Here is a 56,698-nt window from a genome sequence, read left to right as displayed (position 1 = left end):
GCAACTGTGTGAGCAGGAGCTGGAACAACTGACACGCACCCGCAGCCTGCGTGAGCGCATCATCGCGTTGCTGGGCCCCCTGCTCAATGGTGGCCGGGAGCCCGACCTGGAAGAAGTGGCGGCACGCCTGAAGCTGCCCACCTGGACCTTGCGCCGAAAACTTGCCGAGGAAGGCACGCAATTTCGCGCCATCCTCAATGAAACCCGTCGCGATCTGGCCATGACCTACATACGCGACACCGAACTGGCGTTCGGGGAAATCGCCTACCTGCTGGGCTTTGCCTCGGCCGAAGCCTTTCAACGCGCATTCAAACGCTGGAACGGGCAGACACCCGGCGAGTTTCGCCGCAGTCATGGAAAAACAGCCTGAAGCCTTTAGCCGCAAGCGACAAGTTGGAGCTTTAAAGCTCGGTAGCGTCTTCTGCAGGCTCCAGCGGATCCAGTTCGAATGCCTGGTACTCGAGCAGTTCTTCTTGATAATCGTCCATTGTTGAATCCCCCAACCCGTATTGAAAAACGTCAGAACAAATGACCAATGCCTTGAGCATAAAGTGTCCGCATGAAAGAAAAATGACGCGGCCACGACGCTCCGTCGCTACTGAATAAAACGTAGCAGTTGGTCAGGAATTTATCATTGGTTTTTTTCGCGGGAGGCCGCAGGACAGCGGCCTTGTTTGACGCGGATCAATCCATGCGCTCGCTACGGGATCGTGACTCGTTGGCCGACCCCGTAGCGGGAACAATCACTGGCCGGTGACAGGCATCGCCGGAATCGCCTCGCTCGGCGGCGGCATGTCGGTTGGATTTGTCGGTGGCGTGATGGTTTCTGCCGACGGTGCCGGATCCATGTTCTGAACCGGGGTAATCGGTGCCGCTTCAGGCGGCGGCATGAGCGGTTCCGAGGCCGCTGGAGCAGGTTCCGCTGGAGCAGGCGCCGGGTTTGCCGGGGTTGGCTGTGCAGCCGGTGCCGTGGTTGCGGCAGGCGCCAGAGGCGCCGGTGCCACCTGGGCTTCAGGCATGCCCAGGTCTGTTTTCGGCTTTTCGGTGATGTGCGCAGCCTTTTTCGCTTCCGGCGGCAGGAACAGCTCGACCAGTGCAAAGAAACGCTCGTAGAACTTGGCAGACGAGACGGTTTCGCTGGCGACCTTGACCATCGAGTCGTCAGAGGAGCCGATCGGCATCGACACCGAGCCCAGCACACCCACACCAAGACTGGCGGAGTTGTTGGTTTTCTTCAGCGCATAACGATCCTGCAGGGCGTTGGCGAACATGGTCGCGTGGTGCCCCTCGCTACCGTCATCGGCACAGACCACACTGAAACTGATCTCCATATGGTTTTCGCCGGTCTGCTGGAAGCTCTTGTGACCGCTGACCAGCTTCGGATCGTTGCTGGTGATGATGTAACCCTGGCTGAGCAAGGCACGGCGGGCGGCTTCACAGCTCTGGATATCGGTGACCGGATAGTTACGGGAAAAGGTGCCGGAATCGTCGAAGTTCTCATGCTCGTAGATGGCAGCCTTGTTCGATGAACAACCGGCAGCAACGGCCAGCACGGCAGCCACGCCGACAATCCGCATGGGAAATGATTTAAACATTGAACATCCTGAGGAAAACGGTTCGGGGCGTATTGTGCAACAGATCGATGCTTAGCGGAGCATCGATCGTGTCTTAAAACGGTTACAGGCTGATTGACCGCGGTTTTGCGTAAAAGTCACCGCGGCAAATGACGTACGGCCAAACGAAAAGACCCCGGCGTTTCGGCCGGGGTCTCCTGTGTCGCGCTAAACCTGGTCAGGCATCAGTACTTCTTGATGTCCGCCTGGCTTTCCAGCTGCTTGCGATACGCCGCGAAGTCCTGCTGGCCGATGCGCGATGCGAGGTAGCGACGGTACTGCGCTTTCTCTTCGTCGGTAGGCGCCGCGGCTTCGTTCACGCCATTGAGGCGCACGATCATCAGGCTGCCATCCGCCAGCGTCACGCTGGTGAAGGTCGGCTTGTCCTTGGCCGCCGGCTTCGCCATGCGGAACAGCGCTTGCAGCACGGCAGGATCAACCCCTTCCTGAGCGCGAGTCGCCGCCTCGGTGACTTTCCACGCCTGGCCGTCGACGGCCTGATCCAGCGGGGTCTTGCCATCGCGCAGGTTGGCGATCAAGGCTTCAGCCTTGGTCTTGGCATCGGCGCTGGCGTGTTCCTTGGCCAATTGTCCGCGGATGGGCGCATCAACGCTTTCCAGCGGCAGCTGCGAAGGCTTCAGGTGCTCCTTGGCACGCAACACGACCACGGTTTCCGGATCGAGCTCGATGGCGGTGCTGTTCGCACCCTCATCCAGGACTTCCGGGCTGAAAGCGGCAGTGATCACGGCACGGTTGGCTGCAATACCCTCACCGCCTTCGCGACCGAACGGCTTGGACGTCTGTACGGTCAGTTTCAGGTCCTGCGCCGGCTGAGCCAGATCGGACGCTTCGAACGAGGCGTCTTCCAGTTGCTTGCTCGCCTCAACGAAACGCTGCTCGACCTGCTGGGTTTTCAGACCACGGGTCAGCTTGTCTTTCAGGCTGGCGAAGGTTGGCACTTCAGGTGCTTCCACACCCAACAGCTTGATCAGGTGGAAACCGAAGTCGGTGCGAACCGGCGCCGAAACCTGGTCCTTGGCCAACGAATACAGGGCTTTTTCGAACGCCGGGTCGTAGACGCCAGGACCGGCATAACCCAGGTCACCGCCGTTGTTTGCCGAACCCGGATCCTGGGAGAACTCCTTGGCCAGTGCCTCGAACTGCTCACCCTTGGCCAGACGGGCCTGGATCTCTTCGATCTTCGCCTTGGCTTGCGCCTCGGTGGTCTTGTCGTTCACTTCAATCAGAATGTGCGCAGCCCGGCGTTGCTCGGACAAGTTCGCGATTTCTTTCTGATAGGCCGCTTGCAGGTCTTCGTCGTTGACGCTGACCTGGTCGAAGAAGGAAGCCTTCTTCAACTCGAGGTAATCGATGACCACCTGATCCGGCGTCATGAATTCCTTGGCGTGTTCGTCGTAATAGGCCTTGACCTCTTCGTCGGTCAGCTTCACAGCCGCCGGGTCAGCCTTGATGTTCAGCGAAGCGAAATCGCGGGTCTGTTTTTCCAGACGGGCAAATGCCAGCACCTGCGCATCGGTCACGAAACCGCTACCGGCCAGACCGGCACGCAGTTGGCCAATCAGCATTTCCTGAGCCAGCATCTGGCGGAATTGCATGCGGGTATAGCCAAGCTGGCGAATCACCTGATCGAAACGCTCGGAGCTGAACTTGCCATCAACCTGAAATTCCGGTGTTTGCAGGATGACCTGATCAAGTGCCGCTTCGGAAAAGGCGAACTTCGATTGTTCTGCACCTTGCAGCAGCAGCTTGCGATCGATCAGGCCCTTGAGGGCCGATTCGCGCAACATTTTTTCATCCAGCAAGGAAGCATCGAAATCCTTGCCCAGCTGTTGCATGAGCTGGCGGCGTTGCATATCGACCGCCTGGCTCAGCTCGTTCTGGCTGATTTCATCGCCGTTGACCTTGGCCGCATCATTACTGTGCGACGTGGCCTTGAAAATGGCGTCGAAACCGGTCAAGGCCATCAGAACAACGATGACCCCGATAATAGTCTTGGCAATCCAGCCTTGTGAATTGTCCCTGATATTCTGCAGCATGCGTCCCCCAGAAACGGTTGAACTTCAAAATTAGGCAACCGTGGAGCGTGGGTAGAATCCGGATAGAAGAAAGGCGCATCCGAGGATGCGCCTTCTCGTAACTGGCGGAGCGGATCAAGGACTCGAACTGGCGACCCTTGGTGTCTTGAACCGGCGACCTGCAGTCAGGACTGCCGCTCCGCTGCCAAGTCAGGCATGACCCCGACCCGGATGGGTAAAAACCTGAATCGAACTCAGTTGACAGCTTCTTTCAGTGCTTTACCGGCTTTGAAACCTGGTTTTTTGGCTGCTGCGATTTCCAGCGTCTTACCGGTCTGTGGGTTACGACCAATGCGAGCTGGACGATCGGTTACGGAGAAAGTACCGAAACCAACCAGAACAACAGAGTCGCCAGCCTTGAGAGCGCCAGTGACGGATTCGATTACAGCGTCCAGCGCACGGCCAGCAGCAGCTTTCGGGATATCAGCGGATGCAGCGATAGCATCAATCAGTTCCGACTTGTTCACTCTAAGTCCCCTTATATCTATTTGAGTATGATTCTAAGTTTTTTTGGTGAAAGCAAAAACGAGTGCTGAATGGCCTACAGACACTTAAGAGCCGCTTTATAACAAGGGCTCTAAAAAACTGTCAAGGAAGCCCCCCAGGCAAATACGTACTAATGCGTGCTAATTCTTTCCTTAGAATCCGCGTCGCGTTTCTCATCCTTCGCGACTATCTCCGGAGCCACGTCCGGCAAGGGCTCCGGCGCGTATTGCAACGCAATTTGCAGGACCTCGTCAATCCATTTAACCGGTTTAATCTGTAGATCCTGCTTGATATTGTCCGGAATCTCTTTGAGATCGCGCACATTCTCTTCAGGAATGATCACCGTCTTGATTCCGCCGCGATGGGCAGCCAGCAGTTTTTCTTTCAAGCCGCCAATGGCCAGCACCTGGCCACGCAAGGTGATTTCGCCGGTCATGGCGACATCCGCGCGCACCGGAATGCCGGTCAATGCCGAAACCAGGGCCGTGCACATGCCCACGCCTGCGCTAGGGCCGTCTTTCGGGGTCGCCCCTTCCGGCATATGGATGTGCGTGTCGCGCTTCTCATGGAAGTCCAGGGGAATGCCCAGGCTCTTCGCCCGACTGCGAACAACGGTCAACGCGGCCGTGATCGACTCGACCATCACATCACCCAGGGAACCGGTCTTGATCAACTGGCCCTTGCCCGGTACCACAGCGGCTTCGATGGTCAGCAGTTCGCCACCCACCTGAGTCCACGCCAGCCCGGTCACCTGGCCGATCTGATCCTGCTGCTCGGCCAGGCCATAGCGGAATTTACGCACGCCCAGGAAGTGCTCCAGCATGTCTGCGGTGACCTTCACCGAGAAGCGTTTTTCCAGCGCATGTTCCTTGACGGCCTTGCGGCAGACCTTGGCAATCTGCCGCTCAAGGCCACGCACACCGGCTTCACGGGTGTAGTAGCGGATGATGTCGCGAATCGCTTCGGCGTCGAATTCCAACTCGCCTTTTTTCAAACCGTTGGCAGTGATCTGCTTAGGCGAAAGGTACTTCACGGCGATGTTGATCTTCTCGTCTTCGGTGTAGCCCGGCAGACGGATCACTTCCATCCGGTCGAGCAGCGCCGGCGGGATGTTCATCGAGTTCGAAGTGCACAGGAACATCACATCGGACAGGTCGTAATCGACTTCCAGATAGTGATCGTTGAAGTTGTGGTTCTGCTCGGGATCGAGCACTTCCAGCAACGCCGATGCCGGATCGCCGCGCATGTCGCTGCCCATTTTGTCGATTTCATCGAGCAGGAACAGCGGGTTGCGCACGCCCACTTTTGTCATCTTTTGAATCAATCTTCCTGGCATCGAACCGATGTAAGTACGGCGATGACCACGAATTTCCGCCTCGTCACGCACGCCGCCGAGGGCCATGCGTACGAATTTGCGGTTGGTGGCATGCGCAATCGACTCTGCCAGGGACGTTTTACCGACCCCTGGAGGACCGACCAGGCACAGCACCGGACCACGAATCTTCTTCACGCGTTTTTGCACGGCGAGGTATTCGAGGATGCGTTCCTTGACCTCTTCGAGGCCATAGTGGTCGGCATCCAGAATGTCTTCGGCACGCGCCAGATCCAGGCGTACCTTGCTCTGGGCCTTCCACGGCACCTGAACCAGCCAGTCGATGTACGAACGCACCACGGTCGCTTCCGCGGACATCGGTGACATCTGCTTGAGCTTGTTCAGTTCGGCCGTCGCCTTGGCCAGGGCATCTTTGGGCAGGCCGGCGGCATCGATACGTTTTTTCAGCTCTTCGACTTCATTGTGACCTTCATCACTGTCGCCGAGCTCTTTCTGAATGGCCTTCATCTGCTCATTCAGGTAGTACTCACGCTGGCTGCGCTCCATTTGTTTCTTGACGCGCCCGCGAATGCGTTTTTCGACTTGCAGCAGGTCGATCTCGGCATCGAGCAACGCCAGAACGTGCTCGACCCGGGCCGACAGATCGATGATTTCGAGGATTTCCTGCTTCTGCTCGATCTTCAGGGCCATGTGCGCGGCCATGGTGTCCACCAGGCGGCCAGGCTCATCGATGCTGTTGAGCGACGAGAGGACTTCAGCCGGGACTTTCTTGCCCAACTGCACGTATTGCTCGAACTGCGACAGCAAACTGCGAACGAACACTTCCGACTCGCGCTCTGGTGCGTCAACTTCGTCGATCAGGGAGACTTCGGCACGGCAGTGGCCGTCCACTTCGCTGAAGCGCTCGACGGCGCCCCGCTGCTCACCTTCGACCAGGACCTTGACCGTCCCGTCAGGCAGCTTCAGCAGCTGCAGAACGGTGGCAATCGTACCCACGCGGTACAGAGCCTCCTCACCGGGATCGTCGTCAGCCGGGTTTCTCTGGGCCAGCAGAAGAATCTGCTTGTCGCCCGTCATCGCAGCCTCGAGGGCTTCGATGGATTTCTCGCGCCCCACGAACAGCGGGATAACCATGTGCGGATAAACCACGACATCACGCAATGGCAGGAGAGGCAATTCGATGGTGGTCTTCATGATTTCGCCTCTACGGCGGCCGTAAGGCCGTAAACAGATGGAAGTAAGCTTGAAACCAAGATGGGGGCTGCTCTGGAAAAAAACAAGCAGATAAAGGAACGACTTTTAAGATCGAAGCCTGCAAGTGGCTGGATACGTTGCATAACCCTGTAGGAGCTGCCGCAGGCTGCGATCTTTTGATCTTGCTCTTTTGAAACGCAAAGTCAAAAAATCGCAGCCTGCGGCAGCTCCTACAAAAGCCAGGCCGCCGTTTCGGCGAGCCAGCCCCAAATAGCAAAGGGGCCCGAAGGCCCCTTCTTTGTTCAGGCTGCGTGACGCTTAAGCGTCTGGCGCGGCCTTGGCGGTCGGCTCACTGTTTTCATAGATATACAGTGGCTTGGACTTGCCTTCTATCACGCTTTCATCGATCACTACTTTGCTCACCTCGGATTGCGAGGGGATTTCATACATAGTGTCGAGCAATACACCTTCAAGAATCGAACGCAGGCCACGGGCACCGGTTTTACGCTCCAGGGCACGCTTGGCGACCGATTTCAGAGCGTCGGAACGGAATTCCAGGTCAACGCCTTCCATCTCGAACAGCTTGGCATACTGCTTGGTCAGAGCATTTTTCGGCTCGGTGAGGATCTGCATCAACGCAGCCTCGTCAAGCTCGTCCAGCGTCGCAAGTACCGGCAGACGACCGACGAATTCCGGGATCAGACCGAACTTGACCAGATCGTCAGGCTCGACTTCACGCAGGGACTCACCGACTTTCTTGCCTTCTTCCTTGCTGCGCACTTCCGCGTTGAAACCGATACCGCCCTTGGTGGAACGGTTTTGAATAACCTTTTCCAGACCGGAGAACGCACCGCCGCAGATGAACAGGATGTTACGGGTGTCGACCTGAAGGAATTCCTGCTGCGGATGCTTGCGACCACCTTGAGGCGGAACGGAAGCGACCGTGCCTTCGATCAACTTGAGCAGGGCCTGCTGCACGCCTTCACCGGAAACGTCCCGGGTGATCGACGGGTTGTCGGATTTGCGCGAAATCTTGTCGATTTCATCGATGTAGACAATGCCCATCTGGGCTTTTTCCACGTCGTAGTCGCATTTCTGCAGCAGCTTCTGAATGATGTTCTCGACATCTTCACCCACGTAACCCGCCTCGGTGAGGGTGGTTGCGTCGGCGATGGTGAACGGAACGTTCAACAAGCGGGCCAGTGTTTCGGCAAGCAGGGTCTTACCCGAGCCTGTCGGGCCGATCAGCAGGATGTTGCTCTTGCCGAGTTCGACGTCGTCATTCTTCTTGTCACGCTGATTCAGGCGCTTGTAGTGGTTATACACCGCTACGGCCAGAACCTTTTTCGCACGCTCCTGACCAATCACATACTGATCAAGGATGCCGCTGATTTCTTTAGGCGAAGGCAATTTATGCGCGCTGCTTTCGGCCTGTGCTTCCTGCACCTCCTCGCGGATGATGTCATTGCACAGGTCGACGCACTCGTCGCAGATAAAGACCGAGGGGCCGGCAATCAATTTGCGCACTTCATGCTGGCTTTTGCCACAGAAGGAGCAATAGAGCAGCTTGCCGTTGTCCTCGCCGTTGCGGGTGTCAGTCATTCGTTCGATCCAAATCCGATAGGCTTGCAACACAAGATGAAGGCTATTGCGGGCTTTTTCAAGCCCGCAGGTGATCGGACCCGCCGACCAACCTTATTTTGAGCTGCTTATTTTAAGCAGGGCGCTGACTGATCACTTCGTCGATCAACCCGTACTCACGTGCGGCTTCCGCACTCATGAAATTGTCGCGGTTGGTATCGCGCTCGATTTCTTCAAGCGTGCGCCCGCTGTGCTTGGCCATCAGCGTGTTGAGACGCTCACGAATGAAGAGGATTTCCTTGGCGTGGATTTCGATATCCGACGCCTGGCCCTGAAAACCGCCCAGTGGCTGGTGAATCATCACACGCGAGTTCGGCAGGCAGTAACGCTTGCCCTGGGCACCGGCCGTCAGCAGGAACGCGCCCATGCTGCACGCCTGACCGATACAGGTGGTCGATACATTAGGCTTGATGAACTGCATGGTGTCGTAGATCGACATGCCCGCCGTCACCGAACCGCCCGGGGAGTTGATATAGAGATGGATGTCCTTGTCCGGGTTTTCCGCTTCAAGGAACAGCAGTTGCGCACAGATCAGGTTGGCCATGTAGTCCTCTACCGGGCCAACCAGAAAGATCACTCGCTCCTTGAGCAGGCGCGAGTAGATGTCGTAGGCGCGCTCGCCACGAGCGGACTGCTCGACAACCATCGGGACCAGGCCGCCTGCGGCCTGGATATCAGAGTTCTGCTGAATATACGAATTACGGAACATGCTCTGCAGTCACTCCCAAATAGTTATGTCTTGAATACGCATAAGCCAGCACGAAGGCTGGCTTATGGTGTTTGCTTCTTACCGCAAAAGTGATCAGTCGGCTTGTGGTGCTTCTACCGGCTTGACCGCTTCTTCGTAAGAGACCGATTTGTCGGTCACGCTAGCTTTCTGCAGAACAGTATCCACAACTTGCTCTTCCAGCACAACCGAACGAACTTCGTTCAGTTGCTGGTCGTTTTTGTAGTACCAGGACACAACTTGCTCAGGCTCCTGGTAGGCCGAAGCCATTTCCTGAATCATCTCGCGAACGCGGGTTTCGTCTGGCTTGAGGTCGAATTGCTTGACCACTTCAGCCACGATCAGGCCCAGCACTACGCGGCGCTTCGCTTGCTCTTCGAACAGCTCGGCCGGCAGTTGGTCAGGCTTGATGTTGCCGCCGAACTGCTGGACAGCCTGCACGCGCAGACGGTCAACTTCGTTGGACAGCAGAGCCTTTGGCACTTCGATCGGGTTGGTGGCCAGCAGACCGTCCATTACCTGATTCTTGACCTTGGATTTGATCGCCTGACGCAGCTCACGCTCCATGTTCTTGCGAACTTCGGCGCGGAAGCCTTCCAGACCGGTTTCCTTGATGCCGAATTGAGCGAAGAACTCTTCGGTCAGTTCTGGCAGCTTTGGCTCGGAAACGGTGTTGACGGTTACGGTGAACTCGGCGGTTTTGCCAGCCAGGTCCAGGTTCTGATAGTCCTCTGGGAAAGTCAGGTTCAGAACGCGTTCTTCACCGGCCTTGGCGCCAACCAGGCCATCTTCGAAACCAGGGATCATGCGGCCGGAACCCAGAACCAGCTGGGTACCCTTGGCGGAACCGCCAGCGAACACTTCACCGTCGACCTTGCCGACGAAATCGATGTTCAACTGGTCTTCGTTCTGGGCAGCGCGATCGGCCACTTCGAAACGGGTGTTCTGCTTGCGCAGGATTTCCAGCATCTTGTCCAGATCGGCGTCAGTCACGTCAGCGCTCAGACGCTCGACGGTGATACCGTCAAAACCGGCAACGGTGAACTCAGGGAACACTTCGAATACGGCTACGTATTCCAGGTCCTTGCCCGCTTCCAGGGATTTTGGCTCGATCGAAGGCTGACCAGCCGGGTTCAGCTTCTGCTCAACCACAGCTTCATAGAAGGAAGACTGGATCACGTCGCCTACAGCTTCCTGGCGAGCGTCAGCACCGAAACGGCGCTTGATTTCGCTCATTGGCACTTTGCCTGGACGGAAGCCAGCAATCTTGGCCTTTTGGGCGGTCTGCTGCAGACGCTTGTTGACCTGGCTCTCGATGCGCTCAGCCGGCACGGTGACGCTCATGCGGCGCTCAAGAGCAGTTGTATTTTCAACAGAAACTTGCATGGATATTCCTCGTTGCACAGACGTTAGCCGGCCGTTTCCGACCCCAGAATCAAGGGCATGCATTCTAGTGGGTCAAACTCAAGAAGTCACCCTACTGAAAACGGGTAAAAAAGCAGCAGGCAATTTATAGGTGCGAATGCACGAATGCACCTCGCCCCGATGGCAAATACAACCAATCACGCCAGGGCTCTGCGCCGACCGTTCCTATATGGAAGAGGTCGCCAATCATCTCCCTGACAGCCGATCTCGCAAGCAGGACCGGCGGACAGGACAGCATCATCGAGAAACATAAATACGACGAAACGCCCCGCCCCTGCGACCCGGAACCTGCGGCCGCTGAAACAAAAAAGGCGCCAGACTTTTCAATCTGGCGCCTTTCGAAATATGGGGTGGACGATGGGGATCGAACCCACGACAACGGGAGTCACAATCCCGTGCTCTACCAACTGAGCTACGCCCACCATATTGCCTGTTAAAGAAGCCAAACAACTTCTTTATGAAGTTCCAGCCAGGCCAATAGCCTGATTGAAGCTTTATTTGGTGCGGATGAAGAGACTCGAACTCTTACGCCTCGCGGCGCTGGAACCTAAATCCAGTGTGTCTACCAATTCCACCACATCCGCGGATGAAGCCGTTAAAGCAAAGGCGCCAGACTGTTAATCTGGCGCCTTTCGAAATATGGGGTGGACGATGGGGATCGAACCCACGACAACGGGAGTCACAATCCCGTGCTCTACCAACTGAGCTACGCCCACCATATCGCGTTACTTGTGCCAAAGCTGCCTAATGGCGCACCCGGCAGGACTCGAACCTGCGACCATCCGCTTAGAAGGCGGATGCTCTATCCAGCTGAGCTACGGGCGCCTTGTTAGCTGTACCCTTGGAGGACTACAAACTAAGTGCTTTCCAGTCTCGCAGAACCGTAATCCCGCTCAACCTTCCTAACCAGTGCTAGGCTGTGCCCGACAAGTGCGACGAATAGTATAGAGCCACCCGAAGGTCGTCAAATCCTTTTTAAAAAAAATTCATTTAATTAAAGGAGTTAGGGGAATTTGCAGACCAAGCGCCTTTGCCCTCACCGCATGACATGCGAGAATGCGTTCTCTTTTTTTCCCCTCTCGATGGTTAATCACGCGCAATGACTGCACAACTAATCGACGGCAAATCGATCGCCGCCAGCCTGCGCCAGCAGATCGCCCAACGTGTTACCGAGCGTCGCCAGCAAGGCCTGCGCACGCCCGGCCTCGCGGTGATCCTGGTCGGTAGCGATCCTGCCTCTCAGGTTTATGTCTCGCACAAGCGTAAAGACTGTGAAGAGGTCGGCTTTCTGTCCCAAGCTTATGACCTGCCTTCCGAAACCACTCAAGAAGCGCTGACCGAGCTGATCGATCGCCTGAACGACGATCCCGCGATCGACGGCGTTCTGCTCCAGCTTCCGCTTCCCGAACACCTGGACGCCTCCAGACTGCTGGAGCGCATTCGTCCGGACAAAGACGTCGACGGCTTCCATCCTTATAACGTCGGTCGCCTGGCCCAGCGTATCCCGCTGCTGCGCCCATGCACCCCCAAAGGCATCATGACCCTGCTGGAAAGCACCGGGGTCGATCTCTACGGGATGAATGCCGTGGTCGTCGGTGCGTCCAATATCGTTGGCCGCCCGATGGCGATGGAGTTGCTGCTGGCCGGTTGCACCGTGACCGTCACCCACCGCTTTACCAAGGACCTGGCCGGGCATGTCGGTCGTGCGGACCTGGTCGTCGTCGCCGCCGGCAAGCCGGGCCTGGTCAAGGGCGAATGGATCAAGGAAGGCGCGATCGTGATCGATGTCGGCATCAACCGCCAGGACGATGGCAAGCTGGTCGGTGACGTGATCTATGAAACCGCCCTGCCCCGTGCCGGGTGGATCACACCGGTGCCGGGCGGCGTTGGCCCGATGACCCGTGCCTGCCTGCTGGAAAACACCCTGTACGCCGCTGAAACCCTGCACAGCTGAGTTTCACCGCAGACGCTGTCAGCGAATCGAAGAGCCCCGCCCTTGGCGGGGTTTTTTTTGCCTGCAAAACAGGCTGGACCATCCGACGGAAAATGACATTTTTTTCATGTTTCTCAGGACTTTCGCCTGTTGTTTGAACAACCATCGACAGTTATTCAGCCATACTCCAGAATGTCGCGCTTTTTAAGAAATAGCCCGTTACAAAACGGCTTATCAACACTTTGTGAGTCTGCCAGCGTGAAAATCCGTCTTTCCATCCTGAGCCTATTTTTTGCAGTAACAGGGACTTTCCTCACGCCCCTCGCCAGTGCTGACGAGACCACCGCAGCGCCGCGAGATACGAAGACACTCAAGCTCGCTTCCGGCAGCTCCCTGCTGCTGGACATGCAGACCAACAAAGTCATCTATGCCAGCAATCCTGACGTGGTGGTGCCGATCGCTTCCGTCAGCAAGTTGATGACCGGTCTGGTCGTGGTTGAATCCCGGCAGAACATGGACGAATTCATCGACGTCAACATCAGCGACACACCGGAAATGAAAGGCGTGTACTCCCGGGTCAAGCTGCGCAGCGAGCTGCCGCGCCGGGAAATGCTGCTGATTGCCCTGATGTCCTCGGAAAACCGCGCCGCCGCGACTCTGGCGCACCACTATCCGGGCGGCTATGCCGCGTTCATCGCGGCCATGAACGCCAAGGCCCGGGCACTGGGCATGACCAACACGCATTTCGTCGAACCAACCGGTCTCTCCCCGCGCAACGTGTCCACTGCTCGCGACCTGAGCAAGTTGTTGATCGCCGCGCACAAGTACCCGTTGCTGACCGAGCTGAGTACGACCAAGGAAAAGACCGTCTCGTTCCGTAAACCCAACTACAGCCTGGGTTTTCGCAACACCGACCATTTGGTCCGCAAACCGGACTGGGACATCCAGCTGACAAAAACCGGTTTCACCAACGAAGCAGGCCACTGCCTGGTGCTGGTGACCCGAATGAGCAACCGCCCGGTGGCCCTGGTGATCCTTGACGCCTATGGCAAGTACACCCACTTTGCCGATGCCACGCGCATGCGTAACTGGGTGGAGAGCGGAAAAAGCGCGGACGTGCCTTCCGTAGCCTTGCAGTACAAGGCAGACAAGAACCTCAAGCAGCGGCAGACCGGCGTGGTTGAAGCGTCGAAGTAACCTTGCTGCAGACACATGAAAAAGCCCCGATCACTCGGGGCTTTTTTTTGGGCACTTCAATCTGTAGGAGCTGCCGAAGGCTGCGATCTTTTGACCTTGATCTTGATCTTTTAAAAGCAAGATCAAAAGATCGTCCGAACGCGGCCCGAGCCTTCGGCAGCTCCTACAGGTGAACCCGGTTATTCAGTCGTTGGGCAGCGGCATCTGGTCGTCGTCCGGGATGCCGTCGCCGGTACTTGGATCTCTCCAGCCCTTCGGCTTTTCAGTGGGCACCACTGTTGGCCGCGCCAGGGGATCGCGCAACGGGCTGTCCGGATCCATCACCGGGTCAGTGCTTTGCTCGGGAGTCGTGGGGACTGTTTCAGGACGTTTGTCGTCGAAACTGGAATCGGTAGACATACACACCTCCATTGGACCTAATGTTTCAGATCACCCAGTGGATCGTAGGGCTTGGCCGGAGCCTTGGGGTTGTCACCCGGCTTTACATCCCTCGGTGCCTTGGCGGGCCCGATCGGGTCGACCTGAGGATCGGCAAGGTCCGGGGAATCGGGATCGAACCCCAGCTCATCACCAGACGAATGTTCAGACGAGTGCGGACCGACGGGCGTTTTGGAGTGAGCCATGGGTGCCTCCTGATCTCGGCCTGGAACAATGATCCTGGCCCTTGAAGATCAGAGGCTGGCGGCGAGCGATGGTGCCCGCCGGGTGACCAACGGACTCAGTGGGCGGCCAAGGCCTTTTTAGCCTTCGCGGCAGCCTGCTCCTGACCGGCCTGAGCCAGATCGTTGGCGGCCTTGAGCCAACGCTGCTGATCGACCTGAGCCGGGATTTGCGTCGGATTCTGGATCAGCACGGCCCAGCCACCGGCGTCCTTGAATGCCGACTCGAAGGCGCTGAAGCTCATCAGTTCGCGGCGATCCATCCCAGCGCGCAACAGCACCGTCTGCTTCTGGCGGTTGTAGCCGGCCAGAATGGCGTAACGCGGTTCGGCCCACATCGCCGAGCCCTCGGTGAAGCGCACCATCACCGGATAACCGGCGGCGACCTGCGTCAACAAGGCCGCAAGGTTGCTGTCGAGGGGATAAACCACCATCCCGTACTCGCGGGCCAGGTTCTGCATGTTCTGTTGCAACTGCGCTTCGCCCCCCGGCAAATGCAAGGGCTTTTCGAGCAAGCCTGGAGTAATCACGATGCCCTGCTGGGACAGCATGCTGGCCAGCACCTGCGGCCCGCTTTGATACGCATCGCCCCGGTAGAATCGGCCGCTGAGTTCGACTCGCTCCGGCAAACGCTTGATCTCGGGCGCAACACTCCCGGCGCAGCCCGCCAGACTTGCCACGCAACCGGCCATCAGCATGGCCGCCAAAATTCGAGAAAATACCCGCACCATCAGCTCTCTCTTGTTCAGGTTCAGACGCCAGGCAATCCCATTCCCGGCTCGGTCGTCGATCATAGGTCGCCGCGCTGCCAGGGTATAGCTTTAAACGGCAGACGCGTGCATTCGATAGAGCGAACTGGTTGGTGACTGCCGACTTTCGGTCAATAGTCTGAAATGCAGTAACGGCTAGACTGTGTTCTAAAGAGACGACAGCGAAGCGTGTGTGCCCGCAGCAGGGCAAAGAGGAGGCACAGATGAGCCTGACCATGATCATTGCGATGTTGATTTGCAGCTGGCTGGCGGTCGCCGCCGCCATGCTGTGGGGCGTGCTGCGCATCACTCGCCGCCACCATCACCCTCCCGTTCAACCTGAAAAACCCGCCAAGGCAACCCGCCGTCACGCCAGCGCCCACTGACCTGCATTACAAACAAAAACGCCTGAACACATCCCTGTAGGAGCTGCCGCAGGCTGCGATCTTTTGATCTTCTAGAATTGAAAGTCAAAAGATCGCAGCCTGCGGCAGCTCCTACAAGGTGTTCAGGCGTTTCTTATAACGGCGGTCAGGCTTCAGTGGTTACCCGCTTCTGCCTGGCCCGGCGGGACATTATGTTCAACACCTCGATCGAAGCCGAGAATGCCATGGCCGCATAGACGTAGCCTTTCGGTACATGGGCGCCAAAACCTTCGGCAATCAGCGTCATGCCGATCATGATCAGGAAGCCCAGGGCCAGCATCACCACCGTCGGGTTGTCGTTGATGAACTTGGCCAGTGGATCAGCCGCAAACAACATCACCAGCACCGACACCACCACCGCGATGATCATGATCGGCAAATGCTCGGTCATGCCGACAGCAGTAATGATGCTGTCGATGGAAAACACCATGTCCAGCATCAGGATCTGGCCGATCGCAGCAGCAAAGCCCAGGGTCACGGTGGATGTCTTCGACGTCGGATCATCCGGGGCCGGGTCCATGCTGTGATGGATCTCGGTGGTCGCCTTCCACAACAGGAACAGGCCACCGGCGATCAGGATCATGTCCTTCCAGGAGAACGCGTGGCCGAGAATCTCGATCACCGGAGCGGTCAACTGGACGATGAACGCGATGGTGCTCAGCAAGCCCAATCGCAGGATCAGCGCCATGCCGATACCGATGCGCCGCGCCTTCTGTCGGTGCTGCTCCGGCAGCTTGTTGGTCAGGATCGAGATGAAGATCAGGTTATCGATGCCGAGCACGATTTCCATCACCACCAGGGTGGCCAGGGCAACCCAGGCAGTGGGGCTGGCGGCAAGTTGTAAAAGGTAGTCCATGGGTCAGTCCTGACTCGTTGTAATACGGTTTAGATTTCCTGGGAGGAAGATTCGGTTTTTTCCGATTCTTTTTCCGATGATTCTTTTTTGCTGATCAACCCGCCGGTGGCATCGCTGAGCGCCTGTTCGGCGGCCTTGTGGGTATCGTCAATCGCCTGTTTGGCGCTTTCGGCGGCCTTGCCCATCAACTGTTGCGCGCTTTTCTCGGCCTGGTCGCAACCGGCCAATACCAGTAAAGATGTGATCAACAGCGCCGTGGCTTTAATTTTCATGATGCTCCCTCGATAGAACGAACGGGACCGAAACGATGGCCCGTTGATAGCGATGCATTCTAGGGAAGCAAACACTTCAGGAAAATTCGTATTTTTGCGGTATATACTTCGGCTTTTACGAATCCAGACCTTCTAGCTTTTGTGTAGGAGCTGCCGAAGGCTGCGATCTTTTAAATCAAAAGATCGCAGCCTTCGGCAGCTCCTACAGGGACTACGTACCTATGTTGAATTACCGACAACTGCATTATTTCTGGGTGGTGGCCAAGACCGGCAGCATCGTGCGCGCCTGCGAACAACTGAACCTCACGCCACAAACCATCAGCGGGCAGATTTCATTGCTGGAACAGACCTTTGGCATCGAGTTGTTTCGGCGGGTCGGACGGCAGCTTGAACTGACCGAGGCCGGACGCCAGGCACTGCCCTACGCCGAGCAGATGTTCCAGCTGGGTGGCGAACTGGAACTGATGCTGCGGGCACAACCCAATGAGCAGCAGATTCTGTTTCGTGTCGGCGTGGCTGACGTGGTGCCCAAGTCCATCGTCTATCGCCTGATCGCACCCACCATGGAGTTGAGCGAACCGCTGCGCATCACCTGCCGCGAAGACAAGCTTGAACGTTTGTTGGCCGACCTGGCGATCCAGCGCCTCGACCTGGTGATCTCAGACAGCCCGATGCCGTCGCACCTGGACATCAAGGGTTACAGCCAGAAACTGGGTGAGTGCGGGATCAGCTTCTTCGCCACCCCAACGCTGGCGGCCCGTTACGGTCAGGACTTCCCGCGCAACCTGCACGGTGCGCCGCTGCTGATTCCCGGTCCTGAAACCGTGGTGCGCAGCCGTTTGCAGCGCTGGTTCGCCGAGCAGCAGATCCAGCCGCAGATTGTCGGCGAGTTCGACGACAGCGCCCTGATGCAGGCCTTCGGCCAATCCGGCAGCGGGATCTTCATCGGCCCGAGCGTGATTGCCGATGAAGTGCAGCGCCAGTATGGCGTGCAAGTGATCGGCCAGACCGACGCGGTGAGCGAGTCGTTCTATGCCATCTCGGTGGAACGCAAGGTCAAGCACCCCGGCATTGTCGCCATTACCGAAGGTGCCCGACGCGAGCTGTTTACAGCGCTGTAACCGCTTCGCGCGGCTTGCACGTCATCAGGGCGATGGCCAGCAGGATCGAAGCCAGAATGAAAGCGGCGGCGGCAAAGCCAAGGCCTTGCAGGCCAACGCTGTCGATCACCCGGCCACCGATCATTGCGCCCAGGCCGATGCCGAGGTTGGCCCCGGCGATGTTCAGCGACGCGGCAAATGCCGGCGCTTCGGGCGCGGCTTTCATCAGGCGCACATGGCTGACCAGGAACAACGCCGCCTGAGTCACGCCCCAGATGCCCATCGCCGCCGCCAGACCGAGCGGCGAATGGATGTTCGGCACCAGCGCCACCAGACCGGCAATCATGAACGCGCAAAACATCATCGACGCCATCAGCGGATGCCGATCCACCGCCCGGCCGCCCAGGGAGTTGCCGATCAACCCGACCGCGCCGAAGCCCATCAGGCACCAGCCGACCACGGTGCCGTTGAAGCCGGCGAGACGCTCGAGGATGTCGGCCAGATAGGTATAGGCCGTGAACATGCCGCTGAACACGATCACCGACAGCAGCACATGACCGAGCATCAGCGGGCTGCGCAGGATCTTGAACTGCGACAGGAAGCTCACCTGATGCTGGTGCAGGTTGGTCCTGGGCAGATAGATAAACAGCAGCAACGCCTTGGCAAAGGCGATGACCGCCAGAATCGCAAAGGCACTGCGCCAGCCGAACGCATCGGAAATCAGCGTGCCCACCGGAATGCCGAACACCGTAGCGCAGACAATGCCGAAACCGATCTTGGCAATGGCGCGACCGGCGTAATCCGGCCCGACGATGTCCACCGCCGTCTCGCTGGCCAGCGCCCAGAACACTGGCAGCCCCAGCGCCGGGATCAGCCGGGCAAACGCCATCACCCAGATGTTCGGCGCCAGCGCCGCCAGCGTATTGGCCAGGCCAAACAGGATCAGCACCGAGATGAACAGCTTGCGCCGCTCGAAGCGGGCGAACCAGGCCGTGAGAAACGGCCCGAACGCGGCCACGGTAAAGGCGAACAAGGTCACCAGCAAACCGGCCTGCGGGATGCTGACCTCCAGGTCCCGGGCGATCGCCGGCAACAGGCCAACGATGATGAATTCCGTGGTCAGCACCGTGAAGCCGGCGGCAGACAACAGAAGAATGGGCAACAACCGCATGTACAACTCCAGAAAACGACGACACCAGCGATAGCCCGAAGGCCCACTGGCAGACATGAAAATGAGGATGGCGAATCTTAACAGAGTGTTTTCGGATGCGGTTGCACGAACCTGCAATTCGCGTTGAAGACCAGGGCGTCAGTTCGTCACAGGTCTGAAGGATCGTACCTGCGCTGTGATAAAGTCCGCGCCCTGAAAAAAGTACACCCTGTGGTTAATGCCGATCGGTTAGCCGAGCCCCGTGGCGAGGGAGCTTGCTCCCGCTGGGCAGCGAAGCGGCCCCAAAAAAAGGGCCTGCTGCGCAGTCCAGCGGGAGCAAGCTCCCTCGCCACAGGAATCAGCGCTGGCATTAGCCCTGTGTTTCCTTCTCGGTTTCCCGCCTGCGGCCTGCCCTGCTTGTTGCCGCAAACCTGCGAAACCATGCATTAATAAAAAATCAGAGATGCTGTTTTATGACTGCTTCATCCCCTTCTCTATTGCACCGCCTTAAACGCTTGAGCCTGGTCACGCAGATCGTGATCGGCCTGATCGCCGGTATTGCCCTGGCCCTGTTTGCCCCCGACGTGGCCAAATCCACGGCGTTCATCGGCAAAGTGTTTGTTTCGGCACTGAAAGCCGTCGCGCCGATTCTGGTGTTCGTGCTGGTCATGGCGTCGATTGCCAACCACAAGCACGGCCAGGAAACCCACATCCGGCCGATTCTGTTCCTGTATCTGCTCGGCACTTTCGCCGCCGCCGTGGTCGCGGTGGTTGCCAGCATGACGTTCCCGTCGAGCCTGGTGCTGTCGACCCAGGACGTCGCGGTCACTGCACCGGGCGGGATTGGCGAAGTACTGCAAAGCCTGTTGCTGAGTGTGGTCGACAATCCGGTCAGCGCGCTGATGAACGCCAATTTCATCGGCATTCTGGCGTGGGCCATCGGCATGGGCATCGCCATCCGTCATGCCGGCGACACCACCCGCGAAGTACTGGGCGACCTGTCCAACGGCGTGACCGTGATCGTGCGCCTGGTGATCAGCTTCGCCCCGCTGGGCATCTTCGGCCTGGTGGCCTCGACCCTCGCTACCTCCGGCTTCGGCGCCTTGATCGGCTATGCGCACCTGCTGGCCGTGCTGCTGGGCTGCATGCTGTTCGTGGCACTGGTGATGAACCCGCTCATCGTCTTCTGGAAACTGCGCCGCAATCCGTACCCGCTGGTGCTGACCTGCCTGCGCGAAAGCGGCATCACCGCATTCTTCACCCGCAGTTCGGCGGCGAACATTCCGGTCAACCTGGAACTGAGCAAGCGCCTGGGCCTGCACGAAGACACCTACTCGGTATCGATCCCGCTGGGCGCGACCATCAACATGGCGGGTGCTGCGATCACCATCACCGTGCTGACCCTGGCGGCCGTGCACACCCTGGGCATCGCCGTGGACATTCCGACCGCGATCCTGCTGAGCTTGGTCGCGGCGATCTGCGCCTGCGGCGCTTCGGGTGTAGCCGGTGGTTCGCTGTTGCTGATTCCGCTGGCCTGCAGCCTGTTCGGCATCCCGAGCGAAATCGCCATGCAGGTGGTGGCGGTCGGTTTTATCATCGGCGTGTTGCAGGACTCGGCGGAGACCGCGCTGAACTCGTCCACCGATGTGCTGTTCACCGCGGCGGCTTGCCTGGGTGAAGAGCGCCTGGCCTGACAATCAAAAGATCGCAGCCTGCGGCAGCTCCTACAGGGCGTACACCGTTCCCATGTAGGAGCTGCCGCAGGCTGCGATCTTTTGACGTAAAACAAAGCCCGCCAAGGCGTAAACCTTGGCGGGCTTTTTAGTACCTGGGAGGTTTAGAACGCGCCCATGTAGTCACGCTTGCCCACTTCCACGCCATTGTGGCGCAGCAGTGCATAAGTGGTGGTGACGTGGAAGAAGAACTGCGGCAGGCCGTAGGTCAGCAGGTAGGCTTGGCCGCTGAAGCGCTTCTCTTTAGGCGTGCCCGGACGGGTCACGATCTCGATGCCTTCCTTGCCGTTGATCTGCTCCGGCGTGAACTCGCCGATGTAGGCCAAAACCTTGGCGATCAGTGCCTGCAGTTCGGCGAAAGTGGTTTCGGTGTCGTCGTACTTCGGCACTTCAACTTCAGCCAGACGCGAAGAAACGCCCTTGGCGAAATCAACGGCGATCTGCACCTGGCGCACCAGCGGGAACATGTCCGGGAACAGGCGCGCTTGCAGGAAGGCGTTAGGGTCGATGTTTTTTTCGGTGGCGTGAGCCTCGGCCTTTTTCAGTACATCGCTCAGGGCATTGAGCATTTGCTGGAAAACTGGCACGGAAGCGTCGTACAGGGAAATGGTCATGGCAGGTCTCGTGTGGTGACGGGAGGATCGCGGGAAACCTGTGGGAGCGAGCTTGCTCGCGATGGACGTGAACGATAACGCGTTCTGTCTGAATACACGCGTTGCGCTGGAGTTCATCGTCGGAACGCCGCCCGGAGCAAGCTCGTTCCCACAGGGGTTCGATTTTGGCCGATTATAGCCGCGTGCCGCCCATCTGAGACCGGTCTTTTTCAGCTGCCGTACACTTTGGCCGCCGGGACCGCTTGCGTCAGCAGTTGCGCGACGGCATCGCCCATCTCGCCAACCGCCCAGCGGCCCTGGCGATCCAGTTGCGGGCCACGGCGCCAGCCATCGGCGATCGACAACTTGCCGCCCTCGACTTCGAACATCTGCCCGGTCACCTCGGCGGACGCCTCGGAACCCAGCCACACCACCAGCGGCGCGACGTTTTCCGGGGCGAAGTAATCGAAGCCCTCTTCAGGCTTTTTCATGGTGTCGGCGAACACCTGCTCGGTCATCCCGGTCCGTGCGGCCGGTGCCAGGGCGTTGGCGGTGATCCCGTAACGGCGCAATTCGGCCGCCTGCACCAGCGTCAGCGAGGCAATACCGCCCTTGGCCGCCGCGTAGTTGGACTGGCCAATGGAACCCTGCAAACCGGCGCCGGAACTGGTGTTTATGATCCGCGCATCGACTCTGGCACCACCCTTGGCCTGCTCACGCCAGTACTTCACGGCGTGGCTGGAAATGCAGAAGTGGCCCTTGAGGTGCACGGCCACCACCGCGTCCCAGTCGGCTTCGCTGAGGCTGGCGAACATGCGGTCGCGGCAGATGCCGGCGTTGTTGACCACCACGTTCAGGTCGCCAAAGGTTTCGATGGCCTGGCGCACGATCAACCCCGCCGAGTCATATCGAGTGATGTCGTCGCTGTTGGCCACGGCACTGCCGCCCTGGCCGAGGATTTCGCCGACCACGGCCAGGGCCGCTTCGCGGTTGATGTCGTTGACCACCACCTTCGCGCCTTCGGCGGCGAACGCCATCGCGTAGGCCCGGCCTAGGCCACCGCCAGCGCCGGTGATGATCACGACGCGGTTTTCACAGATTTTCATGCGGGTATTCCTTCAATTTTATCTCAAATACACACATCACCTGTGGGAGCTGGCTTGCCAGCGATAGGATCACTGCGGTGCGCCTGATACACCGCGGCGCCTGCATCGCTGGCAAGCCAGCTCCCACAGGATCGATGTGTTTCCTGGAATCAGGTCAACTCACAAACGCTCGATAATCGTCACGTTGGCCTGCCCACCGCCTTCGCACATGGTCTGCATACCGAAGCGTCCGCCGCTGCGCTCCAGTTCATGCAGCAGGCTGCACATCAAACGGGTGCCGGTGGCGCCCAGCGGATGGCCGAGGGCAATCGCGCCGCCGTTGACGTTGGTCTGTTCGTGCGGATAGCCGGTCTCTTTCAACCAGGCCATGGCCACCGAGGCGAAGGCTTCGTTGATCTCCACCCGGTCGATGTCTTCCAGCTTCATCCCCGCACGCTTGAGCGCGTAGGCGGTGGCCGGAATCGGCGCGGTGAGCATCCAGATCGGGTCTTCGGCGCGCACGCTCAGGTGATGGATGCGGGCCCGTGGCGTCAGGCCGTAACGCTTGAGCGCCGCCTCCGAGACAATCAGCATCGCGCTGGCCGCGTCGCAGGTCTGGCTCGACACCGCAGCAGTGACCCGGTCGCAGCCGAACAGGAATTCCAGCTCGGCCATTTTTTCCAGACTGGTCTGGCGCGGCGTTTCGTCATGCAGCACACCGGCCAACGGCACGATCTCGCGGTTGAAACGACCTTGCTCGATGGCCTGCAGGGCCCGTCGATGGGACTCCAGCGAATAGGCTTCGAGCTGCGCCCGGGACAGGTCCCACTTTTCCGCGATCATCTGCGCAGAACGGAACTGCGTCGGCGGTTGCGCGCCATAGCGCCGCACCCAGCCTTCGGAGCCGCTGAACGGATCGGTGAAGCCCAAGGGCTCGGCGGCAATCATCGCCGAGGAAATCGGGATCTGGGTCATGGTCTGCACGCCACCGGCGATGACCACGTCCTGGGTACCACTCATCACCGCCTGGGCGGCGAAGTGCACCGCTTGCTGGGACGAACCGCACTGGCGATCGATGGTGGTGCCCGGCACCGATTGCGACAGGCCGGCCGCCAGCCAACTGGTGCGGGCGATGTCACCGGCCAGCGGACCGATGGTATCGACACAGCCGAAGATCACGTCGTCGTAATCCTCGTCGGGAATGTCATTGCGCTCGACCAGCGCGCGCAATACATGCGCACCCAGGTCGGCGGCGTGGATCTGGCTCAGACCACCCTTGCGCCGCCCGGTGGGGGTGCGCAGGGCGTCGACGATATAGGCTTCAGGCATGGTCTACCTCGGTGAAGAAATTGAAATCTGGTATTGAGAGCGCCGAAAAACCTGTGGGAGCGAGCTTGCTCGCGATGAGGCCGACACATCCAACATTGATGCCATCTGACGCACCGCCATCGCGAGCAAGCTCGCTCCCACAGGGGGGCGTCACCCTTACTGACGGGTTAAAACGTACTGCCCGCACCGAGCACCGGGTTGCCCTCGAACAACGCCGCGCGAATCCGCCCTTTGTGACGGCCGCGATCGCCCCAGACCTTGTCCAGCGCCCAGGCGCGTTTCATGAACAGATGCAGGTCGACTTCCCAGGTGTAACCCATGGCGCCGTGGGCCTGGATGGTGTTCTTCGCCGCCAGCATGGCCGCTTCCGCCGTTGCCAGCTTGGCGTGGGACACCAGCACATCCTGCCCCGGTTGCTGCTCGGCCAGCGCATAAGCGGCGCGGTACAACGGGCCTTTGGCGAACTCGATCTGCACCGCGACGTTGGCCATCAAATGCTTGACCGCCTGGAACGAGCCGACCGGCTTGCCGAACTGCTTGCGCTCGAAGGTGTAGTCCACCGCCAGGTCGACCATGCGTTTGGCCAGCCCGAGCAATTGCGCTGCGCTGGCGAGGGCGCCACGGTTGAAGGCGGCTGCCCACAGTTGCCTTCCTTGTTCGCCGCTGGCCACGCAAGTAGCGGAAGTCGGCGTCCATTCGACCTGGAACAGTTGACGGCTCGGGTCGACCGACTCATTGCGGGTCAGGCGCACGGCATCGCGCTCCAGCGCATGCACTTCATCGCCATGGGCCAGCAACAGCAGATCGGCAACATGGGCATCGCTGACCAACGGGTTCCCCGGTTCGGAAACGGCCAGCCGTGCACTGCCCTCGGCGACCCGAGCCAACCAGTATTGCGTGAGCGCCGCGTGTTGCTCATCGAGGGCGGCGAGCAACGGCACGCCGACCAACATGGTGTCCACCAGCGGTTCGGGCAGACCGGCATAACCGCATTCCTGGGCAATCAGCACGAAATCCAATTCATTCATGCCCATGCCGTCCTGCGCCTCGGGCACGGTCAGTGCGGTCAGGCCCAGTTCCACCAGTTGCGCCCAGAGCCGCTCACTGCGCCCGCTGTCGCTCTGCCACAGTTCGCGAATGCGCTCCGGGGTGACTTCGTTGATCAGGAAGCTGCGGACGTTGTCCTGAAACAGCAGTTGGTCGCGGCTGAAACTAAAGTCCATGGTCTATTCCTCAGGCACGCGGCATGCCGAGCATGCGTTCGGCAATGATGTTGCGCTGGATCTCGTTGGTGCCGGCGTAGATCGGCCCGGCCTGGGCAAACAGGAAACCGTCCAGCCAATGGCCGACGTCACCGGCGGCCGGGGCATGCGGCAGCAGCTCGCCACGCAGGCCAAGAATGCTCATGGCGGTGTCGTGCATGCGCTGGTCGAGCTCGGACCAGAAGATTTTGTTGGTCGACGACTCCGGCCCGATCTTGCCGCCCTGCACCAGTTGCGAGGCGGTCATGTAGGTGCTCAGGGTGTAGGCCTCGGCATCGAGCCAGGCGCGCATCACCGCCTCACCGATGGCCGGGTCGCGGTCGGCCTGCTCGCGGTTGGCCAGGTACAGCTGCACCAGACGCTTGGCGGTTTCCTGGAAACGCGCCGGCGAGCGCAGCAACAAACCGCGCTCGAAACCGGCGGTGGACATCGCCACGTGCCAGCCCATGCCTTCGCCGCCGAGGGCGTTCTCCACCGGCACCTTGACGTCGTCGAAGAAGATTTCGGCAAACCCGGGCAAGCCGTTGAGCTGCGGAATCGGGCGCACGGTGATGCCCGGCGTATTGAGCGGCAGCAGGATGAAGGTCAGGCCGTGATGGCGCTGGGACTGTGGATCGGTACGGAAAATACCGAAGACCCAATCGGCCCACACCGCGCGGGTCGACCAGGTCTTCTGGCCATTGATCACATAGTGGTCACCCACCCGTTCCGCCTTGGAGCGGATCGCCGCCATGTCGGAGCCGGCCCCCGGCTCGGACCAGGCCTGGGCCCAGATGTCTTCGCCGGTGGCCATGCGCGGCAGAAACCGTGCCTTTTGTTCTTCGCTGCCGTACTCCATCAGGGTCGGGCCGAGCAGGAAGATACCGTTCTGGTTGACCCGTGCCGGTGCCCCGGAACGGTAGTATTCCTCTTCGAAAATCAGCCATTCGATCAGGTCGCAGCCGCGCCCGCCGAGTTCGGTCGGCCAGGTGACCATGCCCCAACGGCCTTCGTTGAGTTTGGCTTCCCAGGCGCGATGCCCGGCAAAGCCCCGTTCGGTGTCGAACGATTGCAGCGGTTCACTCGGTACATTGGCCGCCAGCCAGGTTCGCGCCTCGGCACGAAAGGCCTGCTGGGCCGGGGTATAGGTCAGGTCCATGGATATGCCTTCAGCCGTTGAATCGGGCATCGCGTTTCTCGACGAACGAGTCGCGTGCTTCCTGAGAGTCCAGTGAGCGATAGGCTTCGAGGGTGAAGCCCTGCTCCCAGCGGTATTTGTCTTCCAGATTGCCGTCTTCGATGCCGGTCAGCGCTTCCTTGGCCAGGCTGATCATGCCCGGGCTCTTGGCGGCGATGGTGCGGGCGATCTGCAACGCGGCTTCGCGCAAGTCTTCGCGCTTGACCACCTGCTCCACGGCGCCCAGACGGTAAGCCTCGGCGGCGTCGATCGGCTCGCCGGTGAAGTACATGTGGCGGACCTTCTGCACCGGGAACAGGCGCTGCAAATGCGCGCCGCCGCCCATGGCCCCGCGATCCACTTCCGGCACGCCGAAGGTGGCGCACTCGGACGCGACAATGATGTCGGCAGCGCCGCAGATGCCGATGCCGCCGCCCAGCACGAAGCCGTGCACGGCCACGATCACCGGTTTCGGGTTGCGGTGAATGGCCTTGAAGCTGTCGTAGTTGCCCTTGTTCACCGCGACGATCAGGTTGCCGTCGGCAGCCAGTTCCTTGATATCGACCCCGGCACAGAAGCCGCGACCTTCCGCGCGAATCACGATCACCCGCACGTCGTTGTTGCGGCCCAGGCCCTCGATCTCGCTGGCGATATCCGCCCAGCCCTGGTTGTTGAAGGCGTTGACCGGTGGCCGGTTGAACACCAGTTCGGCAATGCCGTGTTCGATGCTGACGCTAAATGGTTTCATGGTTTCCTTCCTTCACAATGCATGGCCCCTTACGACACACGGCGGCACAACTCGCCCAGGCGCGCTTCGGCGTCGCGGACGATCTGTTCAATCAATTGGGCGCAGCTGGGCAAGCTGTCGATGGATGCCGCGATCTGCCCTGCGGGCAACACGCCGGCAGCCGGTTGCCCGTCGACCATGGCTTTCTGGATCACCATCGGCGCGTTGGCGGCCATGATGCTTTGCGCGGCGGTCAGCTCTCCGGCACCGCGCATTTTCAGGGCACTGCCGAGCAGTTGCGTCAGGCTCATACCCGTGTGGCGGCGGTAGGCCAGACCACTCTGAAAGGCCAGCAACAGGCGCTTGAGACCGCCGCTGTTTTCCAGCTGGTTGAGCAATTCGTTGCGGATCATCCGTTGCGGCATGCCGTCGATGGCGCGGCTGATGATGATCGCCGCCGGGTCCTTGACCGCCAGGTAACGGGCCAACGTTGCTTGCGGCACCGGGCTATCGGCGCACATCAGAAAACGCGTGCCCATGGCGATGCCTTCGGCACCGTAGGCCAATGCAGAAACCAGCCCCTTACCGTCCTTGAAGCCGCCCGCCGCCACCACCGGCACTGAGACTGCGTTGACCACTTGATCGAGCAGCATCAAGGTCGGCACGGAACCGGTGTGCCCACCGCCCTCGCCGCCCTGTACCGTCACCGCATCGGCGCCCATTTCCACGGCTTTCTGTGCATGCTTGAGCGCGCCGACCGTGGGAATGCACACCACCCCGGCATCTTTCAGGCGGCTGATCATTTGCTTGCCCGGCGAACGGCTGTAGCTGACCGCGCGGACTTTATGGCGCAACACCAGCTCGACGATCTCGCCGGCATTGGCCTGGTACATGTGGAAGTTCACGCCGAACGGCTGATCGGTCAGGCGCCGGGTTTCGAGGATCGCCGCTTCCATCTGCTGCGGTTCGATGGTCGCCCCGGCGAGAAAACCGAAACCACCGGCATTGCCCGTGGCCGCCACCAGTTTCGGGTCGGCAACCCAGCCCATGGCGGTCTGGATGATCGGGTAGCGGCAACCGAGCAGCTCGGTCAGGCGGGTATTCAACGAAATCGCCATGCTCACGCCCCGCCCGTTTTGCGCTGGGAACTGGCCATGGCCTTGGCGTCGTAGCCGCCGAGGCGGTCGCCGGACACCAGTTCGTTGTGGGCGTGGGCGAAGTGATGCAGGCCGAACACCATGTCCATGGTCGCGCGCTTGCCCATCAGGTCTTCGGCGTTGTTCACCGCTTGCTTGCTCAGTTGCAGGCCCAGGCGCGGCATCTGGGCGATGCGCCCGGCGATGTCGAGGGTCTGTTGTTCCAGCTCGTCGCGCGGCACAACCCGATTGAGCATGCCCATCTGATAGGCGCGCGGTGCCGGCATGCGCTCGCCGAGGAACAGGAATTCCTTGGCGATACGCGGGTTCAATTCATGCACGTGGGCGAAATACTCGACCCCGGGAATGCCCATGCGCACCACCGGATCGGCAAAGTACGAATCCTCGCTGGCAACGATCAGGTCACACACCCAGGCCAGCATCAGCCCGCCGGCAATGCATGCGCCCTGGACCATGGCGATGGTCGGCTTGGGCATCTCGCGCCAGCGCCGGCACATGCCCAGATAGACTTCCTGCTCGCGGGCATAGAGAAACTCGCCGCCCGGTTTGTTCACATGGTCGTACCACAGGCTCGCCCGATCGAAGCTCTTGTCGACGTCGCGGCCCGGGGTGCCGATGTCATGCCCGGCGGAGAAATGCTTGCCCGCGCCGCGCAACACGATGACCTTCACTTCATCGTCATCGCAGGCCCGGCGAAACGCCGCGTCCAGCGCATAAGTCATCTGCGAGTTCTGTGCGTTGTGGTACTCGGGGCGGTTCATGGTGACGATTGCCACCGCGTCGCGCACTTCGTACAGGACCACGTCGGCCTCGTTCTTGTCGTTATGTTCAGCCATCACTTGTCTCCGAAAACGCGGGCGCTCAGCGCTGGCCTGGGGGGTTGTCTTTAAGCTGCAGGGCGCGCAGGTTGTGCGGGTCCAGACGCTGGATCAGTTGCAATTGCTCGATGGTCGGGGCAGCGGTGGTCGGGCAGTCGTCCGGCACGTGCAACTCGAACCCGGTGTTGTCCTGGACCTGCGCCGCCGTCACGCCAGGGTGCAGCGAACGGATGCGCATCTGCCGTTGCGGGCCCTGGAAATCCAGCACGCACAGATCGGTGATGATCAGGCGGATGTCGATGTCGTCCAGCTTCCAGCCACGCGCCAGGCGGGCCGGGTTGTAGCCGACCGAGGCGACCATATCGACTTCGCCTTCGACGAACACCCGACGGTTGTGGCTCGGCACACAAAACGAGTTGGCGTGGCTGATCGAGTTGCCGGGGAAACCGCGCACACCGAGCATCTGCGCCTTGGGTTTGGCGTAGTCGCCGATGCAGGAAATGTTCGCCTGGCCAAAGCGGTCGATCTGGGTCGGGCCGACCAGTGCATGGCGCTTGCCGCCCCAGACGTTATCGAAAATTCGCGAGAAGCCCATCCAGCTGTCGCGCTTGGGCTCGTAGCCCTTGCGTGCGCCCAAAGGCACCGGTTCGGCGACCATGTAGGCTTCGGAGTCGGTCATCAGCAGTTGCGGGTTGCTGCTGAGCATGGCCAAGGATGCCGCCAGGCGCGGGATCACGCCGATGCCGGTGGCCAACACTTCGCCGTCTTCGCGCCAGGCTTCAGAGGCGGCGCAGATCATCAGCTCGGCGAGGCTGTAAGTGGTAGTGCTCATCGGAAGGCTCCCTTAGAAAATCGGCAACGGCAGTTCACGGATCGCAGCCAGGCCGCCAACCTTGTCCAGGTACTGTTCGTGGGTGCAGTCGACGTAGTCGCGCACGTAACCTTCCCAGCCATCGGCCGCCTGCACCGTGGCGTTGTAGGCCTTGAAGTGCGCGACGTCGAAACCGTACAGAGGCGCGCAGGACGACGGATGCGCACCGCCCGGGACGTGGGCCACGGCGGTGGTCAGGTTGCGTTCCCAGAACACTTGATGGGCGTGGGCGCTGTCCTGATGGAAGTAGTCGCTGTCGACCAGTTCATCGCAGGTCACGTAGCTGTGGGTCGCGGCCCGCACGAACAGGTCGTCCATGTAGTGATCCGGGCCGCTGATCTGGCACACGCCGCGTTTGTCGGCACGGTCGACATGCACCAGCGCCGCGTCGAGCTTGAGCGCCGGCATCGCCACCCAGTCCTTGCCATCGGCGTACGGCGAGGCGATCAACTTGATCTGGCGGTTGTAGCGCAGCACATCGGTGCCCAGGCCCACCGCCGTCGGAATGAACGGCACATTCATCGCCGCCGCCCGCAGGCCGAGCAGCAACATGCCTTCGTCGATTTCCATCACTTCCAGCGCCGCTTCCTGGCGCGCCTTGCGGAAGTACGGCTCCAGCGGAATGAAATCCAGGGAGACGAAGGCGAACACCAGTTTCCTGATCTTGCCGGCCGCGCAGAGCATGCCGACGTCCGCACCACCGTATGCAACAACAGTTAGCTCCTTGAGATCCGAGCGCAGAATTTCGCGTACCAGCGCCATCGGCTTGCGGCGCGGGCCCCAGCCACCGATGCCGATGGTCATGCCGTCACGCAATTGGCCGACAATCTCGGCCGTAGTCATTTGCTTGTCCATCGTCATGTTCCTCATTGGCGACCGACACTGAAGTCGTGGCCCCAGTGGCTGACCACGGTGCTTTCGAACGGTGTGTGGCGGTCCCAGTCGACCACCAGGCCATCACAGCCGTATTCCAGGTCAAACCCGGACGGGGTCTTGATATAGAAAGAAATCATCTGGTCGTTGGTGTGCTGGCCGAGGGTGGCCGACAGCTTCACGCCGTTGGCGTGGACGCGGTCCAGGGCGCGGCCGACTTCATCCAGCGCGTTGACCTCGACCATCATGTGCACGCAGCCGTGGGGCATCGGGCACTCGAAAATCGCCAGCGAGTGATGGCGGCCGTTGTTGCAGTGCAGGAAGTGAATGCGCTTTTGCGGCTCGGCCGGGTCCGGGGTGAAGCGGACTTTCATCAGGTCCGACAGGCCAAAGCCCATCACCTGTTCGTAGAAGTCGCGGCAGCGTTCGAAGGCCGGTGCCGGCAGCACCACGTGGCCCATGCCGAGGTCGTTGGTGACGAAACCTTTGACGCCCACCGGCGAGACGAAACGGGCGAAGTCCTGCAGCGGGCCCCAGAAAATTTCGTGACGATTGCCATCCGGATCGCTGAAGTGCACCAGGTCCTGAACCTTGCGCAGCTCGGCCTCGGCCGGGGTGCCACGGGTCACTTGCACATCGGCCTGTTGCAGCTCGCTGACCGCCTGTTCCAGCGCTGCTTTGCCGGCCACTTCCCAGCCGCAGGCACCGAAGCCGTTCTCGGCACTGTTGTGCACCAGCACGCGGTAATGACGCTCGTCCATTTTCAGGTACAAAAGTTCATCGTCGCCGCTGACCATCATGCCCAGTACCTGGCTTGCGTAGTGGCGCCATTGCGCCAGGTCGCTGGATAACAGGGTGACGTAACCCAGACCGCGGATATCCATGGATGCACTCCTCGTTTTACTCAGGCCGTGCCGCCCTTCGGCTGGTGCCGGGGGAGACTTTATGTAGGGGCTATTCAAACGGGTTTGGGGAGGGGCAACATCGTCCAATGGGACTAGCGGATTCAACCCTGCAGGAGCTGCCGAAGGCTGCGATCTTTTGATCTTGATTTTCATCGATGCCGAGAAGATCAAGATCAAAAGATCGCAGCCTTCGGCAGCTCCTACAGGGGGGCGTCAGGCGGGTTGCTCGATTTGATCCAGCATGCGGTTTGCCCTGATCTGCGCCAACATCACGCTGCTGGAAATACCTAGCAGGACGTTGCGCGACGAACCTTCCAGATGGACGACCGAGGCCAATGTCTCGTACCTGTAAACCCTCACAAACACCCTGTAGGAGCTGCCGAAGGCTGCGATCTTTTGGCGGAGTTGGAATGGCTGAAGATCAAGATCAAAAAATCGCAGTCTTCGGCAGCTCCTACAGAGGTTTGGCGGCTGTGGGAGTAGTGCAGGCATAAAAAAACGGGCCTTGGGGACCCGTTGGAAAGTTGGCCTGGCGTCCGTGCCAAACCTGAAGCATATGGGATTGATAGCCTTGTGCTGCATCCTGTGGCGAGGAGGCTTGCCCCCGCTGGACTACGAAGTAGTCCCAAATCCAGGCGACACGGAATGTCTGAAAAACCGTGCAACCCTGTTTTGCGACCGCTGCGCGGCCGAACGGGGGCAAGCCCCCTCGCCACAGGTTCGGTCCGCATGGAGAACATTCGTTAACCAACAGGCCTCGTCCGGCATCATCCCTTGCGGAAGTGCGGAATCACCTTCTCGCCAATGTTCTTCAGCGTCTCGAGCTGCGCCCACTGCGGCACGGTGCCCATCTGGCAGATGAAGAGGATTTCGTCGGCGCCGGCGTCGATCAGGCGTTGCACGTAGCCGATGCAATCCTCGACGGTGCCGTAGGCGTGGTTCGGGTTCATCATCGCCATGGTCGGGTCCGAGAAATCGACACTGACTTCTTCGGAGGCGAAGCGCGACTTGATCACGCTCTGGCCGTTGCCGTCGACGAAGGTGTCGTCCTTCCACTTCTCAGGATCCGGACGCTCGCCACCGCCGTACCAGTAGCCCAGGGACTCCATGAAGTAACGTTGGCCACGGATACCGATGCGGCGCGCTTCCTCGTTGTCGTCCAGCACGATGGCCGGGCACAGCGCGGCGATGTGCCGATTAGGGCGGAAACCCACTTGCTTCTTCTCATCGCGGTTGTCGTAGGCCGTGTGATACACCTCGACTTTCTTGGCGATTTCTTCCGGGCCACCGAAGCCCAGCACCAGCGCGCCCATGCCGCGACCGCCGGCGTTTTTCAACGACTCGGTGTTGGTGCACGCCAGGTACATCGGCGGGTGCGGATCCTGATAAGGCTTTGGATGGATCGGGCGCTTGGGGATCTGCACGAAGTCGCCGTTGTGCTCGATCTCGTCCTGCACGAACATCTTCGGGATCAGGTACATCATCTCGTCGATCTGCGGCTGCAAGGTCGCCAGGTCGTAGCCGAAGGTGCCGGCTTCCTGCTGGGTGCCGCCCTTGCCGACGCCGAAGTGCACACGGCCCTTGGACAGCAGGTCGAGGGTGGCGATGCGCTCGGCGACTTTCACCGGGTGGTTCATCGCCGGAGGCAGGCAGACCACGCCGTGGCCGATGCCGATGCGCTCGGTTTTACCGGCCACGAAAGCCAGCATGGTTTCCGGCGCGGACATGTGCGAGTAGTTGCTCAGTGCCGTGTGCTCTACGCACCAGAAGGTGTCGAAACCCAGCTTGTCGGCGAGCACAGCCTGCTCGACCGTGTCTTCGAAAATCTTGCGGTCGCCTTCGCGGCTGGAGTCCACCGTCTGGGCTTCGTAAATCAGGGAAAATTTCATGGTTGATCCTTGTGCTTATTTGGATGCGCAGTCGGCGCCGTAGACCTTCGCCTTACCGCCAATGCTCGTGCATCGACGGGGCGCTCGAATCACGCAAACGGACTAGCCCGTTTCATAGAAAAAGAGCTGTAGGGAAGCGTCAGAGGAAAAAGTCGCTGCTGTCCTGCCCCATGCTCACGCCGCCAAGGTTCCAGGCGTACTTGGCCGGGCTGTTGGCGACGTGGGCGCGACCGGTGTGAATGTCGCGGAAAGCACGGTTGATCGCATGACTGCGGAAGATCGTCGAAGCACCGCTGTTGAACATCAGGTCGCCAACGGCCTTGGCGCACTTGTCGGCCACCAGCGCCGAGTCGTAACGCATCTTCACCCGCTCGGGCATGCTCAACGGCTCAGCCTTTTGCGCGCGCTCCAGCATCAAGGCAAAGTTGCGATGCAGCACGGTCTTGCACTCGTCGACGCAGACCATGGCATTGGCCAGCGACGATTGCGCGGCCGGGTCCTGGACCATCTTGCGACCGTCATTGACCCCGACCCGAGCGCGGTTGTGCTCGACAAACTGATCCACCGCGCCTTGCAGGGCGCCGATAGCGGACGACGACACCGCACGCACGAAAATCTGCCCGAACGGCAGGCGGAACAAGGGCGCGGTGTTCACCGAGTTGCCCGGACTGTTCTGCATGAAACCGTCGAGCGCGCGATGGGTGCGGTACTCGGGAACGAAGGCGTTCTCCACCAGAATGTCGTGGGAGCCGGTGGCTTCCAGGCCCATGACATTCCAGTTGTCGAGAATCTGGTAGTCGCTGCGCGGCACCAGGAACGTCCGATAATCCGGCGCCCCGCCCGCCTCTTCCGGCGGCACCAGCGCACCGAGGAACGCCCAGTCGCAGTGCTTGCTGCCGGAAGAAAATCCCCAACGGCCGCTCAACTTGAAACCACCGTCGACTCGCTCGACCTTGCCCACCGGCATATAGGAAGACGAGATCAGCACACTGGAATCGCTACCCCAGACATCCTGCGCGGCGCGGTCGTCGAACAGCGCCAGCTGCCAGTTATGGATCGCCACCACCCCCAACACCCAGGCCGAAGACATGCAACCTTCGGCCAGGGTCATCTGCACGTCGAAGAAATCCTTGGGCTCCAGCTCATAGCCTTCCCAGCGGGAGGGTTGCAGGATGCGAAAGAACCCGGCGTCGTGGAAATCCTTCAGGGTTTCTTCAGGCAACTGCCCGGCTTGCGCGGCGTTCAGGGCGCGTTCACGCAGGATCGGCACCAACTCACGGGCACGTTGGCTCAGACGCTGGCGAATCAGGTCTTGGTTGAGCATTTTTATTGTTCTCCTTTGTTCACCCCATCCGCCGGGGCGCGCGTGCAACGGGGCGGGTGTAGTGCCCCTACGCTGGCATTCAAACAATGCGCAAAGCGACGGGCATCCCTCAAACGGACCATGTGGTTTTGGGGAACTGGCATCTGGGTGGGGGTGAATCAGAAGGTGATGCGTTGGCTGGCAGGCCGTCTTCGCGAGCAGACCCACATTGAGCTCCCTGTTTTACTCGATACTTGTGGCCACTGAAGATCACTGTGGGAGCGAGCTTGCTCGCGATGGCTTTGTGTCAGGCGGCATGGATTTTTGAGGGTGGACATATCCGTTTCTGCGGTAACGGCCGCTTAGGGTTCCGCTCTTACAGCGGGTCACTTGGAAAAGCCTGTAGGAGCGAGCTTGCTCGCGATGGAGGTCAACGATGATGCGGGAAGCCTGGCACCCCGCGGTGCTCTCAGGTTTTTCGCGAGCAAGCTCGCTCCTACAGAGCCCGCCGCCATCGGCCATCCATGGCCGGGGGCGGCTAACCCGGCATCCATGCCGGGTTGCCCACTGCGCAGAACCTGCGCTCGGCCTCACGAGGGGGCGTACACCGCAACAGCGTCCGAGGCGGCCTACCGGCCGACCTGTTTGCGGGGGGCGTTCGTCTGTGATGTACCTGGTCGACTGACAGGTCGCTATCGCGAGCAAGCTCGCTCCCACAGGTACTCAGTACATCAGCAAGATTTCGGTCAGCTGGCAGGCCGTCTTCGCGAGCAGGCTCGCTCCCACAGTTGATCCGGGTATGCCTGCGAGAGATTGGTCGGCTGTCAGACCGCCTTCGCGGGCAAGCCCGCTCCCACAGTTGGACTGGGTACATTCGAAAGAAATTGGTCGGCTGGCAGGCCGCCATCGCGAGCAAGCTCGCTCCCACAGAAGAGCAAAGGCAGAGCAGTCCACACCGCGCCGCTTCTCACCACTCATCAGGCCGAGCGTTAGCTCGCCTGCAGCTCTTGATCTTGATCCACCCGCCCCCTCGGCAGGCTGAGCGCAGGTGTTCATCCGGGGATGGGCGCGCAGCGCCGTTCGACGCAGTCGAACTCATTGCATGTAGGTCGAAGCGAAGCCGACCGGAGGGCAATGCCCCCGGATGAATGCCGGAGCGAAGGAACCCCGAGCCTCAGCGAGGGGCCGTACGTTCGGGGCGAGCGTTTTTTGCTTACTTTTTTAGGCGCTTGTAAAAAAGTGAGTCGCCGTAAGGGCGAAACCATAAGCCGCCGTTACCGCAGCAATGGATATGTACTCGACCAGGAACAGTTCAAACAACTAGTCCCCTCGGACGATGTTGAGTCTGTACGCCAGAGCAAGAATCCATCGCACTCCACCCCCAACAAAAAAGGCCCAGTGCGATGAACGACGCCAATCTCAAAGCCGACATGCTCCAGGCCATGCGCCGCCTGGCCAAGTCCGTCACCATTATCAGCACCAGCAACGGCTCCGAACGCTTCGCCATGGCCGCCACCGCGGTCGACTCCCTGAGTACCGAACCGCCATCGCTGCTGATCTGCGTCAACAAGACCGCCTCGCCCCACGCCGCACTGGCGACCGGCGCGGACTTCTGCGTGAACATCCTCGGCGTCGACCAACAAGACCTGGCCAACCTGTGCAGCGGCGCGATCAAGGGCGAAGCGCGCTTCGACCGTGGCAACTGGCTGACCAGTCCCGGCGGCATTCCTTACCTGGGCGACGCACAGTCGGCGATCCTCTGCCGCCAGGACGGCCACTTCAGCTACGGCACCCACACCGTGTTCATCGGACGCATCCTGCAGATCCACACCACTGACGCCATCACCCCGCTGGTCTACCTCGACGGCAGCTACACCACCACCGCCAAACCCGCACCTTCTCTCGCAGCCGCTGGCTGAGGCCCGAACATGGACAGCCTGAACCGGTTGACGGCGCTGCGAGTGAACAGCGCCGACCCGTTGCCATGGGATGACCGCTGCGACTTGCTGATCGTCGGGTTTGGCGGAGCCGGCGCCTGTGCCGCCATCGAAGCCAGCACTCGCGGCCTGTCGGTGCTCGCCCTGGATCGCTTCGAAGGCGGTGGCGCCACGGCACTCAGCGGTGGCGTGGTCTATGCCGGCGGCGGTACGCCGTATCAGCGCCAGGCTGGCTATGAAGACACCAGCGAGGCGATGTTCAATTACCTGCGCCAGGAAGTCGGCGAGGCCGTCAGCCTCGAGACGCTACGGGATTTCTGCGAAGGCAGCCGTGAGCAACTGGCCTGGCTGGAGCGTCAAGGCGCGGCCTTCGAAGCCAGCGTGCCGCCGCACAAGACCTCATACCCGAGCGACCAGTACTACCTCTATTACTCCGGCAACGAAGCCGTGCCGGCCTATGCCGCCAGCGCCAAACCGGCACCTCGTGGCCATCGCACCAAAGGCCCGGGCATGTCCGGCGCCAGTCTGTTCGCCCCGCTCAAGGCCAGCGCCTTGCGAAACGGCGCACGCCTGCGCAGCCAGTGCGAAGTGCGCAGGCTGGTGCTCGACCTGGACGACAAGGTCCTCGGCGTCGAAGCCTGGCAGTTGCCGCCGGGTAGCCGCGCGGCCAAACAACATGCGCGTCTGTCGCGCTGGGCCGCGGCCATTCATATGTACGCTCCGGCCTTGGCCGACCGCTTGCGCGCCCGTCAACGTCGCATCGAACAGACCTGCGCCATCCGCCAATTGATTCGCGCCGAACAGGCGGTGCTGCTGAGCAGCGGTGGTTTCATCTTCAATCGCGACCTGGTGCGCCAGCACGCGCCGCAGTACCTGGCCGGTCTGCCGCTGGGCGCCACCGGGTGCAATGGCAGCGGCATCGCCCTGGGCCAGAGCGCCGGTGGCAGCGTGGCGCGGATGGACAAGGTCAGCGCCTGGCGTTTCATCAATCCGCCACTGGCCTGGGCCCGCGGGCTGATCGTCAATGCCCGGGGACAACGTTACGCCAACGAAGAAATCTACGGCGCGACCCTCGGCCACGCCATGGTCGAAGAACAGGATGGTCGCGCCATTCTGCTGCTCAACCGCGCGCTGGTACGTGAGGCATTGAGTCAGGTCGGTCCCGGCAAGGTGTGGAATTTCCAGCGCCTGCCGGTGCTGCTCAACCTGCTGTTCAACGCCAAACGCAGCAGCAGCCTGGCCGGGTTGGCCAAGCGCTGCCATCTGCCGCCGGAACTGCTGCGCCAGAGTGTCGAACGCTATAGCCGCGCGGCGCGCGGTGAAGTCGCCGACGAGTTCGGCAAGTCCGCGGCGATGCTCGCCAACCTCGACCAGGGCCCGTGGTATGCCCTCGACCTTTCATTCGCCAGCAAACTGTTCCCCTGCCCGGTCATCACCCTGGGCGGGTTGAAAGTCTGCGAGGCCAGCGGTCGGGTGCTGGACCCTGCCGGCCAGCCAATAAACGGCCTGTACAGCGCCGGCCGCAATGCGGTCGGGGTCGCCTCCAACCTGTATGTCTCCGGCCTGTCCCTGGCCGACTGCATCTATTCCGGTCGCCGGGCTGCCGCCCACGTGGCCGACCAATTCGCACTTCAAACCGCACGATCAGGAGAACAACAATGCAACGTGTAGAAGGCAAAGTCTGCATCATCACCGGCGCCGCCAGCGGCATTGGTCGCGAAGATGCTCTGCTGCTGGCCCGCGAAGGCGCCAAAGTGGTACTGACCGACCTCAACGAAGAAGCCGGCCGCCATGTCGCCGCAGAAGTCGGCGCCAACGCGCTGTTCATCCGCCACGACATCACCAGCGAAAGCGACTGGCAACACGTGGTCAAGACCACAGTCGAACGCTTCGGCCGCCTCGACGTACTGGTCAACAACGCCGCGATCCTGGCCCTGGGCAGCATCGAAGACACCACCCTGGAGCTGTGGCAGAAGGTGCAGAAGATCAACGGCGACGGCTACTTCCTCGGTTGCAAGTACGCCATCCAGGCGATGAAGGAAAGCGGTGGCGGCTCGATCATCAACATGTCGTCGGTCGCCGCCCTGGGCGCCATGCCGATGTTCTGCGCTTACTCGGCGTCCAAAGGCGCGGTGGCGGCGATGACCCGCTCCATCGCCCTGCACTGCAAGCAGCAGGGCTATCGCATTCGCTGCAACAGCGTGCACCCCGATGGCGTGAACACGCCGATGACCCAGGCCCTGGCCGGTGGTCAGCCGATCCCGCAGGAAGCGCTGGACCAGGACCCGATGAACCGCATGGCGGCGCCACGGGACATTGCCAACGTGGTGCTGTTCCTCGCCACCGACGAGTCGCGGTTCGTCAACGGTGCCGAGATCCGCGTCGACAACGCCCAACTGATCAGCGGGCTCTGAGGTCGAGGTGAACATGGGCACGCAACAACAGAACCTGACCCCGGCCGAATCGACGACGGCAAGCGTCTCATTGCAAGTGTGCGCGGTGATCGACGAGACCGCCGATGCGCGCTCGCTGGTGCTGGACATACCGCCAACCCTGCGTGAGCGCTTTCGCTACAAACCGGGCCAGTTCCTGAGTTTTCGCGTGCCCTTCGCCGGCAAACTGTTGACCCGCTGCTACTCCATGGCCAGTTCGCCCCTCGCGGACGCACTGCCCAAGGTCACGGTGAAACGGGTCGACGGTGGCCGGGTGTCGAACTGGATGAACGAAGTCCAGGTCGGCGACTGGCTGGAAGTGTTGCCACCGGCCGGGCATTTCTGCCTGGACCCGCAGGCGGACACCGAAAAGCCCCTGGTCCTGTTCGGGGGCGGTTCGGGCATCACCCCGGTGTTTTCCATTCTCAAATCAGTGCTCCATGGCAGCCGGCGGCCGATCAAGTTGATCTACGCCAACCGCGATGAGGCGTCGGTGATTTTCAAGGACGAGCTGTGCCGGTTGATCAAGGCGCATCCTGATCAACTGCACGTGGTGCACGTCCTCGATTCGGTGCAGGGCTTCCTGACGGACCATCAGGTCCGTCATCTGCTGCACGGATCGGCCGGCGGCGACTACTTCATCTGCGGGCCGGGTCCTTTCATGGACACCGTGGAGCGCACGCTGCTGGCACTGGGCGAAGCGGCCGAACGCATTCATGTCGAACGTTTCGTCTCGCCACCGGACCCCGATGAACTGCTGGCCGAAGAAACGCTGGCACGAGCGGCGGCCATTGATTCGCAATGTGAAGCGCTGATCGTCGAACTCGATGGCCAGCAACACGAAATTGCCTGCCAACCCGGCGACACCTTGCTGCAAAGTTGCAAAGCAGCTGGCCTCGATGTGCCGTCGTCCTGTGAAGAAGGTTTTTGCGGGGCCTGCATGTGCGTGGTCAAGGAAGGTGAAGTCCAGTTGGCGCGCAACGACGTACTGACCCCCAAGGAACTCGCCGACGGCTGGACGCTGGCCTGCCAGAGCCGACCGACGGGTGCCCGGGTACGCCTGAAATTCCCGGATTGAGGGTATGCATAACCCGTGTAGGAGCTGCCGCAGGCTGCGATCTTTTGATCTTGCCTTTAAAAAATCAAAAGATCGCAGCCTGCGGCAGCTCCTACAGTGGGATTGCGTACGACCAGGCAGGGGCTTTGTCGCCTTAGTCTCAACGGACGATCACTCAGGCCCGGTCTGCAGTTAGACTCGGCCACAGCATTAGCCCACAACAATAAAGAGGTGCAGTTATGGCTCGTTTGCAGAACAAGGTCGCGGTGGTCACCGGCGGCGCTTCGGGGATCGGTCTGGCCTGCGTGCGCCGTTTCGCTGCCGAAGGCGCGCAAGTGGTCGGGCTGGACATCGGCAGCGCCCCGGCAGACTTCCCCGGCCTGTTCATGACCCTCGACGTGCGCGACGAAGCGCAGGTGCAGCAGGTCATGCAAGACGTCATCAGCCGCTTCGGGCGCATCGATATTCTGGTCAACGCCGCCGGCGTCGCCGACCAGGGCAGCGTGACCCAGACCACCACCGCCAACTGGCAACGGGTGATGGACATCAACCTGACCGGCAGCATGCTCACCAGCAAGTACGCGCTGGCGTCGATGGTGGAGCAGCGCGGTGGTTCGATCATCAACGTCGGTTCGATCTTCGGCCTGCAGGGCTGCGACGGCAACGTGGCCTACAACGTGTCCAAGGGCGGCATCAACCAGCTGACCCGCTCGATGGCCATCGACTACGGCTACGCCAACATTCGCGTCAACGGCCTGTGCCCGGGCCTGATCGAAACGCCGATGACCAGCATGGTCCATGACAATGATGCGTTCCACGCCTTCTTCGCCTCGCAGCACATGCTCAGCCGCTCCGGGCAACCGGAAGAAGTGGCCAATGTCGCGCTGTTCCTGGCCTCGGACGAAGCGTCCTTTGTCAGCGGCCAGATGATCGCCGTGGACGGTGGTTTCTCCGCCGGTCGCCGTTTCGCCCCGCCCGCCCAGTAATTCGCAATCCGGCCGGGCGCCCTGCCCGGCCTACTCCCTTTTCGTAATTGTCTTCTAACCGGGGAGGCCCCATGCCGCCTGTCGCCACCGCACTGACCATCGCTCAACTGTTCGCCAACGCTGCCCAGGCCTACGGCGACCGCCCGGCCATCGAGGACGCGGGCCACAGCATCAGCTACCGACAACTCGACCAGTTGCGTCGCCAGGCTGCCCGCGCACTGCTGGCCCTCGACGTACAGGTCGGGGACCGCGTGGCGATCTGGGCGCCCAACGTATGGGAATGGATCGTCGCCGCCGGCGCCCTGCAAAGTGTCGGCGCCGCCCTGGTACCGCTCAATACCCGGATGAAGGGCAGCGAAGCCGGCTACATCCTGCGCGAAAGCGGCACCTGCGTGCTGTTTGCCATCGGCGAATTCCTCGGCGCGGACTACCCCGGCATGCTGGTGTCGGAAGACCTCCCTGAGCTTCGTCACATCGTCAGCCTGCGCGGCGCCAATCCGGGCACCCTGGCCTGGGAACGGTTCATGGATCTGGCGGCCGACGTGCCGCAACTGGCCTTGCGCACCCGCGAACAAAGCGTTGGCCCGCAAGCCTTGTCCGACGTGCTGTTCACCTCGGGCACCACCGGCAAGCCCAAGGGCGTGATGACCAGCCACGGCCAGAACCTGCGCATCGTGCGCGACTGGAGTGACATCGTCGGGCTGCGCGAAAGCGATCGCTACCTGATCGTCAATCCGTTCTTCCACTCCTTCGGCTACAAGGCCGGCTGGCTGGCCGCATTGATGCGTGGCTGCACCCTCCTGCCGCAGCAAGTGTTCGACGTGCGGGCCGTGCTTGAATGCGTGCAGCGCGAACGCATCACCGTGTTGCCTGGGCCGCCGACGCTGTATCAATCGTTGCTGGCCCATCCGCAACGCAGCGAGTTCGACCTGGGCTCATTGCGGGTAGCGGTAACCGGCGCGGCGGCGATTCCCGTGGAGATGATCCACCGCATGCGCGACGAACTGGGATTCGCCACCATCGTCACCGCGTATGGCCTGACGGAAGTCTGCGGTTTCGCCACGATCTGCCGCTCCGGTGATTCCGCGGAACTGGTCGCCAACACCAGTGGCCGGGCGATGCCGGGGGTGGAAGTGCGATGTGTCGGCAACACGGGCCGCAGCCAACCGGCGAACACTCCCGGTGAAGTGCAGATTCGCGGTTACAACCTGATGCAGGGTTACCTCAACAACCCCGACGCCAGCCAGGAAATTCTCGACGCCGACGGCTGGCTGCACACCGGCGACATCGGCATGCTCGATGAACAGGGTTATCTGCGCATCACCGATCGCCTCAAGGACATGTTCATCACCGGTGGCTTCAACGTGTACCCGGCGGAGATCGAACAGTGTCTGCTGACCTACCCGGGCGTGGCCCAGGCCGCGGTGATCGGTATTCCCGATGAGCGCATGGGTGAGGTGGCGATGGCGTTCCTGTTGCCGGCACCCGGAATGGAAATCGAGCAGGCGCGGTTCCTCGCCTGGTGCCGTGAACAGATGGCCAACTACAAGGTGCCGCGCCGGGTGCAGGTGCTGCAGAGCATGCCGATCAATGCGGCGGGCAAAGTGACGAAGAATGTGTTGCGCGAGTGGGCATTGCAGCCAGTCAATTAACTCAAAAAGATCGCAGCCTTCGGCAGCTCCTACATGATCGGTGTACACCTGTAGGAGCTGCCGAAGGCTGCGATCTTTTGCCTGTTTCAGACCACCCGCGCCGGGTGCTGTTGGCGCGGGTCGCCGAGCATGGCGCGGTGGGACGGCGGCTGGCGGCCTTCGGCTTCGCTGATGCCGTAGCCGGGAGCGATTTCGGCGGTGATCAAGGTCTGCCCGGACAGCGCCATCAACTGCGGATCATTGAGCAAGGCATGGATCACCCGCCCGTTGAACTGCGGGGTTTCGGCATGGGCGAGAAACGCCTGATACTGCTCGCCATGCTGTTCGCCGGCAATCCGGGTGCGTTCGGTCAGTTGCGGGCCGAGCCACAGCGACAACGCCGCCACGCCCTGCCCCTCGAAATCGATCGCCATGTCCGCCGCCAGTTTGTCGACTCCGGCCTTTTGCGCACCGTACGCCGGGCCGTGCATGTAGCACCCGGCCCCGAACGACGACGTGAAGCAAATCAGTCCTTGGGTACTTTTGAGCAACAGCGGCGCGGCGTAGTAGCTGGCGATGTAGGCCGAGCGCAGGCCGACGTCGAGAATCCGTACCAGCTCCAGCGGTTTGGCCCAGAACGGCCCCGGTTCGATCAACTGGTCATGGATGAACGCGGCGTTGTTCACCAGCAAATCCAGGCGCCCGCACTCCTGCTCTACCCTCTCGAACAACGCCCGGACCTGCGCGTCATCGGCGTGGTCACAGACCACCGCGATACCGCGCCCACCCGCGGCGGTGATCGCGGCGGCGGTGTCTTCCAGCGAGCCGCACAAGGCATGCCCATACAGATTCGAGCCGCCCTGCGCCGGGGCGCGGCCAGTGATGTATACGGTCATGCCCGCCGCACCGAGGGCCAGGGCGATGCCCTGGCCCACTCCGCGACTGGCACCGGTCACGATAGCGATTTGTTGACGTGGCTGATTCATTCAACGCTCCCGAACAAGGTTTTCGCCGAAGCGGTTTCGCTCTGGCGCTTGATGTGATTGGCGGCCAGGTAGCCGAAGGTCATGGCCGGGCCGATGGTCGAGCCGGCACCTGGATAAGTGCGGCCCATCATCGAGGCGGCGCTGTTGCCGATGGCGTACAGGCCGTTGATCGGTTGCCCGTCTTCATGCAACACACGGGCGTGCACGTCCGTCAGCAGCCCCCCCTTGGTGCCGATGTCGCCGGCGTCGATGCGTACGGCGTAGAACGGTCCCTTGAGCAACGGCGCCAGGCACGGGTTGGGTTGCACGTTCGGGTCGCCGTAGTAGCGGTCGAACAGTGAGTCGCCCTTGTGGAAATCCTCGTCGACGCCCTGCACGGCCATGCCGTTGAAGCGCTGCACGGTGCGCAGCAGCCCGCCGGCGTCGACGCCGATTTTCGTCGCCAGCTCTTCCAGGCTCGACGCCTTGTGGAAGTAGTCGCGCAGATGCTCGGGCAATTGCCAGTCGCGCTGGGCATAGCCCGGCAGCAAGGCACCGCAGGGATATTTGCGGCGGAACTCGGCGTCGAACACCATCCAGCACGGCACGCTTGCGGCGCCCTCGCGGTTGTTGGCGTACATCGCATAAACGATATCGGTATAGGGCGCGGCTTCATTGACGAAACGTTCGCCTGCGGCGTTGACCATCACGCACCCCGGCAAGGTACGTTCGACGAACAACGCACGCTGCTTCTCTTCGCCCTTGACGTAAGTAGTTGGCGCCCACCAGCTGTGCTCCATCAACGCGGTCCGCGCACCAATGGCCTGGCCGGCGCGAATGCCGTCGCCGGTATTGTTCGGCGGCGTGGCACTCCAGTTGGCCCGGGACGGCTGCGGCAGGTACTGCTCGCGCATCGCCTGGTTGCGCTCGAAACCACCGGCAGCAACGATCACCCCGTAGCGCGCCTTGACGTTGAGCAACTGACCGTTGCGATTGACCCGCGCACCGCCGACCCGGTCGCCGACCAACAGCAGTTCTTCGAGCGCACAGTTGAGCCACAGGGATTTACCGCGGTCCTGCAACGAACAGCGCAAGGCACCGATCAAGGCATTGCCCAGGGTCAGGTAGCGGTCACGGCGGGACAAGCGTCGACCCTCGCGGTCACGCCAGTAGCGCCACATCACCCGCAGGGTCAGGCGCAACCAGCCGGGGCCACGGCACAGCAGCACTTGCGCCTCTTTCATGGTCATCGCCATGCGCCCCATCATCAGGGTGCCGGGGGACGGTGCGCGCATGCGCAGGAATTCTTCGCCGAGTTCGGCGGCATCGAAAGGTTGTGGATCCATCGAGCGATAACCCGGTTTGCCGCCCGCGACTTCCGGGTAGTAATCGGCGTAGCGAGGTTGCGCCTCGAAGCGCACCCGGGTGTGTTTTTCCAGGTACTCGACCATCTCCCGGCCATGTTCGACATAGGCTTCGATGCGCCCGTCGTCGACCTCGCCATGGGTCACGGCGCGGATGTAGGCAATCGCTTCGGCTGCCGAATCACTGCCGCCGAGCGCATTGATCCGGTGGTTGTTGGGGATCCAGATGCCACCGCCGGACACCGCCGAGGTGCCGCCGTACTCGCCGCTCTTCTCGATCAGCAGCGCATTCAGGCCCAGGTCGTGGGCACGCAGCGCAGCGGTCATGCCCCCGGCTCCCGAGCCAACTACCAACACATCACAACACTCGTCCCATTTGATCCCGGCAGCGTTCATGCGATCACCCTTGTTCAGCGCCCATCAGGCAGAAACCGCCACCGCCGGATCTTCGCCCGGTGCAGTCGGTCTCGGGATTGTTCGCCGCACGCGCCGGGTGTTCATCGTCCGATGGGACTAAGCCGAAGACCGCAGTTCCCTCTGTAGGAGCTGTCGAGTGAAACGAGGCTGCGATCCTTCAAAGGCCAGATCAAAAGATCGCAGCCTGCGGCAGCTCCTACAGAGATGACCGCTGCCCCCACCCCCGTGTAGGAGCTGTCGAGTGCAACGAGGCTGCGATCTTTCAAAAGCCAGATCAGAAGATCGCAGCCTGCGGCAGCTCCTACAGAGAAGACCGCAGCCCCCATTCCCTGTAGGAGCTGTCGAGTGCAACGAGGCTGCGATCTTTTAAAGGCCAGATCAAAAGATCGCAACCTGCGGCAGCTCCTACAGAGAAGACCGCAGCCCCCATTCCCTGTAGGAGCTGTCGAGTGCAACGAGGCTGCGATCTTTCAAAGGCCAGATCAAAAGATCGCAGCCTGCGGCAGCTCCTACAGAGATGACCGCTGCCCCCATTCCCTGTAGGAGCTGTCGAGTGCAACGAGGCTGCGATCTTTCAAAGGCCAGATCAAAAGATCGCAGCCTGCGGCAGCTCCTACAGAGATGACCGCTGCCCCCACCCCCGTGTAGGAGCTGTCGAGTGCAACGAGGCTGCGATCTTTCAAAAGCCAGATCAAAAGATCGCAACCTGCGACAGCTCCTACAGAGATCCGGTGCGGCTGTTCCCGTACAAATCGCTTAGTCCGCTTGGACGATGTTGTGCGCAAGTCGTGACTCCATAGTCGCCCACAGCACCAATCACCCCCCTGAAATGCAGGTCGGGCAGGTCTGACCTGGGCCATGAGGACGACATGATAAAAACAATAATCGCCCCACCAACACAGCACCCTCGCGTACAGCTGGCATTGCTGTTGCTGGCTGGCGGATTAAGCGCTCACGTTAACGCCATGAGCTTTCAGCCGAGCGAAGACTTGAGCATCGACTGGGACACCACACTGACGTACAGCCTCGCCTGGCGGACCGAGTCTCGCGATCACAAACTGACTGCCGATGCCAACGCCAACGATGGTGACAACGCGTTCGATAAAGGCAGCCTGATCAATAACCGCAGCGGCTTTCTCACCGAAGCCAACATCAAGTGGCAAGACAACTACGGCGTGTTCGTCCGGGCGACCGGTTTCTACGATAACGTCTACGATCAGGGCAACGACAACACCACCGGCACCTCGAACTGCTTCGCCGGTGGCCATTGCAGCCAACCCGATCGTTTCTCCCAGGACACCATCGACCAGCATCGCAATGAACTGCGCATGCTCGATTACTACGCCTACGGCACCTGGGACGTGAGCGGCCACGCCCTCAACGCGCGCCTGGGCAACCAGGTGGTGAGCTGGGGTGAAAGCCTGTTCTACCCGGGTATTTCCGCAGCGCAGAGCCCGGTCGACGCGACCAAGGCGACCACTCCAGGTGTCGAGGTCAAGGAAATCCTGCTGCCGGTCGGCCAACTGTTCACCCAGTTCGCCCTGACCGAAAGCCTGGGTATCCAGGCGTACTACCAATACAAGTGGGAAAAGACCGAACTGTTCGGCGTAGGCAGCTACTTCTCCACCACCGACTTCATCGATGAGGGCGGCTTCAACGACGCCTCCGGTTTCGTCACCCGCCTCAAGGACGACAAGCCGAGCGACAGCGGCCAGTACGGCCTGGCCTTCACCTACGCTGCCGAGTCGTTGAACAACACCGAGTTCGGCATCTACTACTCGCGTTACCACGACAAGACCCCGTCCCTGGACTTCGCCTCGACCCTGGGCCGCTACCAGGTGCGCTACTTCGACAACATCGACCTGTTCGGCGCGAGCTTCGCCACCGTGCTGGGCGACGTCAGCTGGGCCGGTGAAGTCAGCTACCGCGACGGCACGCCAGTGATGGTCGACAACGGTTTCTCCAGCCCTGTGCGTGGCAAGACCGTGCAGGCGCAAACGTCGATGATCTACGTGCTCGGCCCGACCTCCTTCGCCGACAACACCACCCTGACCGGCGAGGTGGTCTACAACACCGTGGTCAGCAACGACAAGTCCCAGCCGGTCACCCTGGCGCCGGGCTTCGCGCTGCCGGGAACCGACAGCCTGGTCTATGACCGCGATGCCTGGGGCTACACGGTGCAGGCGAACTTTGACTACAACGACGTGTTCAGCGGATGGGACATGTCGGTGCCTGTCACCTTCAGCGCCGCCGCCCACGGCGACAGTTCGATGGTCGGCTCGATCAACGCCGGCCAGAACGATAACCGCGCCAGCATCGGCAGTTCGTGGCGCTACCTGGGCAACTTTACCGTCGAGGCCCGCTACAACGCCTACCTCGGCAACGCCAACAACAGCCCGTTGGCCGACCGCGACAACGTCGCGCTCAACTTCAAGTACCGGTTCTGATTCCCCTGTCGGAGGAGCACAGCATGTCCAGATTCACCCAAACATTATTGAGCACGGCGCTGACCGTCGGCCTGCTCGGCAGTGGCCTGGCCTACGCCAAGGTCAACCCCGAAGAAGCCGCCCGCCTGGGCCAGGACCTCACCCCGATGGGTGCCGAAAAAGCCGGCAACGCCGACGGCAGCATCCCGGCCTGGACCGGCAAATGGCGCGGCCTGCCACCCGGCCTCAAATACGCCGGCCCGGGCACGCCGTACCCGGACCCGTACGCCGCGGAAAAACCGTTGTTCGTGATCGATTCTAAGAACATGGACAAGTACGCCGACAACCTGACCGATGGCCAGAAAGCGTTGCTCAAGCGTTACCCTGACACGTTCAAGATCCCGGTGTACCCGAGCCACCGCGACTTCCGCCTCGATCAGCGCCTGGAAGACCAGGTCAAGAAAAACGCCGTCACTGCCGAACTCGACAATGACAACAACGACACGAAAAACGCCTGGGGAGCTTCGCCGTTCCCGATCCCGAAGAACGGCAGCGAGTTGATGTTCAACCATACCTTGCAGGGGCGCGCCAGCACTGAAGAGGCCGTCTACGGCCAGGCGGTGGTGTACTCCAACAAGGAAAAGGTACTGGAAGAGGTCGACTACAAGATCTTCTCGATCTGGTCGAGCCCGGACAAAGCCCTGGATACCGCCAACGGTGTATTCACCCACTTCCTGATCACCACCCTGGAGCCGGTGCGCAAGAAAGGCGAGATCGTGGTCGGCCACGAGTTCATCAACCCGACCGCCTCCCCGCGCCAGGCCTGGCAGTACAGCCCGGGCCAACGCCGGGTACGTCGCGCACCGACCGTGGGTTACGACTCGCCGACCGGCGCGGGAGGTTTCCGCGTGTACGATGAAGACCGGTTGTTCAACGGTGCGCCGGACCGCTACAACTGGACCATCGTCGGCAAGAAAGAGATCTACATTCCGTACCACAACTACAAGATCGACGACCCGAGCGTAACGGTCGACCAGATCCTGGACACCACCGGTCACGTCGATCCGCAGTACATGCGCTACGAGAAACACCGCGTCTGGGTGTTGCAGGCCAACCTCAAGGAAGGCGCCCGCCACGTGTATGCCAAGCGCGTGCTGTACCTCGACGAAGACACCTGGTCGGCCACCATGGCCGACAACTACGACAGCCGTGGCCAGTTGTGGCGCACCAACATGCAGACCTCGATCTACGCCTACGAGATGCAGCGCTACCACGCTCGCCTCGGCATCTACCACGACCTGATCGCCGGCTCCTACCTGGTTGACCGCATGCTGGTCGATCAGAAACCGGCCAAGCTCAACGCCACCGCCTTCACCGAAGACGAATTCACCCCTGGCAACCTGCGCAAACTCGGCACCCGCTAAACTCACAACGCCCCGACCGATTTCTTCGGTCGGGGCGTTGTGCTTTGTAAAATCCGCGCCTCCCACGGAACAGTCCCCATGAACAAACTCCTCACCGGCGTCATCGCCATGGCCAGCGTTGGCCTCTCGATGCAAGCCAACGCCCTGAACATCCTGCTGACCAACGACGATGGCTGCCGCGCACCCGGCATCGATGCGATGTACCGCGCCCTGACCGCTGCCGGACACAAAGTCACCCTGGTCGGCCCGTTGAACGACAGCAGCGGTATCAGTGCCGCCAGCGTGGTCGTACCCGGCCAGGCCCTGGCGGTGACCGAACTGGCGGCGGGCCGGTATTGCGTCGGACCACCGGAGGGCTATACGCCGCCCGCCGGCAAGACCTCCGCCATTGGCACGCCGGTGGATGCGGTCAACGTCGGCCTCGACGTGATCCTCAAGGATTCGCCGCCGGACCTGGTGGTCTCGGGCAGCAACTTTGGCGAAAACGTCGGCCCGCTGACGCAGATGTCAGGCACCCTCAACGCGGCTGTGCGGGCGATGTTCAAAGGGGTTCCGGCGGTGGCGGTGTCCACGGCCATCGACATGGACCTGATCATCCGCGACCAGCAGGCCGGGTACCGCAAGACCCTCGGTGCGATGGACGACACGGCACGCTTTGCCGTGAAGGTGATCGAACAGGCGAGCCTGGCCGGTACAGAATCCAGACAGGCCTGTGCCAGGAGCAAACATCAGTGCGATTTGAACGTGCTGGGCCTGCCGGGCGTCAGCGGCCTGAACCTCAACTACCCGCCGCTGAAACCCGATGAGGTCAAGGGCGTGAGCTTTGCCCCGATCGGCAACTGGGACCGGGTGAACTTCACCTCCCAGCGCGGTGCTGATGGTGTGGTCCACGTCAACCTGGCCGCCCCGTCGTCACCGACCGAAGCCCAGCAAAAGGCCGATGCGTACCTACTGTGGCAAGGCCATGCAGTAATCACCGTGATCGACGGCAACATGACGGCACCGGCGGCGGTGCAGGATCAGGCGAAGAAGATGTTGCGCGGGATCAAGCCATAAGCTGAATCCGTGGGAACACACTGACCTGTGGCGAGGGGGCTTGCCCCCGTTCGGCTGCGAAGCAGTCGTAAAATCGGCGAATGCGTTCTCACTGAAAAAACGCGAACGCTGATTCCAGGGCCGCTGCGCGCCCCAAGGGGGGCAAGCCCCCTCGCCACAAAAGCTCGCTCCCACAGGTTTTGTATTTGCTTTAGCCTGCGGGCTGAAACGGCACGAACTCAGTCACCTCCAGATCAAACCCGGACACAGCCTTGTAGGGCACCGGCGAGCTCATCAGGCGCATTTTGCGCACGTTCTGGTCGCGCAGGATCTGGGCGCCGATGCCCAGGGTCCGTTGCGGAAACTGCGGTGTGCGCGGCTTGCTGCCGCTGCGCTGGCGCAGTTGTTCGAGCACGCCGTCGGCGGTTTCCTTCTGTGCCAGCAACACCAGTACGCCGTTACCGGTGGCGGCGATGCTCGCCAGCGAGCGTTCGAGGGTCCACTGCTGTGTCCCGCCTTCGCTATCACACCCCAGCACGTCACGTAACGTCTCGATGCTTTGCACCCGCACCAGCACCGGTTGCGTGCTGTCGATCCGGCCCTTGACCAGCGCCAGGTGCAACGCGCCCTGGTAGGTGTCCTGATAGGTCGTCACCTGGAACTCGCCATGGCGTGTCTGTAACGGATACTCACCGCCGCGCTCGATCGTGCCCTCATGCAGGATGCGGTAGTGAATCAGGTCGGCGATGGTGCCGATCCGCAAGCCATGACGTTGGGCGAAGTCATGCAACTCGGCACCACGGGCCAGTTCACCGTCCTCGTTGAGAATGCCCACCAGGGTGGCCGCCGGTTGCCGCCCCGCCAGCCGTGTCAGGTCGCAAGCGGCCTCGACATGACCGGCGCGCTGCATCACGCCACCGGGCAAGGCCTGCACCGGGAAAATATGCCCCGGTTGCACCAGGTCCGCCGGTACGCTGGCCGGGTCGACCGCCACCTGGATCGACCGCGCCCGGTCCGCCGCCGAGATGCCGGTGGACACCCCGGTGGCGGCTTCGATCGAGCGGGTAAACCCCACGCCATGCTGCGCCCGGGAGTTGGGCACCATCAGGTCCAGGCCCAGCGCTTGGCAGCGCTGCTCGGTCAGGGCCAGGCAAATCAACCCGCGTGCCTGCACCGCCATGAAGGTGACGGCCTCGGCCCCGGCCTGTTCGGCGGCCATCAGCAGCGAGCCTTCGCCGTTGTGTTCATCGTCGGTGATCACCACCATCTGACCGGCACCAATGGCCTCGATCAGTTGCGGCACCGTGTTGAAAACCAGGCCGCTCATTGGAGTGCCCCGCGCAAATCGGCGCAAGCGTCCGTCAACGCTTGTGCTGCGGCTTCAACAAACGGCGCCATGCTGATAAAACCGTGAATCATGCCTTCGTAACGCTGCACGAGCACCGCCACACCGGCTTCGCGCAGGCACTCGGCCAACGCTTCGCCCTCGTCCCGCAGCGGATCGAACGCGGCGGTGAACAAGGTGGTCGGCGGCAAGCCTGCCAGGCTTTCGGCTCGCAATGGCGAGGCCAACGGATCATCCGCTTGTCCATCCTCTTGCAGGTATTGCTGCCAGAACCAGCGCATCGCCTTGGCGGAAAGCAGATAACTTTCGGCGAATTCCTCGAAGGACTGACTGTCACATCCCGCATCGGTGACCGGGTAGAACAGGCACTGATAGCTGATCTTCGGTCCCTTGCCTTGCGCCGCCAGTCGGCTGACCGCCAGCGCCAGATTGCCACCCGCACTGTCGCCGGCCACGGCCAGTCGGCTGCCATCGAAGCCAAGCTCGGCTGCATGCGCCACCAGCCAGCAGGTCGCCGCATAACAATCGAGCGGTGCGACCGGAAATTTGTGTTCAGGCGCCAATCGGTAGGCAACCGACACCACCACAGCCTCCGTTTGGCGCGCCAGCGAACGGCAAAGATTATCGTGGGTATCGAGATTGCCCATGACAAATCCGCCGCCATGGAAAAACACCAGCAACGGCAGGTTGGGCGCTTCCGATGGCCGGTACAGCCGTGCATCCAGATCACCGTCCGCGCCGGCCACTTTCAGATCGCGCACCTCGCTCATCGGATCGCCGGGGATGGCCGGCAACAGGTTATCGGAGAACTGCCGGTACTGAGCGGCATCGACCTGGCTGAAATCGGGTTCCCGGAGGTCGCGAAATTGCTGGAGAACCCCGGCGATCTGCTTATCGAGCGGCATGGGCATCGTCCTCTACGTCGGTCATTTGAAATTGCGGATTGGTCTCGCCCAGGATGCTTTGTACCCGGCGCTCAAGGGCCGGCTTGAAACCCTTGTGGGGCAGGATCCAGAAGCGTTTTTGCGCGACGGCGGCAAACACTAGCGCGGCCAGCTCCGCCGGGGTCATGCCCTGGCGAATGGTGCTGTCGAGCAGTTGACTGAAGTCAGATCCGGCGCTGTCCACCAGCTGGTTCGACGCCATGATTTCACTGGCCACCGGCCCCGGGCACAGCACTGAAACCGACACCGGCGCACCGAGCATGGCGAGTTCGTAATGCAGGGTTTCCGAGAGCGCGACCACCGCCTGCTTGGTCACGTTGTACGGTGCCATCAGCGGGCTGCTGACCAGCCCGGCAAGGGACGCAGTGTTGATCACATGGGCTGCCCGGCCCTGGCTGAGCAACAGCGGCACGAAACTGCGAATGCCGTTGATCACGCCGCCCAGGTTGACGTCGAGCATGCGCTGCCATTGCGCCTCGGTGATTTCCCAGCTGAAACCGGTCTGCATCACCCCGGCGTTGTTGAACAGCAGGTCGACCCCGCCAAAGTGCTCGACAGCCCGGTCACGCAAGCGCTCGACCTGCTTCACCTCACCGACATCGGTGACGCAGGCAATCGCTTGCGCACCACCGGTCTTCAATTTGTCGCACAGGGCTTGCAGGCCCGCCGCATCCCGATCCGCCAGCACCAGGCGCATGCCCAGTGTCGCCGCATGTTCGGCCAGGCCTCGGCCAATACCACTGGCGGCCCCGGTAATCACCGCGACCGGCCCTTGTTCATTACTCATCGCCAACTCCTGCCATGGGTCCAATGGCGCCAGTAGAGCGGGCCTACTTAAAGCAGCCATCGTCCATTCAGACGATGCCCGCTTTTACAGGGGCGGCAGAATCCCTTACATGCGCCAACCCCGTGATCCCTTGGGAGAATAATAAGATGAGTACCCTGCACCGCATCGAAGCCAAACTGCTGGAAGACCGCTACGCCCGAGGCTGGCATTGCCTGGGCCTGGCCGCGCAATACCGCGACGGCAAGGCCCATCGCCTGGAGGTGTTCGGCACCCGCTTGGTGGCGTTCCAGGGTGAAGACGGCGAACTGCATATTCTTGATGGTTACTGCCCGCACATGGGCGCCGACCTGAGCACCGGTTGCGTTGAGGGCAACTCGATCCGTTGCCCGTTCCACGCCTGGCGCTGGGGCGCCGACGGCGTGTGCGACGACATCCCCTATGCCAAGCGCATCCCGCCACGGGCCAAAATCAAAAGCTGGCCGATCATGGAAGAAAACCGGCTGCTGTTCGTCTGGAATGACCCCGAAGGCAACCCGCCGCTGCCGGAACAACGCATTCCGCGCATCGAGGCCTGCTACAGCGACGAATGGGCCGAGTGGGAAGTCGCCGAATTGCAGATTGGCACCAACTGCCGCGAACTGATCGACAACATCGCCGACATGGCGCACTTCGGCACTGTGCACGGCGCGCCGGTCGATGAGTTCATCAACATTTTCGAAGGCCACCTGGCCACCCAGATCATGCGCGCCCGCAGCGAACGCCTGTCCGGCGACAGCGTGTTGACCACCGAAGCCACCTACTTCGGCCCGGCCTATCAGATCACCGAAATGAACGGCGCCATGAACGGCCAGCCGATCCACTCGATCCTGCTCAACTGCCACGTGCCGATCGATCTGGACAGCTTCACCCTGCGCTACGGCGTGCTGGTGAAAAAAATCCCGGGGCTCAGCGAAGAGCAGAACCAGGAAATGGCCAAGGCCTACGTGGCACAGGCCCAGGCAGCCTTCTACGAAGACGTGGCCATCTGGCACAGCAAGACCCGCGTCGACAACCCGCTGCTGTGCGACGGCGACGGTCCGGTCTATCAGTTGCGCCGTTGGTACGAGCAGTTCTACACCGACGTCGAGGCACTGTCGGCGGACGTTGCCGAACACAAGAAGTTTGTCGTGCGCGCCAGCGAACGGGTTTGATATCAGCGGCTTTTCGCCCGCCCCGGGCCTGATTGGCAGCCGCCTGTCAGGCCCTGAGCCCGAGCGTTGCAAGGAGTCGATACCGGCGCTTATTCTCGGCCACCGCCAACGCTAATAATAAAAACGGTTTTTCCCTATGCAGCAGAGCCTCAGCCTCGATACGTTCAGTGATTTGATCGGCAACCTCTATCAGGGTCCGCTGGAAAACATTCCCTGGGCGACGTTCCTCAATCAGCTCAATGTGCATCTGAACAGCAAGTACGTGACCTTCATCCTGCGTCCGCCCAGCGCCCACGTGGACGGCTTGATGGTCAACACCACCGGCACTTCGACCGAGGCGACCGCGTCGTACAACAAACACTTTTTCAGCCTCGACCCCTTTGTCGACCTGCCCAACCGCCAGGTCGTGACCCTCGCCGAGTTTGTCTCCAACGACGACTGGCAGAATTCCGAGTTCTACAAGAACTTCCTAGAACCTGTGGACGTGTTCCACATCCTTGGTGCCGACATCAACACCGTCGACGGCGCCCAGTGCCGCATTCGCATCAGCCGCGGACGTGACGACAAGCCTTTCGGCAACGAAGAAAAGGCCATGCTCACGCATTTCATTCCGCACCTGGAGCGCTCGATCAAGATCCACATGCAGCTCAACCGCATCGAAGCCGAGCGCAACCTGTACGCCGGCGCGGTGAACCAGATGGCGGTCGGCACGATCATCCTCGACGAGTCCGGCAAGGTGCTGCAGACCAACCAGGTGGCCGACCGGCTGATCCAGGAAAAGGACGGCATCAAACTGGTCAACGATGGCCTGCAGGTGGGCACGGCCCGGGACACCCAGGAGTTCCGCCGCCTGGTCAAGCAGTCGCTGTTGTCGCAAAAGAGCAGCAACCCGTCGGTGGTCGAAGCCCTGCGCGTGCAGCGCCCGTCCGGCAAAGCGGACCTGGGGATCATCGTGCGCTCGGTGCCATTGACCGACTGGAGCGAGGGCAAACAGTGCCCGACCGTGGTGATTTTCATCAGCGACCCGGAACAACAGTCCACCGCGCCGCAGGAAATCGTGCGCGCGCTGTTCGACTTCACCCCGGCGGAAACCCAGCTGGCGATGCTGCTGGCCAACGGTCTGACCCTGGACGAAGCCTCGGAAGAGCTGGGCATCAGCCGCAACACCTCGCGGGCCCACCTGCGCTCGACCTTCTCCAAGACCGGCGTGACCCGCCAGACCATGCTGGTGCGCCTGATCCTGCGCAGCGTCGCGACCCTCGGCTGAACCTCATTGCCGCCCTCGTCCGCTCGGACGATGGCGGCCCCCGTTGTACAGCGCACAGTGTCCTCATCCCAAACAGGGGACTGCCCCATGCGCAACTGCCCGACCATCCTCAAGACTGAACTGCTGGCGCAAAGCGGCCACTTTCAGATCGAAGCCCTGCACCTGCAATTCAGCAACGGCCAGCAGCGGGTCTACGAACGCCTGCGCGGCACCGGTTATCGCTCGGTGATGCTGGTGGCGATGCCTGATCCTGCGCATGTGCTGCTGGTGCGCGAATATGCGGTCGGTGTGGAAAAAACCATACTCGGCCTGCCCAAGGGCGGCGCCGAGCCCGATGAAGACTACTTGCAGGCGGCGCAGCGCGAACTGAGCGAAGAAGTCGGCCTGCGCGCCGCACGCCTCACCGAACTGGGCGAGCTGACCCTGGCACCGGGGCATTTGTGCCATCGCTACCGGGTGGTACTGGCCGAACAACTGAGCCCCTGCCAACTCGAAGGCGACGAACCCGAACCCCTTGAATGCCTGCGAGTCCCCCTGGCACAGATCCCCGAACTGGTGGCCCGCGGCGACCTCCACGAAGCCAGGGCCATTGCCGCGCTGTTCATGGCCATGGGCGCCATAGCACGCCGTGGCTGATACACCCATCTCTGTAGGAGCTGCCGCAGGCTGCGATCTCTTGATCTTGCCCTTGAAAATCAAAAGATCGCAGCCTCGTTGCACTCGACAGCTCCTACAGAGGAGGTTGCGGCGCTAATACACCGTAATTGATACACCCATCCTTGTAGGAGCTGCCGCAGGCTGCGATCCCTTGATCTTGCCCTTGAAAATCAAAAGATCGCAGCCTCGTTGCACTCGACAGCTCCTACAGAGGAGGTTGCGGCGCTAATACACCGTAATTGATACACCATCCTTGTAGGAGCTGCCGCAGGCTGCG

At 61.2% G+C, this 56,698-nt stretch carries 51 protein-coding genes and 4 tRNA genes (1 of these 55 cut by a window edge); 18 read left to right on the top strand and 37 right to left on the bottom strand.

All coding sequences use genetic code 11. The annotated features are described in order from the left end of the window. Positions 1-370, top strand: partial view of an AraC family transcriptional regulator gene (locus C9422_RS15880; protein ID WP_116581283.1) — the end only. The gene continues 671 nt to the left of window position 1, outside the view; the window shows 370 of its 1,041 coding nt (coding positions 672-1,041); the start codon falls outside the window, past its left edge; the stop codon is at positions 368-370. Between the two features lie 31 nt (positions 371-401). Here the strand turns inward: C9422_RS15880 and C9422_RS32230 are convergent, their stop codons facing one another. From C9422_RS32230 to C9422_RS15825, 12 genes are all read right to left on the bottom strand, one after another. After that, a complete protein-coding gene (locus C9422_RS32230) occupies positions 402-548 on the bottom strand; it encodes a hypothetical protein (protein WP_165824781.1) in 147 nt (48 codons plus the stop codon). A gap of 195 nt (positions 549-743) precedes the next feature. Continuing rightward, entirely contained in the window at positions 744-1,595 is an 852-nt protein-coding gene (locus C9422_RS15875) for a DUF2242 domain-containing protein (RefSeq protein WP_116581282.1), read from the bottom strand. 203 nt (positions 1,596-1,798) lie between these two features. Then, the gene (locus C9422_RS15870) at positions 1,799-3,670 is read right to left on the bottom strand and encodes a SurA N-terminal domain-containing protein (protein WP_116581281.1); all 1,872 of its coding nucleotides are present in this window, start codon (positions 3,668-3,670) and stop codon (positions 1,799-1,801) included. A 233-nt stretch (positions 3,671-3,903) separates the two neighbouring features. Beyond that, on the bottom strand, positions 3,904-4,176 hold the full coding sequence (locus tag C9422_RS15865) for an HU family DNA-binding protein (RefSeq protein WP_002552737.1): 273 nt from the start codon (positions 4,174-4,176) through the stop codon (positions 3,904-3,906). A 149-nt stretch (positions 4,177-4,325) separates the two neighbouring features. Next, positions 4,326-6,722, bottom strand: a complete 2,397-nt coding sequence (gene lon / locus C9422_RS15860) for an endopeptidase La (protein WP_015094303.1) — start codon at positions 6,720-6,722, stop codon at positions 4,326-4,328. Positions 6,723-7,040: 318 nt separating this feature from the next. After that, a complete protein-coding gene (clpX, locus tag C9422_RS15855; RefSeq protein ID WP_007982210.1) occupies positions 7,041-8,324 on the bottom strand; it encodes an ATP-dependent Clp protease ATP-binding subunit ClpX in 1,284 nt (427 codons plus the stop codon). A gap of 112 nt (positions 8,325-8,436) precedes the next feature. After that, positions 8,437-9,072: an ATP-dependent Clp endopeptidase proteolytic subunit ClpP gene (clpP, locus tag C9422_RS15850; protein WP_007970761.1), complete on the bottom strand. Its 636-nt coding sequence runs from the start codon at positions 9,070-9,072 to the stop codon at positions 8,437-8,439. A gap of 93 nt (positions 9,073-9,165) precedes the next feature. Next, positions 9,166-10,476, bottom strand: coding sequence for a trigger factor (gene tig, locus C9422_RS15845; RefSeq protein WP_104447854.1), 1,311 nt, complete (start codon positions 10,474-10,476; stop codon positions 9,166-9,168). 385 nt (positions 10,477-10,861) lie between these two features. After that, a tRNA-His gene (locus C9422_RS15840) sits at positions 10,862-10,937 on the bottom strand. Between the two features lie 77 nt (positions 10,938-11,014). After that, positions 11,015-11,099: transfer RNA gene (locus C9422_RS15835), tRNA-Leu, on the bottom strand. Positions 11,100-11,155: 56 nt separating this feature from the next. Beyond that, positions 11,156-11,231: transfer RNA gene (locus C9422_RS15830), tRNA-His, on the bottom strand. Between the two features lie 32 nt (positions 11,232-11,263). Beyond that, positions 11,264-11,340 (bottom strand) — tRNA-Arg (locus C9422_RS15825). Between the two features lie 274 nt (positions 11,341-11,614). Here C9422_RS15825 and folD point away from each other — a divergent pair. Continuing rightward, positions 11,615-12,469, top strand: a complete 855-nt coding sequence (gene folD, locus C9422_RS15820) for a bifunctional methylenetetrahydrofolate dehydrogenase/methenyltetrahydrofolate cyclohydrolase FolD (RefSeq protein WP_008001570.1) — start codon at positions 11,615-11,617, stop codon at positions 12,467-12,469. A 237-nt stretch (positions 12,470-12,706) separates the two neighbouring features. Then, positions 12,707-13,645 carry a D-alanyl-D-alanine endopeptidase gene (gene pbpG, locus C9422_RS15815; protein WP_007977125.1) on the top strand — a complete coding sequence of 313 codons (939 nt, stop codon included), beginning with the start codon at positions 12,707-12,709 and terminating at the stop codon, positions 13,643-13,645. A gap of 183 nt (positions 13,646-13,828) precedes the next feature. Here the strand turns inward: pbpG and C9422_RS15810 are convergent, their stop codons facing one another. From C9422_RS15810 to C9422_RS15800, 3 genes are all read right to left on the bottom strand, one after another. Continuing rightward, on the bottom strand, positions 13,829-14,044 hold the full coding sequence (locus C9422_RS15810) for a hypothetical protein (protein WP_007977127.1): 216 nt from the start codon (positions 14,042-14,044) through the stop codon (positions 13,829-13,831). Positions 14,045-14,061: 17 nt separating this feature from the next. Then, complete coding sequence (locus C9422_RS15805) at positions 14,062-14,268, bottom strand: DUF6021 family protein (RefSeq protein ID WP_116581280.1); 207 nt, start codon at positions 14,266-14,268, stop codon at positions 14,062-14,064. 95 nt (positions 14,269-14,363) lie between these two features. After that, positions 14,364-15,098: a peptidase C39 family protein gene (locus tag C9422_RS15800; protein ID WP_116581279.1), complete on the bottom strand. Its 735-nt coding sequence runs from the start codon at positions 15,096-15,098 to the stop codon at positions 14,364-14,366. 179 nt (positions 15,099-15,277) lie between these two features. Here C9422_RS15800 and C9422_RS32225 point away from each other — a divergent pair, with 179 nt between their 5' ends. Next, positions 15,278-15,439 (top strand): hypothetical protein, encoded by a 162-nt coding sequence (locus C9422_RS32225; RefSeq protein WP_165824780.1) that lies wholly within the window; start codon positions 15,278-15,280, stop codon positions 15,437-15,439. A 145-nt stretch (positions 15,440-15,584) separates the two neighbouring features. Here the strand turns inward: C9422_RS32225 and C9422_RS15795 are convergent, their stop codons facing one another. Both C9422_RS15795 and C9422_RS15790 read right to left on the bottom strand, forming a co-directional pair. Further along, a complete protein-coding gene (locus C9422_RS15795; RefSeq protein WP_116581278.1) occupies positions 15,585-16,334 on the bottom strand; it encodes a TerC family protein in 750 nt (249 codons plus the stop codon). 29 nt (positions 16,335-16,363) lie between these two features. Then, a complete protein-coding gene (locus tag C9422_RS15790; RefSeq protein ID WP_102702184.1) occupies positions 16,364-16,606 on the bottom strand; it encodes a hypothetical protein in 243 nt (80 codons plus the stop codon). A gap of 221 nt (positions 16,607-16,827) precedes the next feature. Between C9422_RS15790 and nhaR the strand changes: the two genes are divergently transcribed. Next, complete coding sequence (gene nhaR / locus C9422_RS15785) at positions 16,828-17,727, top strand: transcriptional activator NhaR (protein WP_116581277.1); 900 nt, start codon at positions 16,828-16,830, stop codon at positions 17,725-17,727. Here nhaR and C9422_RS15780 read toward each other — a convergent pair. Next, positions 17,714-18,877 (bottom strand): MFS transporter, encoded by a 1,164-nt coding sequence (locus C9422_RS15780; RefSeq protein ID WP_116581276.1) that lies wholly within the window; start codon positions 18,875-18,877, stop codon positions 17,714-17,716. The two genes, nhaR and C9422_RS15780, sit on opposite strands and share 14 nt — an antisense overlap. Positions 18,878-19,329: 452 nt before the next feature. Between C9422_RS15780 and sstT the strand changes: the two genes are divergently transcribed. Next, entirely contained in the window at positions 19,330-20,550 is a 1,221-nt protein-coding gene (gene sstT, locus C9422_RS15775) for a serine/threonine transporter SstT (RefSeq protein ID WP_116581275.1), read from the top strand. Between the two features lie 143 nt (positions 20,551-20,693). Here the strand turns inward: sstT and C9422_RS15770 are convergent, their stop codons facing one another. The 14 genes from C9422_RS15770 to C9422_RS15700 form a co-directional block, all read right to left on the bottom strand. Next, positions 20,694-21,203 (bottom strand): DUF1993 family protein, encoded by a 510-nt coding sequence (locus tag C9422_RS15770; RefSeq protein WP_116581274.1) that lies wholly within the window; start codon positions 21,201-21,203, stop codon positions 20,694-20,696. Positions 21,204-21,412: 209 nt separating this feature from the next. Next, positions 21,413-22,288: an SDR family oxidoreductase gene (locus tag C9422_RS15765; protein WP_116581273.1), complete on the bottom strand. Its 876-nt coding sequence runs from the start codon at positions 22,286-22,288 to the stop codon at positions 21,413-21,415. A 159-nt stretch (positions 22,289-22,447) separates the two neighbouring features. After that, positions 22,448-23,596, bottom strand: a complete 1,149-nt coding sequence (locus C9422_RS15760; RefSeq protein ID WP_103395398.1) for an acetyl-CoA C-acetyltransferase — start codon at positions 23,594-23,596, stop codon at positions 22,448-22,450. 167 nt (positions 23,597-23,763) lie between these two features. Continuing rightward, positions 23,764-24,819, bottom strand: coding sequence for an acyl-CoA dehydrogenase family protein (locus C9422_RS15750; protein ID WP_116581272.1), 1,056 nt, complete (start codon positions 24,817-24,819; stop codon positions 23,764-23,766). A 10-nt stretch (positions 24,820-24,829) separates the two neighbouring features. Beyond that, entirely contained in the window at positions 24,830-25,996 is a 1,167-nt protein-coding gene (locus C9422_RS15745) for an acyl-CoA dehydrogenase family protein (protein WP_116581271.1), read from the bottom strand. 10 nt (positions 25,997-26,006) lie between these two features. Next, positions 26,007-26,762 carry an enoyl-CoA hydratase family protein gene (locus tag C9422_RS15740; protein ID WP_095967396.1) on the bottom strand — a complete coding sequence of 252 codons (756 nt, stop codon included), beginning with the start codon at positions 26,760-26,762 and terminating at the stop codon, positions 26,007-26,009. 29 nt (positions 26,763-26,791) lie between these two features. Continuing rightward, positions 26,792-27,859 carry a nitronate monooxygenase family protein gene (locus C9422_RS15735; RefSeq protein WP_116581270.1) on the bottom strand — a complete coding sequence of 356 codons (1,068 nt, stop codon included), beginning with the start codon at positions 27,857-27,859 and terminating at the stop codon, positions 26,792-26,794. Between the two features lie 2 nt (positions 27,860-27,861). Then, a complete protein-coding gene (locus tag C9422_RS15730; protein WP_116581269.1) occupies positions 27,862-28,734 on the bottom strand; it encodes an enoyl-CoA hydratase in 873 nt (290 codons plus the stop codon). Between the two features lie 25 nt (positions 28,735-28,759). Continuing rightward, positions 28,760-29,548, bottom strand: a complete 789-nt coding sequence (locus C9422_RS15725; protein WP_116581268.1) for a CoA-transferase subunit beta — start codon at positions 29,546-29,548, stop codon at positions 28,760-28,762. 12 nt (positions 29,549-29,560) lie between these two features. Beyond that, positions 29,561-30,442, bottom strand: coding sequence for a CoA transferase subunit A (locus C9422_RS15720; RefSeq protein ID WP_116581267.1), 882 nt, complete (start codon positions 30,440-30,442; stop codon positions 29,561-29,563). A gap of 11 nt (positions 30,443-30,453) precedes the next feature. Beyond that, positions 30,454-31,344, bottom strand: coding sequence for a VOC family protein (locus C9422_RS15715; RefSeq protein ID WP_116581266.1), 891 nt, complete (start codon positions 31,342-31,344; stop codon positions 30,454-30,456). A gap of 234 nt (positions 31,345-31,578) precedes the next feature. Then, on the bottom strand, positions 31,579-31,857 hold the full coding sequence (locus C9422_RS32930; protein WP_371924766.1) for a DUF6124 family protein: 279 nt from the start codon (positions 31,855-31,857) through the stop codon (positions 31,579-31,581). Positions 31,858-32,132: 275 nt separating this feature from the next. Further along, positions 32,133-33,254 (bottom strand): LLM class flavin-dependent oxidoreductase, encoded by a 1,122-nt coding sequence (locus C9422_RS15705; RefSeq protein ID WP_116581264.1) that lies wholly within the window; start codon positions 33,252-33,254, stop codon positions 32,133-32,135. A 139-nt stretch (positions 33,255-33,393) separates the two neighbouring features. Further along, positions 33,394-34,578 (bottom strand): flavin-dependent monooxygenase, encoded by a 1,185-nt coding sequence (locus C9422_RS15700; protein ID WP_116581263.1) that lies wholly within the window; start codon positions 34,576-34,578, stop codon positions 33,394-33,396. 1,382 nt (positions 34,579-35,960) lie between these two features. Between C9422_RS15700 and C9422_RS15685 the strand changes: the two genes are divergently transcribed. The 6 genes from C9422_RS15685 to C9422_RS15660 all read left to right on the top strand — a co-directional run bounded on the left by C9422_RS15685 (position 35,961) and on the right by C9422_RS15660 (position 42,621). Continuing rightward, positions 35,961-36,476, top strand: coding sequence for a flavin reductase family protein (locus C9422_RS15685; RefSeq protein ID WP_015094274.1), 516 nt, complete (start codon positions 35,961-35,963; stop codon positions 36,474-36,476). Between the two features lie 9 nt (positions 36,477-36,485). Continuing rightward, positions 36,486-38,165, top strand: a complete 1,680-nt coding sequence (locus C9422_RS15680) for an FAD-binding protein (protein WP_116581261.1) — start codon at positions 36,486-36,488, stop codon at positions 38,163-38,165. Continuing rightward, a complete protein-coding gene (locus C9422_RS15675; RefSeq protein ID WP_116581260.1) occupies positions 38,153-38,908 on the top strand; it encodes a glucose 1-dehydrogenase in 756 nt (251 codons plus the stop codon). Before C9422_RS15680 ends, C9422_RS15675 begins: the two co-directional genes overlap by 13 nt. Before the next feature lie 13 nt (positions 38,909-38,921). Next, positions 38,922-40,004 (top strand): ferredoxin--NADP reductase, encoded by a 1,083-nt coding sequence (locus C9422_RS15670; protein ID WP_116581259.1) that lies wholly within the window; start codon positions 38,922-38,924, stop codon positions 40,002-40,004. 218 nt (positions 40,005-40,222) lie between these two features. Further along, complete coding sequence (locus C9422_RS15665) at positions 40,223-40,969, top strand: SDR family NAD(P)-dependent oxidoreductase (RefSeq protein WP_116581258.1); 747 nt, start codon at positions 40,223-40,225, stop codon at positions 40,967-40,969. A gap of 71 nt (positions 40,970-41,040) precedes the next feature. Next, entirely contained in the window at positions 41,041-42,621 is a 1,581-nt protein-coding gene (locus tag C9422_RS15660; RefSeq protein ID WP_116581257.1) for a FadD3 family acyl-CoA ligase, read from the top strand. Between the two features lie 86 nt (positions 42,622-42,707). Here C9422_RS15660 and C9422_RS15655 read toward each other — a convergent pair whose 3' ends face one another. Both C9422_RS15655 and C9422_RS15650 read right to left on the bottom strand, forming a co-directional pair. Further along, entirely contained in the window at positions 42,708-43,586 is an 879-nt protein-coding gene (locus C9422_RS15655; RefSeq protein ID WP_116581256.1) for an SDR family NAD(P)-dependent oxidoreductase, read from the bottom strand. Continuing rightward, the gene (locus tag C9422_RS15650; RefSeq protein ID WP_116581255.1) at positions 43,583-45,325 is read right to left on the bottom strand and encodes an FAD-binding protein; all 1,743 of its coding nucleotides are present in this window, start codon (positions 45,323-45,325) and stop codon (positions 43,583-43,585) included. The genes C9422_RS15655 and C9422_RS15650 overlap by 4 nt, the downstream gene beginning before the upstream one ends. 890 nt (positions 45,326-46,215) lie before the next feature. Between C9422_RS15650 and C9422_RS15645 the strand changes: the two genes are divergently transcribed. From C9422_RS15645 to surE, 3 genes are all read left to right on the top strand, one after another. After that, positions 46,216-47,793 carry a DUF1302 domain-containing protein gene (locus tag C9422_RS15645; protein ID WP_116581254.1) on the top strand — a complete coding sequence of 526 codons (1,578 nt, stop codon included), beginning with the start codon at positions 46,216-46,218 and terminating at the stop codon, positions 47,791-47,793. 23 nt (positions 47,794-47,816) lie between these two features. Next, complete coding sequence (locus tag C9422_RS15640; protein ID WP_116581253.1) at positions 47,817-49,196, top strand: DUF1329 domain-containing protein; 1,380 nt, start codon at positions 47,817-47,819, stop codon at positions 49,194-49,196. A 78-nt stretch (positions 49,197-49,274) separates the two neighbouring features. Next, positions 49,275-50,252: a 5'/3'-nucleotidase SurE gene (surE, locus tag C9422_RS15635; protein WP_116581252.1), complete on the top strand. Its 978-nt coding sequence runs from the start codon at positions 49,275-49,277 to the stop codon at positions 50,250-50,252. 190 nt (positions 50,253-50,442) lie between these two features. Here surE and C9422_RS15630 read toward each other — a convergent pair whose 3' ends face one another. The 3 genes from C9422_RS15630 to C9422_RS15620 are packed head-to-tail and all read right to left on the bottom strand — an operon-like array spanning position 50,443 to position 53,307. Further along, positions 50,443-51,558: a 3,4-dihydroxy-2-butanone-4-phosphate synthase gene (locus C9422_RS15630; protein WP_116581251.1), complete on the bottom strand. Its 1,116-nt coding sequence runs from the start codon at positions 51,556-51,558 to the stop codon at positions 50,443-50,445. Then, positions 51,555-52,481 carry an alpha/beta hydrolase gene (locus tag C9422_RS15625; protein ID WP_116581250.1) on the bottom strand — a complete coding sequence of 309 codons (927 nt, stop codon included), beginning with the start codon at positions 52,479-52,481 and terminating at the stop codon, positions 51,555-51,557. Before C9422_RS15625 ends, C9422_RS15630 begins: the two co-directional genes overlap by 4 nt. Next, positions 52,468-53,307, bottom strand: a complete 840-nt coding sequence (locus C9422_RS15620) for an SDR family NAD(P)-dependent oxidoreductase (RefSeq protein WP_116581249.1) — start codon at positions 53,305-53,307, stop codon at positions 52,468-52,470. Before C9422_RS15620 ends, C9422_RS15625 begins: the two co-directional genes overlap by 14 nt. A gap of 146 nt (positions 53,308-53,453) precedes the next feature. Between C9422_RS15620 and C9422_RS15615 the strand changes: the two genes are divergently transcribed. From C9422_RS15615 to nudE, 3 genes are all read left to right on the top strand, one after another. Beyond that, positions 53,454-54,497, top strand: a complete 1,044-nt coding sequence (locus tag C9422_RS15615; protein WP_116581248.1) for a Rieske 2Fe-2S domain-containing protein — start codon at positions 53,454-53,456, stop codon at positions 54,495-54,497. A gap of 136 nt (positions 54,498-54,633) precedes the next feature. Continuing rightward, positions 54,634-55,764, top strand: a complete 1,131-nt coding sequence (locus tag C9422_RS15610) for a helix-turn-helix transcriptional regulator (RefSeq protein WP_007986294.1) — start codon at positions 54,634-54,636, stop codon at positions 55,762-55,764. Between the two features lie 87 nt (positions 55,765-55,851). Continuing rightward, the gene (gene nudE / locus C9422_RS15605; protein WP_116581247.1) at positions 55,852-56,400 is read left to right on the top strand and encodes an ADP compounds hydrolase NudE; all 549 of its coding nucleotides are present in this window, start codon (positions 55,852-55,854) and stop codon (positions 56,398-56,400) included. Positions 56,401-56,698 lie beyond the last annotated feature (298 nt).

The sequence above is a fragment of the Pseudomonas sp. B1(2018) genome (assembly GCF_003097365.1).
Taxonomy (GTDB): Bacteria; Pseudomonadota; Gammaproteobacteria; order Pseudomonadales; family Pseudomonadaceae; genus Aquipseudomonas; species Aquipseudomonas laurylsulfatiphila.
This window is presented reverse-complemented; position numbering and strand designations above follow the sequence as displayed.

What these genes read in the sequence shown, in the direction of transcription:
- C9422_RS15730 (WP_116581269.1), bottom strand. Translation starts at nt 28,734, where the DNA reads ATGGCTGAACATAACGACAAGAACGAGGCCGACGTGGTCCTGTACGAA.
- C9422_RS15765 (WP_116581273.1), bottom strand. Translation starts at nt 22,288, where the DNA reads ATGAAAATCTGTGAAAACCGCGTCGTGATCATCACCGGCGCTGGCGGT.
- C9422_RS15870 (WP_116581281.1), bottom strand. Translation starts at nt 3,670, where the DNA reads ATGCTGCAGAATATCAGGGACAATTCACAAGGCTGGATTGCCAAGACT.
- C9422_RS15620 (WP_116581249.1), bottom strand. Translation starts at nt 53,307, where the DNA reads ATGAGTAATGAACAAGGGCCGGTCGCGGTGATTACCGGGGCCGCCAGT.
- C9422_RS15745 (WP_116581271.1), bottom strand. Translation starts at nt 25,996, where the DNA reads ATGGACCTGACCTATACCCCGGCCCAGCAGGCCTTTCGTGCCGAGGCG.
- C9422_RS15680 (WP_116581261.1), top strand. Translation starts at nt 36,486, where the DNA reads ATGGACAGCCTGAACCGGTTGACGGCGCTGCGAGTGAACAGCGCCGAC.
- C9422_RS15610 (WP_007986294.1), top strand. Translation starts at nt 54,634, where the DNA reads ATGCAGCAGAGCCTCAGCCTCGATACGTTCAGTGATTTGATCGGCAAC.
- C9422_RS15645 (WP_116581254.1), top strand. Translation starts at nt 46,216, where the DNA reads ATGATAAAAACAATAATCGCCCCACCAACACAGCACCCTCGCGTACAG.
- C9422_RS15805 (WP_116581280.1), bottom strand. Translation starts at nt 14,268, where the DNA reads ATGGCTCACTCCAAAACGCCCGTCGGTCCGCACTCGTCTGAACATTCG.
- C9422_RS32930 (WP_371924766.1), bottom strand. Translation starts at nt 31,857, where the DNA reads ATGCCTGCACTACTCCCACAGCCGCCAAACCTCTGTAGGAGCTGCCGA.
- C9422_RS15650 (WP_116581255.1), bottom strand. Translation starts at nt 45,325, where the DNA reads ATGAACGCTGCCGGGATCAAATGGGACGAGTGTTGTGATGTGTTGGTA.
- C9422_RS15685 (WP_015094274.1), top strand. Translation starts at nt 35,961, where the DNA reads ATGAACGACGCCAATCTCAAAGCCGACATGCTCCAGGCCATGCGCCGC.
- C9422_RS15720 (WP_116581267.1), bottom strand. Translation starts at nt 30,442, where the DNA reads ATGGACAAGCAAATGACTACGGCCGAGATTGTCGGCCAATTGCGTGAC.
- C9422_RS15705 (WP_116581264.1), bottom strand. Translation starts at nt 33,254, where the DNA reads ATGAAATTTTCCCTGATTTACGAAGCCCAGACGGTGGACTCCAGCCGC.
- C9422_RS15700 (WP_116581263.1), bottom strand. Translation starts at nt 34,578, where the DNA reads ATGCTCAACCAAGACCTGATTCGCCAGCGTCTGAGCCAACGTGCCCGT.
- C9422_RS15725 (WP_116581268.1), bottom strand. Translation starts at nt 29,548, where the DNA reads ATGAGCACTACCACTTACAGCCTCGCCGAGCTGATGATCTGCGCCGCC.
- C9422_RS15750 (WP_116581272.1), bottom strand. Translation starts at nt 24,819, where the DNA reads ATGGACTTTAGTTTCAGCCGCGACCAACTGCTGTTTCAGGACAACGTC.
- C9422_RS15670 (WP_116581259.1), top strand. Translation starts at nt 38,922, where the DNA reads ATGGGCACGCAACAACAGAACCTGACCCCGGCCGAATCGACGACGGCA.
- C9422_RS15760 (WP_103395398.1), bottom strand. Translation starts at nt 23,596, where the DNA reads ATGCCTGAAGCCTATATCGTCGACGCCCTGCGCACCCCCACCGGGCGG.
- C9422_RS15770 (WP_116581274.1), bottom strand. Translation starts at nt 21,203, where the DNA reads ATGACCATTTCCCTGTACGACGCTTCCGTGCCAGTTTTCCAGCAAATG.
- tig (WP_104447854.1), bottom strand. Translation starts at nt 10,476, where the DNA reads ATGCAAGTTTCTGTTGAAAATACAACTGCTCTTGAGCGCCGCATGAGC.
- C9422_RS15795 (WP_116581278.1), bottom strand. Translation starts at nt 16,334, where the DNA reads ATGGACTACCTTTTACAACTTGCCGCCAGCCCCACTGCCTGGGTTGCC.
- lon (WP_015094303.1), bottom strand. Translation starts at nt 6,722, where the DNA reads ATGAAGACCACCATCGAATTGCCTCTCCTGCCATTGCGTGATGTCGTG.
- C9422_RS15675 (WP_116581260.1), top strand. Translation starts at nt 38,153, where the DNA reads ATGCAACGTGTAGAAGGCAAAGTCTGCATCATCACCGGCGCCGCCAGC.
- C9422_RS15640 (WP_116581253.1), top strand. Translation starts at nt 47,817, where the DNA reads ATGTCCAGATTCACCCAAACATTATTGAGCACGGCGCTGACCGTCGGC.
- C9422_RS15630 (WP_116581251.1), bottom strand. Translation starts at nt 51,558, where the DNA reads ATGAGCGGCCTGGTTTTCAACACGGTGCCGCAACTGATCGAGGCCATT.
- surE (WP_116581252.1), top strand. Translation starts at nt 49,275, where the DNA reads ATGAACAAACTCCTCACCGGCGTCATCGCCATGGCCAGCGTTGGCCTC.
- nhaR (WP_116581277.1), top strand. Translation starts at nt 16,828, where the DNA reads ATGTTGAATTACCGACAACTGCATTATTTCTGGGTGGTGGCCAAGACC.
- clpP (WP_007970761.1), bottom strand. Translation starts at nt 9,072, where the DNA reads ATGTTCCGTAATTCGTATATTCAGCAGAACTCTGATATCCAGGCCGCA.
- C9422_RS15780 (WP_116581276.1), bottom strand. Translation starts at nt 18,877, where the DNA reads ATGCGGTTGTTGCCCATTCTTCTGTTGTCTGCCGCCGGCTTCACGGTG.
- C9422_RS32225 (WP_165824780.1), top strand. Translation starts at nt 15,278, where the DNA reads ATGAGCCTGACCATGATCATTGCGATGTTGATTTGCAGCTGGCTGGCG.
- C9422_RS32230 (WP_165824781.1), bottom strand. Translation starts at nt 548, where the DNA reads ATGCTCAAGGCATTGGTCATTTGTTCTGACGTTTTTCAATACGGGTTG.
- C9422_RS15790 (WP_102702184.1), bottom strand. Translation starts at nt 16,606, where the DNA reads ATGAAAATTAAAGCCACGGCGCTGTTGATCACATCTTTACTGGTATTG.
- C9422_RS15655 (WP_116581256.1), bottom strand. Translation starts at nt 43,586, where the DNA reads ATGAATCAGCCACGTCAACAAATCGCTATCGTGACCGGTGCCAGTCGC.
- C9422_RS15625 (WP_116581250.1), bottom strand. Translation starts at nt 52,481, where the DNA reads ATGCCGCTCGATAAGCAGATCGCCGGGGTTCTCCAGCAATTTCGCGAC.
- sstT (WP_116581275.1), top strand. Translation starts at nt 19,330, where the DNA reads ATGACTGCTTCATCCCCTTCTCTATTGCACCGCCTTAAACGCTTGAGC.
- C9422_RS15715 (WP_116581266.1), bottom strand. Translation starts at nt 31,344, where the DNA reads ATGGATATCCGCGGTCTGGGTTACGTCACCCTGTTATCCAGCGACCTG.
- C9422_RS15800 (WP_116581279.1), bottom strand. Translation starts at nt 15,098, where the DNA reads ATGATCGACGACCGAGCCGGGAATGGGATTGCCTGGCGTCTGAACCTG.
- C9422_RS15875 (WP_116581282.1), bottom strand. Translation starts at nt 1,595, where the DNA reads ATGTTTAAATCATTTCCCATGCGGATTGTCGGCGTGGCTGCCGTGCTG.
- C9422_RS15735 (WP_116581270.1), bottom strand. Translation starts at nt 27,859, where the DNA reads ATGGCGATTTCGTTGAATACCCGCCTGACCGAGCTGCTCGGTTGCCGC.
- C9422_RS15740 (WP_095967396.1), bottom strand. Translation starts at nt 26,762, where the DNA reads ATGAAACCATTTAGCGTCAGCATCGAACACGGCATTGCCGAACTGGTG.
- C9422_RS15660 (WP_116581257.1), top strand. Translation starts at nt 41,041, where the DNA reads ATGCCGCCTGTCGCCACCGCACTGACCATCGCTCAACTGTTCGCCAAC.
- C9422_RS15615 (WP_116581248.1), top strand. Translation starts at nt 53,454, where the DNA reads ATGAGTACCCTGCACCGCATCGAAGCCAAACTGCTGGAAGACCGCTAC.
- C9422_RS15665 (WP_116581258.1), top strand. Translation starts at nt 40,223, where the DNA reads ATGGCTCGTTTGCAGAACAAGGTCGCGGTGGTCACCGGCGGCGCTTCG.
- clpX (WP_007982210.1), bottom strand. Translation starts at nt 8,324, where the DNA reads ATGACTGACACCCGCAACGGCGAGGACAACGGCAAGCTGCTCTATTGC.
- C9422_RS15810 (WP_007977127.1), bottom strand. Translation starts at nt 14,044, where the DNA reads ATGTCTACCGATTCCAGTTTCGACGACAAACGTCCTGAAACAGTCCCC.
- nudE (WP_116581247.1), top strand. Translation starts at nt 55,852, where the DNA reads ATGCGCAACTGCCCGACCATCCTCAAGACTGAACTGCTGGCGCAAAGC.
- folD (WP_008001570.1), top strand. Translation starts at nt 11,615, where the DNA reads ATGACTGCACAACTAATCGACGGCAAATCGATCGCCGCCAGCCTGCGC.